Origin of the sequence: Rhodococcus xishaensis (assembly GCF_004011825.1) — a bacterium.
GTDB lineage: Bacteria > Actinomycetota > Actinomycetes > Mycobacteriales > Mycobacteriaceae > Prescottella > Prescottella xishaensis.
In genome coordinates, this window is the sequence record NZ_RKLO01000006.1 from 1 (window position 1) to 57,671 (window position 57,671).

Below are 57,671 nucleotides of genomic sequence, written 5' to 3' on the forward strand. Positions count from 1 at the left end.
GAACCCGGAAGCTAAGCCCTCCAGCGCCGATGGTACTGCACTCGACAGGGTGTGGGAGAGTAGGACACCGCCGAACACCCGTTCCCGAAGGCCCCCACCAAAGATGGTGGGGGCCTTCGGCATACCCACGACCCCAACACCCGCCAGCATCGGGACCCCGACTGCGCCGCCGTCACCCCAACGGCGTATAAATACATCTTGTGTCTAAGTTGCATTCAGCGGCAGAGCTGGCCTACCGCCAGGTCAAGGAGCTCATCCTGACCGGGGAGCTTCCGGGTGGAGAGCTCATCAGCGAGGGCGAAATCGCTACACGCATGGGATCCAGCCGGACGCCCGTGCGGGAGGCGTTCCTCCGGCTCGAGGCGGAGGGCTGGATGCGGCTCTATCCGAAGCGGGGAGCGTTGGTCGTGCCGGTCGCCGAGGGGGAGGCCGAGCACGTCGTCGATGCGCGCCTGCTCCTGGAGGTGCACGCCGTCGAGGCCGTGGTGGAAGATCGCCGCATTCGGGAGGAGCTGGTCGCGACGCTCCGGACCAACCTGGAGCAGCAGCGCCAACTGGTCACGTCCACGGGCGATGCCGCGCGGTTCAGTGTGCTCGACGCCGACTTCCATCGGGCGCTGGTGCGTGCCGGGGGCAATCCATTGCTCGAGACCTTCTATGACGGGCTCCGGGAACGTCAGCGCAGGATGATGGCTCATTCTCTCGCCCGCGATCCAGAACAGATCACCAAGATCATCGAGGATCACACCCGCCTGGCCGACTTGATCGAGGCCGGGGACGCGGGAGGATTCGCGTCCGCCGTTCGGCGGCACATGCGAGAGGTTCACGCTCTCGGGATGGGTGGGCGGCGATGACCGCGGTCGAAGACCGAGTCGCCGTCACGACCACCGAGGCGCCCACACGTCTGCGACCGTGGATGCTCGTTGCCGCGGGCATGTTCGCGGTGGCGTGGGGCGGCAACGAGTTCACGCCGTTGCTGGTGATGTACAGGCTCGAACACGGATTTTCGCAGGTTATGGTCGATACCTTCCTGTTCGCGTACGTGCTCGGCATCGTCCCCGCGCTGCTGCTCGGCGGTCCGCTGTCGGACCGCCTGGGCCGACGCCCCCTGATGCTGCCTGCGCCGTTCATCGCGGTGGCAGGTTCCGTGGTATTGGCGGCCGGCTCGGAGTCTGCGGCCTCGTTGATCGTCGGGCGGATCCTCTCTGGCGTAGCGCTGGGGCTGGGCATGGCGGTCGGCGGAAGCTGGCTCAAGGAGCTGTCGACGCCCGACCGAGATCCGTCGGCCCGGCCGGGATCCGGCGCCCGACGCGCCGCCATGAGTCTGACCGCCGGCTTCGGCATCGGCGCGGGCGTTGCCGGCGTCCTCGCACAGTGGGCGCCGTGGCCGAACGTGCTTCCATATGCCGTGCACTCGACGCTCGCCCTGGTCGCCGGTGTTGCGTTGCGGCAGGTGCCGGAGACCCGCGCAGCTACACAGGCCGACACGATCGGGTCCTTCACACAGGGCCTGAGGATCCCCTCCGCCGGGCACCGCCGGTTCCTGTACGTCGTGGCCCCGGTGGCGCCGTGGGTCTTCGGTGCGGCCGCGTCGGCGTACGCGGTGATGCCGGCACTCATGACGAGCCGCAGTGGCGGTGTACCCGTGGCGTTCTCGGCATTGCTGTGCATGATTGCTCTCGGCTCAGGATTCGCGATCCAGGCACTCGGGCGCAGGATCGACACCCCACGCAACGGCCGCGCGATCGCGGTCGCCTTCGGGGTGCTCGTGCTAGGCATGTCTGTTGCGGCGGTCGCTTCGGGCGTTCTCACGGTGCCGATGTCGATGGTGGCGGCCGCGGTTCTCGGGTGTGGCTACGGTCTCGCCCTGGTATCGGGGCTGCTGGAGGTCCAACGGATCGCCGGCCCGGACGATCTGGCCGGTCTCACCGCAGTCTTCTACTCCCTCAGCTACCTCGGCTTCGCGTTGCCGGCCGTGATGGCTGTGATCACGGAGGCGAACCCTGCGCTGACCTACCCACTGATGTTTGCCGTCGGAGCGATCGCCGCCTTGGCGAGCCTGGCTCTCGTCCTCGTCAAGTGGCGTCGGTATCTGCCCGAGCCCGCGGGGGATATGGCGTCAGAGCGCGGGTAGCGCCGTGTCGGTGAGCCACGCAACCCACAGGGAGTGCAGCGGCTTGTCGCTGAAATGCGCTGCCAGAGAGGTGAACTGTTCGGTGGATACCGTAGAGTGCCGGTACTTGACGGTCCACTTCCGAAGTAGGTCGAAGAAGGCGTCGTCGCCGATCGTCTGCCGCAACGTGTGCAGGGTGAGGGCTCCACGCTTGTAGATGCGGTCGTCGAACATCAGCTGCGGGCCGGGATCGCCGAGGACGATGTCCTGTGGCTTGCAGCGGAGTTCGCGATGCGCCTCGAGCGCGTGGGTGTCGGCATCGGGTCCACCGGAGTTCTCGGACCACAGCCATTCCGCGTAGCATGCGAATCCTTCGTGCAGCCAGATGTCCTTCCACATCCCGACGGTGAGGCTGTTTCCGAACCACTGGTGCGCAAGCTCGTGTGCGACAAGGCGTTCCGAGCCGCGACGTCCGTCACAGTGGTTGGCTCCGAAAATCGACATGCGCTGCGCCTCGATCGGGATCTCGAGATCGTCGCCGGTGATGACGACCGAGTAGTCAGCGAAGGGGTAAGGGCCGAAGAGTTCTTCGAAGACCGCCATCATCCGGGGCTGACGTCCGAAGTCGTGGTCGAATCGAGTGCGTAGGTCAGTGGGGTGCAGCGCGTACATCGGGACCCGGCCGCCGTCCACACGTCGGCGCACGTACGGGCCGATCTGGACGGTGGCCAGATAGCTCGCCATCGGTTCGGTCTGCTCGTAGACCCAGGTGGTCTGACTCGCCTTGGTCTGTCTGCTGACCAGCTTGCCGTTCGCGACCGCGTGGTACGGCGAGTCGGTGGTGATCGAGATCCGGTAACTGGCTTTGCAACTGGGGTGGTCATTGCAAGGGAACCACGAGGCCGCACCGTTGGGTTGGCTCGCGACGAGTGATCCTTCGGTCAGTTCCTCCCAGCCGACGTCGCCCCACATGCTCGCGATCGGCTGGGGGTTACCGGCGTACTGGACCGTGACCGCGAGGATGCCGCCCGCGGGGATCTTCTGGGCGGGAGTGATCGTCAGCTGGCCGCCACGGTGAGTGAACTTCGCACTGCGCCGGCCGTTCACCGACACCTTCGACACCTGCATCGCCTGGGCGAGGTCAAGAGTGAACCGGCTCCGGACATCGGTGGTGGTGGCGGTGATCGACGCCGTGCCGGCGAGTCGGTTGCTGTGGACCTTGTAGACCAGCGCGAGGTCATACCGGGACACCCGGTACCCGCGGTTGCCGTGCCGCGGCAGGTACGGGTCGATCGGCTCGTCCGGAGCCTTGCCAGGCTTCACCGTGCTTCTCCGTCCGAGTCGTTCCATGGGGCAATCGGATTGCCCTGCCACCGTGTCGACGGTGGGAGGACGTCGCCGCGCATGACAAGGGATGCGGGCCCGACGGTGGCGCCGGCGCCGAGCCCGGCGGCGGGCAGTGCGACGCAGTGCGGACCCAGGGTGGCGCCGGCGCCCAACGTGACGGTGTTCATGGTCATGATCCGATCATGGAACAGGTGCGTTTGCACGACACACCCTCGTTCGACGGTCGCGCCGTCGTCGAGGGTCACCAGGTCGGCCTCAGGCAGCCAGTAGGTTTCGCACCACACGCCACGGCCGATTGTCGCGCCGAGCCCACGCAGCCATACGTTCATCACGGCGGTGCCGGTTGCGGCGCGGGCGAACCACGGCGCGGCGACGGTCTCGACGAACGCGTCCGACACCTCGTTGCGCCACACGAACGAACTCCACAGCGGGTGTTCGACGGCGCGGATACGCCCGACGACGAGCCACTTCGCCGCCACCGACACCGCGCCCGCGACAGCGCCGGCAACTAGCAGCACCACCCCGCCGCCGAGTGCCGCGAGTCCGAACCCGCCGACCGAGACCAGCCATGCGAGCGCGAACAGCACGCCCAGACCGATGCCGAACGTGACCATCACGGGGATCAGTCGGCACGTCTCGACCACAGCGCGGGCGATCTTCAGCTGCAGCGGTGGATCGAACGTGCGGGTGGCATCGGATTGGGTTGCAGCCCGGCGCAGCCGCGTCGGCGGGCTGCCCAGCCACGACGATCCCGACTTCGCCTTGCTCGGCGCCACCGACAACACCGCGACCAGTCCGTTCTTGGGGACACGTCGGCCCGGACCGGCCATGCCGGAGTTTCCGAGGAACGCTCGCTTGCCGACCTTGGCGGGTTCGATGCGCATCCAGCCGCCGCCGAGTTCGTAGCTCGCGACCATGGTGTCGTCGGCGAGGAAGGCGCCGTTGGCGACAGTCGTGAATTTCGGAAGGACGAGGACGGTGGAAATCTCGGTGTCGCGTCCCACCTTGGCGCCCAGCAGTCGCAGCCACAGCGGCGTCAGAAGGCTCGCGTACAGAGGGAACAGGAAGGTTCGAGCCGAGTCCATGAGACGCTCGGTGGCCCACGCCTGCCAGCCGACGCGGCTACGGACCGGGTGGTAGCCCTCGGTGAGCCCGATCGACAGCAGGCGCACCGCGATCACCGTGAGTGCGGCGAATACGAAAAGGCTCAGCACGGTTGCGACAGGCAGGACCGTAAGCGCTCGCAGGAAGGCGTCGCCGAGGTCAGCGGCATCGCGCGCCCGCCACCCGAGCAGGATCAGTCCGGCGGCGAGACCGAGAATCGGCAGGCCCGCCAAGGCGACGGACGTCGCGCCGAACACCGGAACCCAGTGTGCGGCGCGGCGCGGGGGATGGTCCGGCCAAGGGCGCGTCGCCTTGCCGACCTTGACAGCCGGTGATCCGGCCCAGCGCTGACCAGCCTTGACCTTCCCGAATACCGCAGAGCCAGGTGCGACTTCGGCGCCACGGCCGATGCGGGCGCCCGGCAGCAGCGTGGACCGTGCGCCGACCGCGGCGCCGTCACCGATGCGGATCCTGCCGATGTGCACGACGTCCCCGTCGATCCAATGCCCGGACAGGTCGACCTCGGGTTCGACGGCGCAGCCGTCGCCGAGCTCGAGCATCCCGGTCACCGGTGGCAGGGTGTGCAGGTCGACGCGTCGGCCCACCCGAGCGCCGAGCGCACGAGCGAAGTAGAGCATCCACGGAGCACCAGAGAGGTTGTCGGCACCACTGGCCTCGACGAGTCGCAGCGCGATCCACAGCCGCAGGTGCTCGGGTCCGCCGCGTGGATATGTTCCGGCCTTCAAACCCCGCAACAACAGTCGGGCCCCTGCGACGGCGATCGCCATGCGGCCGAGGGGTGTGACGAAGAGGACGAAGGCGAGCGCCACCCACCACCACGAGAGCGTCGGGGCCCAGGAGACGTCGAACCAGGACAGCACGTTGCCGGTGATCGCCAGCCACGTCACCCACTGCAGGCCGGTCAGCGTCGTCAGCGGCACGGTCGCCGCGAACTGCGCGATCTGCGTCCGCCGCGGTGTGGGTTCGACGCGGCGGGGCGCGACCGTCTCGGCGGGAGACAGCTCGTCGAGATAGCCGGCTAGTGATCCCAGGCGGGGGTGGTCGTACAGCTGCGCGACGGTCACCTCGGGGAAGCGTTCGCGTAGCGCCGTCACGAGTTGGGCCGCAGACAGCGAGCCGCCCCCCATCTCGAAGAAGTCGTCGTCGGGTCCAGTGATTCCGACACCGAGGATCGGCGTCCACAACTCGGCGACCCAGGCGGCGGTGCCGTCGAGATCGGGGCCGGGGGCCGCGCCTCCCGAGATCGCGGTGTTCAGCGGCCAGGGCAGCGCGTTCCGATCGACCTTGCCCGAGGTGCGGGTGGGCAGCTCGTCAAGGAGCGCCAGGCGAGGAACGAGGGCGTCGGGCAGGTGCTCGGACAGCCGCGTCCTCGCCGCATCGAGGTCGAAGTTCGGGTCGGTGCCGGCGAGGTAGCCGACGAGGATCGGAGTCCCGGCGGGTGTCTTGCGGATCGCGGCGGCGGCAGCGCTCACGCCGGGCAGGTTCTGGAGCGCGTTGTCGACCTCGCCCAGCTCGATGCGCCGCCCGCCGACCTTGACCTGGTCGTCGGCGCGGCCCTGGAAGAGCAGGCCAGCGGGGTCGAGGCGCACCAGGTCCCCGCTGCGGTAGGCGCGATCCCAGCCGAGCGTCGGCATGGGCGCGTACCTCTCGGCGTCCTTCGACGGGTCGAGATACCGCGCCAGACCCACGCCGCCGATGACGAGTTCTCCGATCTCGCCTTCGGCGACGGGTTCACCGCAGGTGTCTACCACCGCGAGATCCCAGCCGTCGAGCGGCAGTCCGATCCGTACCGGTCCGGTACCGTCCATCAGCGCGCCGCAGGCGACGACGGTGGCCTCTGTCGGGCCGTAGGTGTTCCACACCTCCCGGCCTGGGACCGCGAGTCGTTCGGCCAGCTCCGGTGGGCACGCCTCGCCACCGAAGATCAACAGCCGAACCGCCTCGAGCGCCTCCACCGGCCACAGCGCCGCGAGCGTCGGAACAGTGGAGACGATCGTGACGGAGCGAGACACCAGCCAGGGTCCGAGGTCCACGCCGCTACGCACCAGTGATCGTGGGGCGGGGACGAGCGTCGCGCCGTGCCGCCACGCGAGCCACATCTCCTCGCACGATGCGTCGAACGCGACCGACAGTCCCGCCAGTACGCGGTCCCCTGGTCCGATCGGTTTCTCCTGCAGAAACATCCGGGCTTCAGCGTCGACGAACGCGGCTGCGTTGCGGTGCGTGACCGCGACACCTTTGGGGGTGCCGGTCGAACCGGAGGTGAAGATGATCCAGGCATCGTCATCGGGTGTCGGCGGGTAGACGTCGAGAGCCGTGGCGCGGCTTACGGAGCCGGGCAGGATGCCGTCGGCGGTGAGGATCGCCGCCACCCGCGCCTCCCCGAACACCAGTTCGGCTCGCTCGTCGGGATCGTCGGCGTCGACGGGCACATACGCCGCACCGGCCGCCAGAACAGACAGGACCGCGACGTACAGCTCGCGCGAGCCGGACGGCATGCGTACCCCGACGCGGTCACCACTGACGACCCCCGCGTGGGACAGTCGGCGGGCCCCGGCCGCGATTTCGTCGAGCAGTTCTCGGTAGGTGACGGGCGCGGTGCCGTCGTCGATCGCCGCTGCGTCGGGATAGGCCGAGGCGGTGGCTTCGAGGATGTCGATGAGTGTGCGTGGGGCGGGTGCCAGGGAAGACCGCAGGAGGACGGCCGGAATCGCGGTCGCTCGGTGACCTGTGTCCGGGTGCGGGGGGAGGGGCAATTCCGAAGTCCTGTCCTCGTCTGTGCTGTCGAGCAGTTTTTCGTTCCTGGGTTGCGCGTTGGTGAACCCGCCGCGGAGGCGACATGCCCTGAGTCTCGAGTATCGACGTAGGCGCAGCTGCGGAGTACAGCGACATGCGGATGGGGTGTTGTTACCGAAGGATCGTCCGTCGATGGGCTGTCGTCTCGTCCACTTCGGCGGTCGGGTCCGTCCGCCCGGGCGTCGGCAGCGTGGACGCGAGGTCTACCGGTATTCAGCTTCTTCTTGGTCGCTTTCTGAACACGGCTTTCTTGACATCGCTCAGGTCCCGCTGGTGGATGCGATCGACAAAAAGTTCGGCGATAGTTTCTTTGGCCGCGCCCCAGCCAAGGACCTGACAAGATCAGAAATCTTGTACCGAATACGGCCGGAGCGAAACAAGGCGGAGCGGTGCGATCAGGACGGGAAAGATCGTCGGATCCGACACCATGCGAGCACCCCTTCGCCGCATGCCATGCGAACGATCGTTCACTCTGCGTACATTCGCACACCGTGTTCGGGTGCAGAAGATGTTGCTACCCCCTACCGTCACCAGGAATGTGACGAAATCAACCCAATCCGGACAATTTTTGGTTGTAGCCGGGTGATACGGTCTCTCAGCCCCTAGCGTCGGCGATGGTCTCAGGCCTGACTTGCCGGTCGCGTAAGGCCGATCACATGAGGATTCTGGTGAAACCGACTAAAAGTGAAAACAATGTGCGCCCGACGGGCTCGAGTACTACCGATCTAGTCCCTGACGGGCCACCTCCGCCACCGAATAAGCCCGAAGGCAAATCCGGGCCACCGGTTTCGGTAAACTGGCCGGTCTTCGTCGGTGCCAGCGTCGGCATCGTCGGCATCATTCTGTGGGCGTGGATCAATCAGGACAACGCGGAATCCGTAATCGGCACAGGGGTTTCTTGGGTCGCTAGCAACCTGGGCTGGTTCTACATCCTGTTGGTCACCGTGGTGCTGGGATTCGTCGTCTGGGCGGCTGTGTCCAGCGTGGGCAAAACCAAACTCGGACCGGATCACTCCAAGCCAGTATTCGGCCTGTTCTCCTGGACGGCAATGCTTTTCGCCGCCGGAATCGGCATCGATCTGATGTTCTTCTCGGTGGCGGAACCGGTCACGCAGTTCCTCCAGCCACCCACCGGAGCCGGTGAGACCAACGAGGCGGCCCGGCAGGCACTGGTGTGGACGCTGTTCCACTACGGCATCATCGGGTGGGGTCTGTACGCCCTGATGGGCCTGGCTCTGGGCTACTTCGCCTACCGTCACAACCTCCCGCTGAGCATCCGTTCGGCCCTCTATCCGATCTTCGGTAAGCGGATCAACGGCCCGCTGGGCAACTTCGTGGACATCGCCGCACTGCTCGGTGCCATCTTCGGGCTCGCCACCAGCCTCGGGATCGGCGTTGCTCAGCTCAACTACGGGCTGAGCGATTTGTTCGGGCTGCCCGAGGGGACACCCGCGCAGGCGGGACTGGTCGCTGTCGCCGTGATCATCGCAACTCTGTCGGCAGTGTCCGGCGTGAACCGTGGTGTGCGACGGCTCTCGGAGATCAGTGTGGTGGCGGCCATCGGCCTGCTGGTGTACATCCTCGTGACAGGATCCACATCGTTCCTGTTCAACGGCATGGTTCAGAACATGGGCGACTTCGCCAGCCGCTTCCCCGGCATGACGCTCGACACGTTCGCCTACGACTCGCAAGAGGAGTGGATGTCGGCGTGGACGCTGTTCTTCTGGGCGTGGTGGATTGCATGGGCGCCGTTCGTCGGTCTGTTCCTCGCCCGCATCTCCCGTGGCCGGACCATCCGTCAGTTCGTGGTCGGCACGCTGACCATCCCGTTCCTGTTCATCCTGGTCTACATCTCGATCTTCGGAAATAGTGCCATCGGCATTGTTCGCGGTGGCGACAGCGAGTTCGGCGAGACCGCCATGGCCTCTCCCGAGCGGGCGTTCTACTCGCTGCTCGAGCAGTACCCGGGAGCCCCGATCCTCGCGGGGATCGCTACGTTCACCGGTCTGCTGTTCTATGTCACCAGCGCCGACTCCGGCGCACTGGTGATGGCTCGGTTCAGCTCACGAATCCAGGACAACGAATCCGACGGCCCCGCCTGGGTGCGAATCTTCTGGGCCGTCGCCACCGGCGTGCTGACCCTGGTAGCACTCATGATCGGCGGCGTGACCACGTTGACGAACGCCACGATCATCATGGGTCTGCCGTTCGCGGTCGTCATCATGTTCATCATGCTCGGCCTGTTCAAGGCACTTCAGGTGGAAAAGAACTGGGCCGAGTCCCTGCGGAAGTCGCTGCCGAACGCGCTGTCCAGCCGCAGTGCCGGCGGCACCAGTCTGCACTGGCGCCAGCGCGTCGAGCGGTCGATGCGCTTCCCCGGCGCTGAGGCCACCGAGCGCTACGCGACGACGGTCGTCGGACCGGCCCTTGCCGAGGTCGCGGCCGAACTCCGAAGCCAGGGGGCTGACGCGGCAGTCGGCGAACAAGTGGTCGAATCCTGCGGAATCCACTCCTACCACCTCAACGTCCTGTTCGAGGGTGAGCGTTCGTTCCACTACCAGGTCTATCCCACCGAACACCAGACACCCAGCTACGGCCAGGGCGCACAGAAACTGGACAGGTACTTCCGCCTCGAGGTGTTCTCGGCTGACGGCAGCAACGGGTTCGACGTGTTCGGGTTCACCAAGGAACAGCTCATCAGCAACGTTCTCGACCACTACGAGCGGCAACTCGAGTTCCTGCACCGCAGCCATGGCATCGACTCAACGGCTGTCGACGGCGATCCGGTCATCGACTGGTCGCACGATTTCGAGGCCCTCGATATCGGTGACCTGTCCAAGGCGGGCCGGGGCGCCGACGACGTGCGGCTCGAGATGGAGCCCAAGTGAGCGCTCGCACCCTGTTCATCGGCGGGACGTGGCAGGCCGCCACTGACGGAGGCGCAAGGGACATCGAGTGCCCCGCCACCGGTGAGCTTGTCGGGACGGTCAGCGAGGCCACCCGCGTCGATACCGAAAAGGCGATCGCTGCGGCGCGCGCCGCTTTCGACGATGGCCGCTGGTCCAGTGTCCCGGCAAGCGACCGCGGCGCCTTCCTGCTTCGGGTGGCGCAGCGGTTGCGCGAACGCAAGGCCGAGTTCGCGCGCGCCGAATCCCTGGACACTGGGAAACGGCTCGTCGAGTCCGAGATCGACATGGACGACATCACGGCGTGCTTCGAGTACTTCGGCCGCGTGGCCGCACAGGATGCGGGGCGACTGGTCGACGCAGGCAGCGCCAGCGTCGTCAGCCGCATCCAGTACGAACCGGTCGGCGTGTGCGGGATGATCACCCCCTGGAACTATCCGCTTCTCCAGGCCGCATGGAAGATCGGGCCCGCTCTGGCCGCGGGCTGCACTTTCGTGCTCAAACCGGCCGAGCTCACCCCGCACACCTCCATCCTCATGATGGAGGTGCTCGACGAACTCGGTCTGCCGGCGGGCGTCGCCAACCTCGTCACCGGCAACGGCCCCGATGCCGGCGCTCCCCTGAGCGAGCACCCGGACGTCGACCTGGTCTCGTTCACCGGCGGGCTGGTGACCGGCCGGGTCGTGGCCGCGGCGGCCGCCGCGACAGTGAAGAAGGTGGCTCTGGAGCTCGGCGGCAAGAACCCGAATGTGATCTTTGCCGACGCCGACTTCGATGCCGCCGTCGACAATGCCCTCAACGGCGCGTTCGTTCACTCGGGGCAGGTGTGCTCCGCGGGTGCCCGGATCGTCGTGCAGGAGTCGATCGCAGAGAAGTTCACCGATGCGCTCGTCGCCCGTGCACAGCTAATCCGGCTCGGTGGTCCGTTCGATGAGCGGGCCGAGACCGGCCCGCTCATCTCGGCGGCGCACCGCGACAAGGTGGACGCGTACGTGAAGGCAGGTGTCGCCGAGGGTGCCCGCGTACGCTGCGGCGGCGCATTTGCCACCGGCACGTCCGGAGACACCGATCTCGACGCCGGCTACTACTACCTGCCGACCGTGCTCGACCAGGTACGCAGCGGGATGTCCGTCGTGGTCGACGAGGCCTTCGGCCCCGTCGTCACGATCGAGACGTTCACCGACGAGGACGATGCCGTGCGGATCGGCAACGACACGCATTACGGCCTCGCCGGCGCGGTGTGGACTCAGGACGCCGGAAAGGCGCAGCGGGTAGCGAACCGGTTGCGCCACGGCACCATCTGGATCAACGACTTCCACCCATACCTGCCTCAGGCGGAGTGGGGTGGATTCGGGCAGTCCGGGGTGGGTCGTGAACTCGGCCCCACGGGCCTCGACGAATACCGCGAGGCCAAGCACGTCTATCAGAACGTCGCACCGGCTGTCACCGGCTGGTTCGATGATGCATCACAGCAGGAGAACCGATGAACGAATCGGCTGCCGAAAGCACCTTCGACTACGTCGTGATTGGCGGGGGCTCGGCAGGTTCGGCCGTCGCGGCGCGACTGTCGGAGGACCCCACCGTCACGGTCGCGCTGGTCGAAGCCGGTCCTGATGACCGCAACATCCCCGAGGTGCTGCAGCTCGACCGGTGGATGGAATTGCTCGAATCCGGTTACGACTGGGACTATCCCGTGGAACCGCAGGAGAACGGCAACTCATTCCTGCGTCACGCCCGCGCCAAGGTGATGGGCGGATGCTCCTCGCACAATTCGTGCATCGCGTTCTGGCCGCCGGCCGAAGACGTCGACAGCTGGGAGGCGGAGCACGGTGCCACTGGCTGGAACAAGGACACGCTCTGGCCGGTGCTCAAGCGTCTCGAGACCAACGAAGACGCCGGCCCGGACGCACCACATCACGGTGACAGCGGCCCCGTGCACGTGATGAACGTTCCGCCCGCCGATCCCTGCGGGGTGGCGCTGCTCGAGGCGTGCGAGCAGGATGGCATCCCCACATCGCGGTTCAACACCGGCACCACTGTGGTCAACGGGGCCAACTTCCTGCAGATCAACCGGCGCGCGGACGGCACCCGTTCTTCGTCTTCTGTGTCGTACATCCATCCGATCGCCGATCGGGAGAACTTCACGCTACTGACGGGTCTACGCGCGAAGCGACTGGTGTTCGACGGCACCCGGTGCGTCGGGGTCGAGGTGGTGGACAACCAGTTCGGGCGCCCGCGAGTCATCCGGGCAACCGGCGAAGTGGTTCTGTCCGCCGGAGCCATCGACTCGCCGAAGCTATTGATGCTCTCCGGCATAGGTCCCACCGACCATCTGCACGAGCACGGCATCGACGTCCTCGTGGATTCTCCCGGCGTGGGGTCCAATCTGCAGGATCATCCAGAGGGCGTCATCTCGTGGGAGGCGTTGCAGCCCATGGTCGAATCCTCCACTCAGTGGTGGGAGATCGGTGTCTTCACGACGGTGGACGAGGGCCTGGACCGGCCGGACCTGATGATGCACTACGGGTCGGTGCCGTTCGATATGCATACTCTGCGGCAGGGCTACCCCACGGCTGAGAACGTCTTCTGCCTCACCCCCAACATCACGCACGCGCGTTCGCGCGGCACGGTGCGCCTGCGATCCCGGGACTTCAGGGACAAGCCGCGCGTCGATCCGCGGTACTTCACCGACCCCGAGGGCTACGACATGCGGATCATGATCGCCGGAATCCGGCGCGCTCGTGAGATCGTCGCTCAGCCGGCGATGAGTGCGTGGACCGGCGACGAGTTGTTCCCCGGAAAGGACGTGCAGTCCGACGAGGAACTGGCCGACTACATCCGTCGCACGCACAACACCGTCTACCACCCTGTCGGCACCGTTCGGATGGGAGATGCCGGTGACGACATGTCACCGCTCGACCCGCAACTGCGTGTCAAAGGTGTACACGGACTGCGCGTCGCCGATGCCTCGGTGTTCCCGGAACACACCACCGTGAACCCGAACATCACCGTGATGATGGTCGGCGAGCGGTGCGCGGATCTGATCAAGGCCGACCGGGGCTGACGCCTCTTCCGGTCGGACCCGAAACGGTCGCAGGCGGCCGATGCCCCTAGTTGACGGGGCATCGGCCGCCTGTCTTTTGTTGGGGTCTCATCACACCGACAGATGACACCCCTCGGGTGCGGGGAATCAGCGGAGTTGACATCACCGGAATCGCTCTGCCATCCTCGTCCCCAGGTCACGAGTACCAGCGTCAAGCCCCGGCTAGCTGGTCAGCAACCCTCCGACCGCGGTGGGGTGCTCCGGGTGACGACCGGGCCATCGTCCACAAGGACATGGCAAGCGCGGACTCCGATGGCGCCAACTGTCACTGCCGACGAGTCCCTGGACTCGAAGGAAGTTGTGATGACCGCTGTACTGACTGCCACCGACTGTGCCACCGCCCCGCTCGCTCGGGTGTCCGGCTGTGACCTGCAGGTTCCTCTCGTCGGAGGTGGGACCTGTGCCTACGCGAACTTCGACTACGCTGCCAGCGCGCCCGCCTTGGCGCAGGTCACCGAGCGCGTTCACGGATTGCTGCCGTTCTATGCCAGCGTCCACCGCGGCGCCGGCTACGCCTCCCGGGTGAGCACCGACGCCTACGAGAACGCCCGTGGCAGCGTCGAGCGCTTCGTCGGCGCCGACGACGACCAGGTCGTGGTGTTCACCCGCAACACCACCGACTCGCTCAACCTCCTGGCGGGCTGCGTGCCCGGGGACGTGGTCGTCCTGGACATCGAACACCATGCAAATCTGTTGCCGTGGAAGAACTCCCGCGTCGTGGAGGCCGCCGATACCGTCGCCGAGACCATCCGGCGCCTGGTTGCCGAACTGTGCGCCAAGCCCGCTGCGCTGCTCGCGGTCACCGGCGCCTCCAACGTCACCGGTGAGGTCCTGCCGATCGGCGAGTTGGCCGAGGCCGCACATCGCTGCGGGGCGCGCATCCTCGTCGACGGTGCGCAACTCACTCCGCATCGCCGCGTCAACCTGGCCGAGACCGGCGTCGATTACTTGGCTTTCTCCGGCCACAAGCTGTACGCGCCGTTCGGCGCCGGTGTGCTCGTCGGCCGCCGCGACTGGCTCGACGAGGCCGAGCCTTACCTGGCCGGAGGCGGCGCCGTGCGCGAGGTGACGATCGACGAGACCTGCTGGGCTCCGGCCCCGGCCCGTCACGAGGCAGGTAGCCCAAACGTCCTCGGTGTCGCCGCGCTGGCCTCGGCGTGTGATGCGTTGTCTGCGTTGGATTTCGCCGCGATCGTCGAGCACGAGCGCGTCCTGTCGACTCGGCTGACGGAGGGGCTCGCCGAGATCGACGGCGTTCACCTGCTGCGCCTGTGGTCGGACGCTCCCGACAGCGTCGGCATCGTGACCTTCACGATTGACGGCTTCGAGCCCGGCCAGATCGCGGCATACCTTTCGGCCGAGCACGGCATCGGCGTGCGTGACGGTCGCTTCTGCGCCCACCCTCTACTGAACCGTATCGGCCGAGCCGAGGGCGCTGTGCGTGCGAGTCTCGGCCTAGGGACCGGATCCGAAGACGTCGATCGGCTCGTGACCGCCGTTCGGAAACTGGTCGCAGGCGAGGCGACCTGGAACTACGGCAAGACCGACGGTCTGTGGAACCCGGTTCCTGAGACCCGCGGTTTCACCGAGCGCATCGCCGGTGCCTCCGAGTGCGTGTGACCCCCTCACGGGATATTCATCACGGCGTCGCATGGCCGGACGGCCAGGGAGCGGGACGAATACCGCGAATGTGAATGAATGTTCGACGCAAAGGGATTCACAGGAAGTCCGGAGGCGCAGCACAGTCAACGTGCAGATCGCGATCGTAGTGTCGAGGCCGTTCGACCCCACTACGAGAGGAAACCGCATGCGTATCTCACGAACACGACTGAAGCTGGGCATTGCCGCCGCCGGTGCTGTCGCCGCCGCCGTCCTCGTTCCAGGCGTTGCCTCGGCCGAGCCGGGGGCCCTCGCTGGCACCACCTGCAGTGCCGACCAGATCGACGCGGCGCTCCGCGCCGAGGCCCCGAAGCTCGCCGCATGGCTGGACGAGCATCCTGAAGCCAAGGAGAAGCGCGAGGCGTTCTGGGCGATGTCGCCCGAGGAACGGCAGGACGTGATCGACAATCGCGACGAGAAGCGCGAGGCGTTCAAGGCGATGTCGCCCGAGGAACGGGAGGCCATCAGTGCGGACCGCGACCGTCCCGGGAAGCCCTCGACAAGCCAGCGGGTCGTGCTGAGTGAGAAGGCGCAGGTCATCGCGGACACCTGCGGCAACTACTGACGGACCGCTGCCCGTGGGGTGGGCTGATCGTCCACCCCACGGAGGGTCGGCGACGCGCGACACGGATGCGCGGCAGTCAACCCATTCGGCAGTCCGCCGGAATCTTCGCTGTTCACCGGACATTCGCCCGCCTTCGCGATGTCGAGGTTCAGGACCGTGTTTGCGGTGGCACGTCCGGCCTCGCTCCGGCAGTAGCGGGCGAATGTCCCGTGAACAGCGATAGCGAGGTCCAGGAATGCTCGCGCTACGGGCCGAGTGGCGTCGGCCGGTGGTAGCGGCCCTCGTGGTACAGCAGCGGGGCGGAGGAGGCCTCGTCGTCGTTCTCGTTGTGCATGCGTGTGATCAGACCGATGACAAGTGTGTGGTCGCCGGCCGGGATCAGGCGATGGATGGTTGCGCGCATCCAGATCGGAGTCCCGTGAAGGACGGGCTCACCCGTCTCGAGGCGACCCCACAGGGACTCGTCGCTGAAACGCTGATCGGAACTGCGCGAGAACCGCTGCGCCAGGTGCTGTTGATGCTCGCCGAGCAGGTGCACGACGATCGAGTCGGCCGCATGGAGCGCCTTGATGCTCGACGAGCTGAGCGCGATATTGAACGAGATCAGCGGCGGGTTCATCGACAGAGATGCGAACGATGTCGCGGTGAAGCCGACCGGCCCGTCCTTCGAATCGAGGGTCACGATCGTGACACCGGCAGGATGACGTCGCATCGCAGCCTTGTACTCGTCGTTGCCGATGCCTCCCTCAGTGAAGGCCATGGCAAGTTCGGGTGCATTCTCGATGGACTGCGACAAGGGATTCTCCGATTCGAACCTGGACGGCTGTCCGCCACTATAGGCCAGCCGCACCGGCCGGTCAGGATTCGCGTTCATCTAACGAGCGCGGGCATTCCGGGGGCGAAAGGCCGGCTCAGTCCATGTCGATTGCCAGGCCGGCCGTCACCCGCAGCAGTTCGGGGAACGTGGTGCGGAATACGGTATCGGGGTGACCCGCCGCCGCCCACAGCTCCGGGAACTCGCCGAGAGCGCTGTCGAGGTAGGTGGGCAGGTTGGTGGGATGACCCAGCGGGGCCACCCCGCCGATCGGCTGACCCGTCACCTCGCGGACGACGTCGAGCGGTGCCCGCGTGAGCGTGCCCTGGAGGCGGGCGCCAGTCGCCAGCAGGTTCACTTCGTGCGCTCCGGAGACCAGCAGCAGCACCGGTTCGTCGTCGAGGAGGAACACCAGTGACTTGACTATGGAACCGAGATCGGCGCCGAGTGCGGTCGCGGCCTCGGTCGAGCTGCGCGTCGGTGCGGGCTGGCTGACGATCACCCCGTGGTGACCGCGAGCGATCAACGTGTCGGCGACGTGCGCCGCATTGGGGTGCAGCAGCCTGGGCATGAACACAGAGTAAAGCTAGTTCGCGGTGGGGGCAGGAATATTCGCGTGCGATCTGCGGGCGCGACCGACCGGCCACGCGGTGAAGCCGATCAGCAGACCGGAGCTATGGCGGCATACAGCGTGAGAGCGACTGACGGCTGGCCCGAGCGCGACGCCTGTACTCAGGAACGACAGCGGGAACCAATGTCCGGCAAAGGTTCCCAGTACTGCGCTGGATCTCGCTCCTGGAGCAGCGCCAGACTTCGGCGGTCGCGGTTGCGCGATCGGTCCGGCCACGGGCACCCTCGATGTCGAAGTTGGAGCGAAACGACCCGAACGGGTTGTCATGACCATGGGTGATGAATACCGTGGGTATCGTGTCTGAAGTCCGCCAAGACGGGGAATCCCCGACCGTGCGTCCGGGGCGAGACGTCGTGCGGGCGCGCGTTCTGGCCGCGGCAGCCGAGGAGTTCGCCGACAGGGGATTCCAGGGCGCGCGCCTTGCGGAGATCGCGCGCCGGGCCGGCTTCACCAAAGGCGCGGTGTACTCGAACTTCGAGTCGAAGCAGGACCTCTTCGTCGAACTGTTCGAACAACGTTGGCTCGATCTCATGGGTCGCGTGGCCGGTGAGATCGCCGGCCTCGATCTCTCCGACGCACTGGGCAAGGGTGGAGCCGCCATCGCATCCGCCCTCGTCGCTGACCCCGAGTGGTCGCTTCTCGTCCTCGAGTTCGGAGTCCAGGCCGTACGAGATCCCCAGATCAGACAGGCGTACCAACGTGAACGGCGCCTTCTGCGTGGCAAGCTCATCGAACTGATCGCCGACCGCGCCCGCGAGTGGGACGTGGACATCGATGTGCATACCACCGCCCTGTCGCTGACCGCGTTGATCTCGGGTCTGGTGCTCGAGCACGCCGTCGATCCCGAGGAAGTGGACGAGCAGGCGATAGGGGCGGCCGTCACCGCACTGTTCGCCGGTGCTGTCGCCCGCGCCGGGTAGAAGGCGACCGACTCTCGGTAACTGCAAGGTTGGATCGAAAGGTTACTCTCCAGTAATGACGGAACAGCAGATTTGGAATGCGTTCACAGTCGAACGCAAGGACCACGTCGCCCAGGTCACCCTGATCGGCCCCGGTAGGGGCAATGCGATGGGGCCGGATTTCTGGGACGAACTCCCGGGCGTCTTCGCCGAACTCGACGCCGACCCCGATGTTCGCGCCGTGGTGCTCGCCGGGTCTGGCAAGCATTTCTCCTTCGGGCTCGACCTACCGGCGATGAGCGGAAGGTTGGGTGAAGTGCTCGCGGAGAACGCGCAGGCCGGCCCGCGCACGAACTTCCACGAAATGATCAAGCGCATGCAGTCCGGCATCAATGCCGTCGCCGACTGTCGTAAGCCCGTCGTCGCGGCGATCCAGGGTTGGTGCATCGGCGGTGGCGTCGACCTGATCTCGGCCGCCGACATCCGCTACGCGAGCGCCGACGCCAAGTTCAGTATCCGCGAGGTCAAGGTTGCCATCGTCGCCGACATGGGCAGTTTCGCCCGTCTGCCCGCAATCATCGGCGATGGGCATCTGCGTGAACTCGCCCTGACCGGCAAGGACATTGACGTGACACGCGCCGAGAGGATCGGACTTGTCAATGATGTGTTCGACGACGCGGACGCGGTGCTCGCAGCGGCACACGCGACGGCTGCCGAGATTGCGGCGAACCCGCCGCTCGTGGTGCATGGCATCAAGGACGTGCTCGACCACAGCCGTTCCGCAGCAGTGGACGACAGCCTGCGTTACGTGGCCGCGTGGAATGCGGCCTTCCTGCCGTCGGAGGACCTGACCGAGGCCATCACGGCGGTCTTCCAGAAGCGTCCGCCCGAGTTCAAGGGGCGCTGACCGGCATGTGATGGCGACGGTGAGGAGCCGACATGGCACAGGATTACCAGGACACCGAGTCCGCCGTCGCGCCTGAGCAGCAGGTCACGTTCACGCATCGCCAGATAATGGCGATCCTGACCGGCCTGCTGCTCGGCATGTTCCTCGCCGCGCTCGACCAGACCATCGTGGCGACGGCTATGCGCACGATCGCCGACGATCTCAACGGCTACTCCCTGCAGGTGTGGGTGACGACTGCGTACCTGATCACCGCTACGCTCGTCACCCCGCTCTACGGCAAGCTCTCCGACATCTACGGCCGCAAGTCGTTCTTCATGGCGGCGATCGCGCTGTTCGTGTTCGGTTCGGTCCTGTGCACTTTCGCGCAGTCGATGCCCATGCTCGCGGTTTTCCGCGCGATCCAGGGTCTCGGTGCCGGTGGCCTGTTCTCACTGGCGCTCGCGATCATCGGAGACATCGTCCCGCCCCGCGAGCGCGCCCGCTATCAGGGCTACTTCATGGCGGTGTTCGGCACGTCGAGTGTGTTCGGTCCCGTGATAGGTGGCCTGTTGGCCGGGCAGGAATCGATCCTCGGAATCGCTGGTTGGCGGTGGGTGTTCCTGGTGAACGCGCCGATCGGACTGCTCGCGCTTGCCGTCGTGTGGCGGGTGCTGCACCTGCCGCCGGTGCACCGGCTCGTGCGGATCGACTGGTGGGGTGCGCTGACATTGGCCATCGGTCTGGTTCCGGTGCTGGTGGTCGCCGAGCAGGGGCAGTCCTGGGGATGGGGTAGCCCCCGATCGCTGATCTGCTACGCGATTGGTGTCGTGGGAATCCTCGCCTTCGTCGTGGTCGAGTACTTCATGGGGGACTCTGCACTGTTCCCGCTGCGCTTCTTTCGCAACCAGACGTTCGCTCTGGGCGTGGTGATCAGCTTCCTGGTCGGCGCGGTCATGTTCGGTGCGATCATCATCGTCCCGCAGTACCTGCAAGTGGTGCACGGGTCGAGTCCGACGATGTCCGGATTCCAGATGCTGCCCGCGGTGCTCGGTATCGCGATCGGGTCGGTGCTGTCGGGACAACTGATCTCCAAGACGGGCCGCTACCGGATCTTCACCGTGCTCGGCTCCGTGTTCATCGCGGTCGCGGCACTGCTGCTGCACTCGGTGACTGCAGACACCAGCCTGCCGGTCTTCATGACGTTCATCTTCGTGCTCGGCCTGGGCCTCGGCAATCTGCTGCAGCCACTGACCCTAGCGATCCAGAACGCGCTGCCACCTAAGAACATGGGTGTCTCGACCGCCGCGGCGACCTTCTTCCGGCAGATCGGCGGCACGATGGGTGTGGCGATGTTCCTGTCGATTCTCTTCGCGAAGCTGACGCCCGCGATCACCACCCAACTGGAGGACGCGGCGCAATCACCGGAGTTCCGGCAGGCAGTTGCGGCCGGGCTGCAGAGCCCAGACCCGGCGGAGGCGGAAATTGCCCGCGCGCTGGCGACGGGAGACCCCAGTGCAACCCATGCCGCGATGCAGGACACGTCGTTCATCCAGCACCTCGACGCGACGCTCGCGGCACCGTTCAAGAACGGGTTTGCGATTGCGTTCGAGGCCATCTACCCACCGATCGTGGTACTGGCCGTCGTCGCGCTCCTGCTGATCCTGGTCTGGCGAGAAGTGCCGTTGCGGAAGAAGTCGGGCCTTGACGACGCGGGTGCCGACACGGAGTGAACGAAGGCGCTGTGTGAACGGAGACGCCGTGTGAACGACGATCAAGCGAGCCCGGTCAGATTCGCCGCATCACCGAGACGACCCGGCCGAGGATCACGGCTTCGTCGCCGTCGATGACCGGGTAGGAGTCGTTGCGCGGCTCCAGGTAGATATGCCCGCCACGACGCCGGAACACCTTGACGGTGGCTTCGCCGTCGATCATCGCGGCGACGATCTGTCCAGAGTGCGCTTCCTGCTGTTGCCGCACTACGACGAGGTCGCCGTCGCAGATCGCCGCGTCGACCATCGAGTCGCCTCGTACCCGCAGCGCGAATACGGTGCCCGAGCCGACGATCTCACGCGGCAGCGCCAGCACCTCTTCGGTGTGCTCCTCGGCAAGAATCGGCGTGCCGGCTGCGATGTCACCGACCACGGGTACGGTCACCGCGTTCTCCGGGGAATGCTCCGGTGCCGACCCGGTGAGGAATGGACGCACGTCGAGTTGCCGGGTCATCGATCCGCCACGACGGAGAAACCCTTTGTACTCCAGGCTCTTCAGGTGCTTCGACACCGACGAGGTCGACCGCAGACCCACCGCATGTGCGATCTCGCGGGTACTCGGCGGGCACCCGTGCGCCGACACCCAGTCGTGGATCGCTACCAGGATCCGCTGCTGGGTTGGCGGCAGGGTGGATGGGTCGAGTCCACCGAACATGTCGAGATCGTCGTAACCGGTCACCCGGCGAATCGTAACGGGGCCGGTGACCGGACCCGGAAACGGCGAAGGTGTGGGAGCAGCGCACGCGCTCCCACACCTTCACCGGTAGCTACTTCAGTGTCCGCCGTTCGCCTTCAGGCGCTCGATGGCCTCCGAGATGACCTTCTCGGCCTCCACACGGCCGACCCAGTCGGCTCCGGTCACGTACTTGTTCGGCTCGAGGTCCTTGTAGTGCACGAAGAAGTGCTTGATCGCGTCGAGCTCGAACTGCGGGACGTCCGCGATGTCCTGGATGTGATCCCAGCGCGGGTCGCCCGCGGGTACGCACAGCACCTTGTCGTCGCCGCCGGCCTCGTCGACCATGTTGAACATGCCGACCGGGCGAGCCTCGACGATGACGCCGGGAAACACCGGTTCGGGCAGCAGCACCATCGCGTCCAACGGGTCGCCGTCCTCGCCGAGGGTGTTGTCGATGTAGCCGTAGTCGGCCGGGTACCCGAAGGAGGTGTAGAGGTAGCGGTCCAGCTTCACGCGGCCGGTCTCGTGGTCGACCTCATACTTATTGCGCTGGCCCTTGGGGATTTCGATGGTGACGTCGAACTCCACGTCATGTCCTCACTGTCTGCGTCTGACTGTCTGCATCTGCGACTGCCGCCCGAGTAGACGGTTCGGGAAAAGAGTAGCGGGTCGGCGATACTGTGTGATGCAGGTGGTGCAGGTGCTGGACAGCCTCCGGCCCTCGTTCGGAACGATCTGAGCGGTCCGCGGAATCAACGGTGGGAGTGCTGTGCGCTCCGGTGGGAAACTTGGGCGATTCGGAGGGAAGTTGGGGAGCGACGGAAAGAAGAAGGTCGGCATCCTGGCCGAGCGCCGACGTCGAAATGTTCGGATCCTGTTGTCGCTCGTCGCGGTCTTTGCCCTAGTCGTCGGCGGCGCCGCCGTGGTGCTGGCGCAACGCGGGAGCGCGACCGCGGCCCAGGGCGTAGCCGCAACCTCGCCGCAGCTGATCACCGCCACCCCGCGCGTCGCGCCGCTGCCCGACGATGCCCCGATGCCAACCCCCCAGGCTCTCGAGGCGGCCCTCGCCCCGGTCGTGTCGAACCCCGACCTGGGCGTCTTCACCGGGGTGGTGGCCGACGCGCGCACCGGCGCTGTGTTGTGGGCCCAGGACCCCGACACCCCGATGACTCCGGCGTCGGCGACCAAGATCCTCACCGCGGCCGCGGCAATGCTGACCCTGCCCCCGGACCACCGCGTCGAAACCCGGGTGGTGCAGGGCTCGCGCGCGGGTGAAGTGGTGCTCGTCGGTGAGGGCGACCCGACGCTCACCGCGCAGCCGCCCGGGCAATCGGGCTACTACCCGGGCGCGCCGCACGTCGCGGACCTCGTCGAACAGATCCGTCAGGCAGGGGTCCAGGTGGACCGGATCGTCGTCGACACCAGTGCATACACCGGCCCCACGATGGCGCTGGGGTGGGTGCCCGCCGATATCGCCGCCGGCTTCATCGCGCCCATCGAGCCGGTCATGATCGACGGCGCGCGAATCGGACCGCTCGTCGACGAGTCGCCACGCAGCGCCACGCCCGCGCTCGACGCCGGTCGTACCCTCGCGCGGGAACTCGGCATCGACCCTGCGCGGGTTGCCCTCGGCAAGGCCGAACCGGGCGCCGCCACCGTCGCGAGCGTGCTGTCGGCCCCGCTGCGGGACCGGTTGGGTCAGATGATGCGCACCTCCGACAACGTGCTCGCCGAGGCGGTCGCGCGCGAGGTCGCCGGCGCGAAGAATGTCGATCGATCGTTCGCAGGATCCACGGCGGCCGTCGCGCAGGTCCTGTACGACGCCGGGTTCAAGATGGATGGGTTGATCCTGCACGACGGCAGCGGCCTGTCTGTCGACAACCGCGCTACGGCCCGTCTGCTCGACGGCGTCCTGAACGCGGCGGCCGGCGACTCGAAGCCGCAACTGCGGCCAATGCTCGACGACCTGCCCGTCGCCGGTGCCACCGGCACCCTGTCAGACCGGTACGCGTCCGGCGACCGGACGGGCGCCGGGTGGGTTCGGGCCAAGACGGGAACGCTCTCGATCGCTAGCGTGTTGACCGGATATGTAGTGGATGCGGACGGGCGCGTGCTGACGTTCACGTTGATGTCCAACGATCGTCCACCGACGGTGAGTCGGCCCGCGCTCGACGCGGTCGCTGGAGCGCTACGACAGTGCGGGTGCAGCTGAATTGCGGCGAGATGAGGTAGTGACGGTGGCTACGGCGGAGTCGGACAGCCGATTCGGTGGCGCGGTCGATTGGGGCCTCGCTGCTCGGACGGGCGTGCGTCTGGCGCCCTCCGGGCCCGTGACATCGCGGTACACAGCAGAGGCCGTCGTCGCCGAGCTCGAGAGTGCTTCGGTCCGCGCCGAGGGTCCGGTCCGCGACGTTACCGGGCTGGCCGACGGGCTGCCGATCCCTTCTGCACAGGTCGTCGACCGTGCGGGCTGGGTCCGCGCGGCGGCGAAGTCGATGGCACATCTCACCGGATCGGACGTCGACCCGCAGCGTTCATCGTTGGCCGGAAAGCCGAGTGGCGTGCAGGCAGGTGCGATGCTCGCGTACCTTTCGTCCGCGATTCTCGGCCAGTACGACCCGTTCACAGGCGAGCACGGCACGCTGCTACTCGTTGCGCCCAACGTGTTGCAGGTGGAGCGGACGCTGGCGGTACCGCCCGCGGACTTCCGGTTGTGGGTGTGCCTGCACGAGGTCACCCACCGAGTCCAGTTCTCGTCGGCGCCCTGGATGGGTGACTACATGCGCAGCTCCGTCGCAACGCTCGGCGAGGCGTCGAAGGAACCGATGGCCGAGTTCGTTTCGCGACTCTCCTCGGCCCTGCGGGATCGTCGCCGCGGTGAGGACCTCCCTGTCGACCAGCGGGGCATCATCGGACTGGTGCGTGCCACCCAGGCCGAACCTCAGCGTGCCGCGCTCGACCGCCTGCTTGTGCTCGGTACCGTGCTCGAGGGCCACGCCGACCACGTGATGGATGCTGTCGGACCCGACGTCGTGCCGTCGGTGGTACGCATCCGCAAGGCATTCGATGCGCGCCGCCGCCGCAAGACCACCCCCATTCAGCGAATCCTGCGGGCACTGCTCGGTGTGGACGCCAAGATGGCGCAATACGTGCGAGGCAAGCGATTCGTCGACGCCGTCGTCGACCGTGTCGGGATGGCAAGTTTCAACACGGTGTGGACCGGACCCGAAGCGATGCCGACCCTCGAAGAAATCGAGCACCCCGATGCCTGGATCCCGAGGGTGCTGGGGTGAGCCTCCTCCCGGAAACACCCGCGATCCTCGAAGTGCGGCATGCGGTTCGGGCTTGGCTGGCGCGACACGAGCCGGCCGGGACGGTTGTCGTGGCGCTGTCCGGTGGCGCCGACTCCCTCGCCCTCACGGCGGCCGCGGTCGCAGAGGCGCCCTCGGTGCGTGCGCTCGTCGTCGACCATCAACTCCAGGAGGGCTCGGACCGCGTCGCTGCCACCGCGGCCGCGCGGGCACTGGACCTCGGATGTGCCCGAGCGGACGTCGTGCCGGTAGACGTCACCGCGTCCGGTGGACTCGAGGCTGCCGCGCGCAGCGCCCGGTACGCGGCCCTCGACGCGGGCCGCGGCGGGCACCCCGTCCTGCTCGGACATACCCTCGACGACCAGGCCGAGACCGTGCTGCTGGGTCTGGCCCGTGGATCGGGTGGGCGGTCGATCCGCGGCATGGCCGAATACGACGCGCCGTGGGGCCGGCCCCTGCTCTGGGTCCGACGTGCTACTACCCGCCGCGCCTGCGCCGACCTCGCGCTCGAGCCGTACGAGGATCCCCACAACTCCGATCCGGGGTTCACTCGGGTTCGGCTGCGTACCGAGGTGCTGCCGCTGCTCGAGGACGCCCTGGGCGGCGGGGTCTCCGCGGCGCTGGCCCGGACCGCGGGACAGCTCCGTGAGGACGGTGAGGTGCTCGACACCCTCGCCCGCCAGGCGCTAGCGTCGGCGCGGGACGGAGACGATCTCCTCGTCGAGCGTCTGCACGAGATTCCTGTCGCAGTGCGACGTCGGGTCTTGCGGGCATGGCTCCTCGACGCTGGCGCGAAAGCACTGACCGACAAGCAGTTACGGGCCGTCGACGATCTGATCAGCCACTGGCGCGGGCAAGGCGGCGTCGCCGTCGGTGGCGGCGGTCCGGGCGTCAGGTTGGTCGCGTCCCGAAGCCGTGGCAGGCTGTCGGCGGACTTCGTGAACGATTGAAGGGAATGCTCCGTGTACGAGGGCGACATCGCATCGGTACTGATCTCCGAGGAGCAGATCAAGAAGCGAACGGCGGAACTCGCCGCGAAAGTCGCCGAGCGCTATCCGACCGGCGCCCCCGAGGGCGACTTGCTGCTGGTCGGTGTCCTCAAGGGCGCGATCTTCTTCATGACGGACTTCGCGCGGGCGTTGCCCATCCCCACACAAATGGAGTTCATGGCTGTCAGTTCGTACGGATCGTCGACGTCGTCGTCGGGCGTCGTGCGGATCCTCAAGGACCTCGACAAGGACATTGCCGGTCGGCACGTGCTGATCGTCGAGGACATCATCGATTCGGGTCTGACGCTGTCGTGGCTGATGCGCAACCTGAGGACGCGCAACCCTGCGTCGCTCGAGGTCGTCACGCTGCTACGTAAGCCGGAGGCGGTCAAGGTGGACGTCGAGGTCGCGTACGTCGGCTTCGACATCCCCAACGAGTTTGTCGTCGGCTATGGCCTCGATTACGCCGAGCGCTATCGCGATCTGCCCTATATAGGCACTCTCGACCCCAAGGTGTACGGCGGCTAGCAGCTCTACGACACGACGCGCTCGAGCGCCCGCAGGTCCTCCTCGAGCAGGCGGAACAGCCAGTACACGAACACGAACGCGATCACGCCGCCGACGCACAACACTCGCACCGCGACTATGACGGCTGAGATCTCGTCAGGGGGTAGGAACGTCGCCCCGGCGACCCCGACCAATGGCACCGACGCAGCCACCGCGAGGTACTTGGTGCTGCGGCGCTCCAGTCCTCGTAGTCGGCGCTCGTCGCTGCTGCTGGTGATGCCGTGCGGCAACAGCGATGGATACAGGCACCGCACCGCGTAGAACGTGACCAGGAAGAACGGGTATGCGACCGCGATCGCCCCGCACACGATCTGCGAACCCAGGAAGTGCACATAGACGCCCTGTGGAAGGGCCCCGGCGGCGATTTGCAGCATGACCGGAAAGGCGATTCCCGCGATGAGCCACAGCGCGAACACCACCGCGACGATCCGGTCACCCATCAGCAGGGTGTCGGCGCGGGCACGAGAGAGGGTGGCAGCGTCGTAGCTTCTGCCCCTCCGGAGACCCAAGGGCACGTAGATGACGTAGCGGCAGAGGTACACGATCAGCACGAACCCGAGCGGGAACACGATGCTGTTGATCACCTGCGAGATCTCGACGAATCGCTGCTGTGCCTCGGCGGACAGTTCATTGATGATCAGGGTCTGGTTGTGGTTGTAGTTGTAGATCGCCGCGAGGGTGTTCGGAACACCCACACCGAGTGCGACGATCGGAATCATCCACGGCAGCAGGCGGTGTCGCCAGCTGTGCGGTGGCGGGTCGACGAGGTCACGGGCCCGAGCATCGAGGCACAGGTCCAACTGTTGCGCCAGTTCCGCACCCGTCGACCAACGATCCTCGGGATTCGGTGCCAGGCAGGTCAGTAGAACGCGGCGCAGCGCAGCCGGGCAGTCGTCGGGCAACTCCTCCTGGAACCGCGTATCGATCTCGTGTCGTCGCAGCGCCAGCATGCGTTCGAGCGATGTCGCCGACTCGCCGGCGTCGCGTTCGTCCGCGAACGGACGCCGCCCGGTCAGCAGTTCCCACAACATCACCCCGAGCGCGTAGATGTCGCTCCGCGCGTCGAGGTCGGTGGCCGAGCCGGGCAAATCCGGGTGGCAGGCCTCGAGTTGCTCGGGCGACATGTAAGCGAGGGATCCACCGAAGTACGCGACCGGACTGGTCCCGGCGACACGGTCGCTGAAGCTGATGTTGAAGTCTGCCAGCTTGGGAACGCCCTCCGAAGTCAGCAGGACGTTCGCGGGTTTGATGTCGCGATGCAGGACGCCGTGCTGGTCGGCGTAGTCGAGGGCGTCTGCGAGACGGCGGCCCAGCCACGCGACCGTTTCGGGCCAGCTGAGCTCCGCGATCTCGGCGCGCACGCTCGAGTCACTCGGCCGGATCTCACCCTTTCGTTCGAGGACGGCATCGATCGAGTCGAGCAAGAACCGGCCGGTTCGGGGGTGCTCGGCCGGATGTTCGCGGACCCGGCGCAGGACGTCGAGCAGGGTGCCACCCGGCACGTACTGCATGTACAGCAGCTTCAGTTCGCGATCGGGGAGTAGCCGCTGGTCGAACACCCGGACGATGTAGTCATGGTCGAGTTGGGCCAGTGTCTGTGGTTCGGTGCCGTGGTCGTGTGAGACCTTCACCGCGACGATCCGCTGCATCGACCGCTGCCGGGCCAGGAACACCCGCGCGAACGATCCGCGACCCAGCTCGGTGAGCAGGTCGAAGTCGTCGACGCGGTCGCCGACGTTGACCTGCTCGAGGGCCCGCTGCGCGCCCGGTTGCGCGACCAGGGTGCTGCGGTAGTCGTCGGGCTCGAGCAGGGTCGCCACCTGCTCCGCATTCTCGGGGAACTCGCGCACGTACGCGGCGGCGTCGACGGCGTGACCGCTGCGGCGACGCAGGTGGAAGTCCTCGTAGATGAGGTCTACCGGAAGCGGCTTCGACCGCAGCTCGGGGAACTCGTCGCGGTACTCGGAGAGCGGTTTCGGCCGGTTCGCATGCACCAGTCGGTACTCGAGATCCACCTTGATCAGCTCGACGATTGCGGCACGGCGCAGCGCATCACCGACGGGCAGCCCGCCGGGCAGGAACGATTCGATCTCCGGGGGGTCGTCGGCCGCCGCCCACCGGTCGGCGAACCGGGCGACGACGTCGGCGAGGAAGGAGACCGTTCGCGAGCCGAGATCCGGAGGCGGCCCGCCGTCGATAGTCGTGGAGGCCGTGGGGGTCGATGCGGTTGTGCCATCCATCACACGTCACTGTCCAAAGATGGGAGTGCGGCAGGGTGGGGCCAACTCACCCCTAGGGGTACTCGAAATGATATCGCCCTTGGCGTCATACTCGGCAGGTGCGAGATCCGGGTGCCGAGGGGCCAACAGCTGAGAAGTTCACAGTCGACGAGTTCACTGCCGTTTCCATCGCCAGTCGAGTGCGTTCTGGAGCGCTGTCTCCAGTCGCTGCCGTCGACGATGCCCTCGGCCGTATCGAGCAGCGTGATCCCAGGATCCAGGCATTCGTGCGCGTGCTGGGGGAGCGGGCCCGTGCTGAAGCCGAGGCGCTTGCCGGCCGTACCGACCTCGCAAGCCTGCCGCTTGCCGGGGTTCCTGTCGCGATCAAGGACAACGTTCAGGTCCAGGGCGAACCTATGCGTGACGGTTCGGCTGCGACCGATCCACAGCCGTCCGCGAGCGACCATCCGACCGTCGCCAGGCTGCGGGCGGCCGGCGCCATCCCGGTCGGTCTGACCGCAGTCCCGGAACTGTGCGTGTGGGGTGCCGTCGACTCGCCGGGTGTGATCACCCGCAACCCGTGGAACCCGGACCGGGTGCCCGGAGGATCGTCCGGTGGTTCCGCCGCCGCCGTCGCCGCGGGCATGGTGCCGATCGCGTTGGCCGCGGACGGCATGGGTTCGATACGGATCCCGTCGGCTGCATGCGGTGTGTTCGGCATCAAGCCCGGCCGCGGTGTCGTGCCGTCCGAGCTGGGCGAGCACTCGTGGTTCGGGATGTCGGAGAACGGGCCGATCGCGTCGACCGTCGAGGATGCGGCTCTGATGCTCTCGGTGCTGGCCGACGAACCCGACCTCGGGCAGATCCCGCAGTCGCGGCCACTGCGAATCGGCGTGGCTGTCAACGCGCCGTCGCCTATCTTGCGGGTCGACCGCCAGTGGGCGAGTGGCGTCGAGAAAACTGCGGCGCTGCTCGCCGAGGCCGGGCACAGTACGTCACAGACACGGGTCCCGTATCCGCCCAACATGACGGCGGCGTTCGCGCGCTGGATGGCCGGGACTGCCGACGACGTTGCTGATCTGGATCCGGCCTTGCTGCAGCCACGCACCCGCAGGCACGCAGCGGTCGGTCGGATGATCAAACGGGCAGGGCTGGTGCGGCAGTCGCAAGTGGACCGCATCGAGGCCAGGATGCGTTCGTTTTTCTCGGCCTACGACGTCGTGGTGACGCCGTCACTCGCGCAGCCCCCGGTCGCGGCACTCCCGTGGAGCGAGAAGTCCTGGATATCCAACGTTGTCGCAAACGTGAGATATGCGCCGTTCAGTGCGATGTGGAACGTTCTCGGTTGGCCGGCTGCAAGCGTCCCGGTTGGTATGCACTCCGGGTCCCGGACACCATTGGCGGTGCAGATCGTCGCCCCACCCGGTGGGGAACGGACTGTGCTCGCGGTCGCAGCCGAGATCGAACATCGGCAGGGCTGGTTGCGTCACTCGCCTGTGTGAGGTGCGCACCTTGGTCCCCGGCCTGGTGATCTGCGTCCCCGAGCGGGAACCGACACGGGGGTAGAGCGCGTTGAAACTGATGACGATACTTCCCGGGGACGCGGCCGGGGCAGCTGGCTGCTACCAGGCATCGAGCATCTTCGTTCGCGGTAATCTGAGGTGTCTGGACAGTGGGACATCCACTCGTCTGGCCAGCCGGAACGGTGATTACGTACCTGAACGACCGCCCGCACTATCGAAAGGACCGGCCGCGGTGGCCGAACCTGTATGAACCGCAAGACTGTGTACCGCTACCTGGCGATAATCGCCGGTGTCCTGTTGGTGATCTACGCCTTCAGCTTCTTCGGCAACGACTCGCGGGAGTTCAAGTCGGTCGACACCTCGGTGGCGATCGCGCAACTCGACGCCAACAATGTCGACAAAGCGCAGATCGACGACCGTGAACAGCAGGTGCGACTGTGGCTCAAGAGCGGCAACGACGCCACTGACGGCAGCACCGAGATCATCGCCAAGTATCCGGAAGCGGCGTCCGAGCAGATCTTCGACAAGGTCTCGGGTTCAGGACTGCAGGAGTTCAACACGAACGTCACGCAGGAAAGCTGGCTGACGTCGACCCTGCTGTTCGTGCTGCCGATGATCATCCTGCTGGGCATCTTCCTGTTCGTGATGAACCGCATGCAAGGCGGTGGCCGCGGCGGAATGATGGGCTTCGGCAAGTCCAAGGCCAAGCAACTGTCGAAGGATCTACCCAGCACCACCTTCGCGGACGTCGCGGGTGCCGACGAGGCGGTCGAGGAACTCTACGAGATCAAGGACTTCCTGCAGCATCCCTCGCGCTACCAGGCGCTGGGCGCCAAGATCCCCAAGGGTGTGTTGCTCTATGGCCCGCCCGGCACGGGCAAGACGCTGCTTGCGCGGGCCGTCGCCGGTGAGGCCGGTGTACCGTTCTTCACGATCTCCGGCTCGGACTTCGTCGAAATGTTCGTCGGTGTCGGCGCCTCGCGTGTGCGTGACCTGTTCGAGCAGGCCAAGCAGAACAGCCCGTGCATCATCTTCGTCGACGAGATCGACGCCGTCGGTCGGCAGCGCGGCGCCGGCCTCGGTGGCGGACACGACGAGCGTGAGCAGACCCTCAACCAGCTGCTCGTCGAGATGGACGGCTTCGGTGACCGCACCGGCATCATCCTGATCGCCGCGACGAACCGCCCCGACATCCTCGACCCGGCACTACTGCGCCCTGGCCGCTTCGACCGCCAGATCCCGGTCAGCGCCCCCGACCTGGCAGGGCGACGGGCGATCCTCTCGGTGCACTCGCAGGGCAAGCCGCTCGACCCCAATGCCGATCTCGAGGGCCTCGCCAAGCGCACCGTCGGGATGTCGGGTGCCGACCTGGCGAACGTGATCAACGAGGCCGCGCTGCTAACGGCTCGCGAGAACGGGACCGTGATCACGGAGACCTCGCTCGAGGAGTCCGTCGACCGGGTGATCGGCGGTCCGCGCCGCAAGAGCCGGATCATCTCCGAGCACGAGAAGAAGATCACCGCGTACCACGAAGGTGGTCACACGCTCGCGGCGTGGGCGATGCCTGACATCGAGCCGATCTACAAGGTCACGATCCTTGCGCGAGGACGCACCGGTGGTCACGCGATGACCGTTCCCGAGGACGACAAGGGCCTGATGACGCGGTCGGAGATGATCGCACGCCTGGTCATGGCGATGGGTGGTCGTGCCGCTGAGGAACTCGTCTTCCACGAGCCGACGACCGGTGCCTCGTCAGACATCGACCAAGCCACCAAGATCGCCCGGGCGATGGTGACCGAGTACGGCATGAGCGCGAAGCTCGGCGCGGTCCGCTACGGGCAGGAACAGGGCGATCCGTTCCTCGGCCGCACGATGGGCATGAACTCCGACTACTCGCACGAGATCGCGCGGGAGATCGATGAGGAAGTGCGCAAGCTCATCGAGGCCGCGCACACGGAGGCGTGGTCGATCCTGAACGAGTACCGCGACGTCCTGGACGAGCTGGCCGGTCAGCTGCTCGAGCATGAGACCTTGACCCGCAAGGATCTCGAGAAGATCTTCACGAGCGTGGAGAAGCGCCCGCGGATCACCGAGTTCGACGTCTTCGGTGAGCGCACCCCGTCCGACAAGCCGCCGATCAAGACGCCGCGAGAGCTCGCGATCGAGCGGGGCGAGACGTGGCCGCCGGCGCCCGAGCCGATGCGGGAGGCGCAGCCGACGTTCGCGCAGCGTCAGACGGCGCCGCCTCCGGTCAACGGGAACGCCGCTTCAGAGCCGTCCTACGGTCGGCCCGCGCCGCACCCGGGTCCTGCGCAACACGGTCCTGCGCAGCAGGGTCCTCCGCAACAGGGTCCTGTCCACCCGGGTCATGCGCAGCCACCCGCGCCGCCGGTTCAGGGCACCCGTCCCGACTACGGCGCTCCCGCGGGCTGGTCCGCTCCGGGCTGGCCGCCCCGTGAGCCGGCCGACGGTGGTCACGGTCGGCGGGCTGACAGTGGTCATGGTCAGCGGGCTGACAGTGGTCATGGTCAGCGGGCTGACGCTGGTCACGGCCAGCAGGGTGGACGGCAGCAGCACCCGCAATGGGATCCGTCGAACCAGCGCCCCGCCGGGCCCGAGGACGGTTCGGGCCGCCCACCTGGCGAAAGGGGCAGCGGACGGTCCGACAACGATGCTCCGACGCAGGCCTGGGAGGGGCCGACCGGCCCGCAGTAATCGACCCACAACTAGGCTTAGACCCGGCACACCCGTATGGTCCGGGGCATTGAGCCCCAATACTGGAGGTACGTCGGTTGTCGGTGAATCAGCTGGGGAGTGAGCCGGTTGCGCTCATGACGGGGAGGCCGTTCGATCAGGCGCGCGCCGAAGCAGCAGTGCGTGAGCTGCTGATTGCGGTCGGCGAGGATCCCGACCGTCCGGGACTCCTCGACACTCCGGCCCGGGTAGCCCGCGCCTACCGCGAAGTGTTCGCCGGCCTGTACACCGATCCCGACGACGTCCTCAACACGACGTTCGACGAGGGCCATCAAGAACTCGTGCTGATCCGGGACATTCCGTTGTACTCGACGTGCGAGCATCACCTCGTCTCCTTCCACGGAGTCGCGCACATCGGCTACATTCCCGGGCCGACGGGACGGGTCACGGGACTGTCGAAGGTGGCCCGGCTGGTGGATCTGTACGCCAAGCGGCCGCAGGTGCAGGAACGGCTCACGAGCCAGATCGCGGACGCCCTCACGAGCAGACTCGACCCGCGCGGTGTGATCGTCGTGATCGAGGCCGAGCATCTGTGCATGGCGATGCGCGGAATTCGCAAGCCGGGCGCGAGCACCACGACGTCTGCGGTGCGTGGGCTGTTCCAGACGAACTCCGCCTCCCGCGCCGAGGCGCTCGATCTGATCCTCCGCAGGTGATCGCCCTACCGCACCCCGGACGGCCCGTCGTTATGGGCGTCCTCAACGTGACTGCCGATTCGTTCTCCGATGGCGGCAAATTCCTTGACCGAGACTCCGCTGTCGAGCACGGCCTGCACCTGCAGCGACTCGGGGTCGACGTCGTCGACGTCGGTGGTGAGTCGACTCGTCCGGGCGCCACCCGTGTCGATCCCGAAGTCGAGGCGGCACGGGTTGTATCGGTAATCGCTGCACTCGCTGCCGAGGGTGTGACCGTCAGCGTCGACACGATGCGAGCGTCGGTGGCTCGAGCGGCGATCGAAGCCGGTGCGTCGATAGTCAACGACGTCTCCGGCGGCCGCGCAGATGTCGACATGGCACGGGTCGTCGCAGAGGCCCACGTGCCCTGGATACTGATGCACTGGCGTCCCGCGGGCGAGTTCGTTCACGCCGGTGGATCGGCCCACTACGACGACGTGGTCCGTGAGGTGCGCGACGAGCTGATGGTGCAAGTGGACGCCGCGGTAGCGGCCGGCGTGGACCCGAGAGCGCTCGTGCTCGATCCGGGCCTCGGTTTCGTCAAGGCCGCCGACCACAACTGGCAGCTTCTGCACCGGCTTCCCGAACTGGCCGAACTGGGTTTCCCGGTCCTGATCGGGGCGTCCCGCAAGCGGTTCCTCGGGTCGTTGCTGGCGGGTGCAGACGGAACCGACCGCCCGCCGTCCGGCCGTGAAATCGCGACGGCGGTGATCTCGGCCCTGGCGGTCATGAACGGCGCCTGGGGAGTGCGGGTCCACGACGCACAGGCGTCGCTCGACGCGATCGCCGTCGCGGGTGCCTGGGGGCGGGGTGGTCAAGGCTCGGACGGGGAGGTGACGGATGAATGACGTTGGTGGCGATCGAATCGAGTTGCGTGGACTGAAGGTTCGCGGCAACCACGGCGTATTCGATTATGAGAAGCGTGGCGGGCAGGAGTTCTTCGTCGACGTGACCCTGTGGATGGATCTCGCGCCGGCCGCAGCGTCCGACGACCTGGCGGACACCTTCGACTACGGTGATCTGGCCCGGCGCGCGGCCGCGATCGTCGCGGGACCGTCGCGGGACCTCATCGAGACCGTCGCGGGGGAGATCGCCGATGATGTCATGGGCGATGCGCGCGTCGAGCGTGTCGAGGTGGCGCTGCACAAGCCGTCCGCACCGATCCCGTTGACATTCTCGGACGTCGCTGTGGTTGCTACACGGTCGCGAACCACTGCCGAGGCCACCTGTTGAGCCGGGCGGTGCTGTCCATCGGTTCCAACATCGGGGACAGCCTCGCTCATCTGCAGGCGGTGGTGGATGGCATGCGCGAGTGGATCGTTGCGGTCTCGCCGGTCTATGCGACGTCGCCGTGGGGCGGCGTCGAACAGCAGGACTTCCTCAACGCCGTCCTGATCGTGGACGATCCCGACGCCGACTGTCGGGACTGGCTGCGGCGCGGGCAGCAACTCGAGGCCGCCGCAGATCGGGTACGTGAGCAGCGGTGGGGTCCACGCACATTGGATGTGGACGTCGTGACGTGCAACGGGATCTGCAGCGATGATCCCGAGCTGACGTTGCCGCATCCACGTGCGCACGAACGGGCGTTCGTGCTGGCGCCGTGGCTCGACGTCGAACCGAATGCGACCATCGACGTCGACGAGACCGAAGTACGGGTCGACGACTTGCTCAGACGCCTCGACGCGGCCGAGAAGGCCGGAGTTCGACGGACGACGCTGCAACTGGAACTACGGTAGCTGTGATGAAACCGACCCGGATCTGGGACGTGTTGTCCCTGGCACTGCTCGCCGCAGTGGCGACCTGGTTGCTGGTCCGTGTCTGGTACGGGTCCATTCCCCCGATCCCCGTCTACGCGGGGGCGTCGCTGTACCCGGTTGCCGTCATCGAGACGGTGCTCGCGTTCGTGATCCGGGCGAGGATCCGCGACCACGCGATCGGTCCCGGCCCCCGACAATTGCATCCGATCACGGCCGCGCGCACCGCAGCACTGGCCAAGGCATCCGCGCTGGTCGGTGCGGCCAGTGCGGGCGTATGGGCGGGATTGCTCGTCTTTCTGTGGCCGCAGCGCTCGGAGCTGCGGGCCGCGGTCTCGGACAGTCCGGGTGCGATCGTCGGTCTGGTCGCCGCAGTCCTACTGGTTGTGGCGGCGTTGTGGCTCGAACACTGTTGCCGGACGCCGGACGTGCCGCCCGAGGAGCCAGCCCCCTGACACCTCGGGGCGGCCGAGCAGGATTGTACCCACCGTTGTATCCGGATTGGGTTTCGGGCGTGTGCGGCTACCCTGATTTGCATGACGGTTCCGAGTCGCGCCAAGTCGGTCCGCCGCAATCGACGCACTACGAGCCAGATGATCAGTGCCGGGCTTGTGTTGCTCGCCGTTGCGGCATCACTGTTCATGATCTTCAGCGACAGCGTCAAATTGCTTCGGGTAGGCCTGGTCGTCGCATTGTGGGCCGCAACACTGGGCGCCATCGCGATGACGAAGTACCGGCGCGAGTCCTCCAGGGAAAAGGCCAAGGTTCGTGACCTGCAGAGGGTGTACGAGCTGCAGCTGGAGCGCGAGATCAGTGCACGTCGTGAGTACGAGCTGGGCGTCGAGGTCCGGGTTCGGAACGAGATGAGTGCCGAGGCCGCGACCATGAATGCGCTGCGCGACGAGCTCGCTGCGCTTCGCCGGAACCTCGAGATGCTGTTCGACGGTCGACTTCCGGAGGACCGTGTGGCGCTACGCGCGGAGTCGACACGAGTGCAGGAGTTGGCGGGCAGCTACCACCCCGCCGCGTCGGGCCTGTTCGTTCCGGGAGCACAGGCGCCCAGCCACAATGCTCAGGCGCCCAGCCACAATGCTCAGGTTCCCGGCCCCAATGCTCAGGTTCCCGGCCCCAGTGCTCAGGTTCCCAGCCCCAATCCGGCACGGCACCCGGCGCCCCAGGCCCCCGGCTTCGCAACCCCGTACGACGACCCGGTCACGGCGGAGACGACGGTGATTCCGCCGATAGACGTCGAGACGTTCGACGGCCCCGGCGCCAACTACGACTTCGGCAGCCCCTTCACCAGCGACGTCGCCTCTGCCGACGAGGTTGTCGGTGGCCCGGAGCCTCCACTCGAAGAGCCCCTCTTCGCTAGATCGGTCCCTGAATACGAGCCCGCGCCGCCGGCGGATACCTTTCCGCCGAGGAGCGAGGAGCCCATGGCACCCGTCCCGTCAACCACGCCAGAACCGGTCGAACACCGACAGTTCAGGGGTGCGCACTCCGAGACGCCGCGGCCGGCCTCCCGTCGCGCACGTCGGTTGGCTGAGGACTCCGGTGGTGCGCACACGAACGGCCTTTCGGTTGCCGAGATCATGGCGAACCTCAAATCCGATGACGCGGGGGACGCCGCGCCGCGCAACCGCCATCGCGCAGAGTAGCGCCAACGAGATCGAAACCGCTCTCGCCGTCAAGTGAGCTGTAGATCACGTCGGACGGCCGGTGGTCCGCTTCTTCGCACGCGCTATTCTCTCCGCAGGACGTCTGGTACCCGCCACGCGGGACTGGAACGAACGAGAGGACGAAAGTGGTCTCCTTTGGGATCGCCAACGGTCCCGCGCCCGCACGGTTGACGATCGGTATCGTCTCGGCGGGACGGGTCGGGACAGCAATCGGTGCCGCGCTGGAGCGAGTCGGACACGTCGTTGTCGCCTGCTCAGCCGTCTCCGACGCCTCCGTTCATCGCGCGGAGACCCGACTACCCGACACCGAGATCCTGCCCGTTCCGGAGGTCGCAGCCCGGGCCGAACTGCTGATCCTCGCGGTTCCCGACGACGAACTCGCCGGCCTCGTGGGAGGTCTGGCGGCCACCGAGTTGGTGCGCAGGGGAACGATCGTCGTCCACACTTCCGGCGCCAACGGCGTCGGTATTCTCGCACCGCTCTCCGAGCAGGGCATCGTGCCGCTGGCGATCCATCCCGCGATGACCTTCACCGGCCACACCGAGGACAGTGCCCGACTGTCCGACGCCTGTTTCGGGATCACCGCGGCCGACGACATCGGCTATGCGATCGGGCAATCCCTCGTCCTCGAGATCGGTGGAGAGCCGGTCCGGGTCCGCGAGGAAGTCCGCCCGCTCTACCACGCAGCCCTCGCACATGGCAGCAACCACCTGGTCACGCTCGTCGTCGACGCGGTCGCCGCGCTGCGGGTGGCGCTCGAAGGGCAGGAACTGCTAGGCCAGGAACTGGTCGGCGACGACCCGAACGGACTGCCCGAACGGGTGCTCGGTCCGCTGCTGTCGGCAGCGCTCGACAACGCCCTGCGGCGCGGGCAGTCTGCGCTGACCGGACCCGTGGCACGCGGTGACGCGGCCGCCGTTGCGAAGCACCTCGAGGTGCTCGAGGACGTCGACCCGAGGCTGGGCGCGGGATACCGGGCGTTGGCGTTGCGGACTGCGCAGCGCGCGGGGGCGAAGCCGGAACTGATGGAAGTGCTCGAGGATGGAGGATGAGCCGAGGATGAGCACTGCGAACGAAGCTCCTGTTCTGCAGGGCGGATTCAAGCGCGGCGAACTGACCGTGCACCACGACCCCGAGGTCCTGACGCGGGTGTCGAAGGCGTTGCGCGGTGTCGGGCGCCAGGTGGCGCTGGTGCCCACGATGGGTGCACTGCATGCCGGTCACCTCGAGCTGGTGCGACAGGCGAAGGTGACTGGCGCCGTCGTGATCGTGTCGATCTTCGTCAATCCGCTGCAGTTCGGTGCGAACGAGGATCTCGACGCCTACCCGCGCACCCTCGATGCAGACCTGGAACTGCTGCGTGAGGTCGGGGTCGAGCTGGTCTTCGCCCCGACGCCGTCCACGATGTACCCCGACGGCCCGCGCACGACCGTCCTCCCAGGACCGCTCGGAGCCGACCTCGAGGGCAAGAGCCGGCCGACGCACTTCGCGGGCATGCTCACGGTTGTCGCCAAGCTGCTCCAGATCGCCGCACCCAACGTCGCGTTCTTCGGTGAGAAGGATTACCAGCAGCTCGTGCTGATCAGGCAGATGGTGCGTGATCTCAACTTCGACGTGCGAATCGTTGGCGTTCCGACGGTCCGTGAACAGGATGGTCTGGCCCTGTCCTCGAGGAATCGCTACCTCGAACCTGAGCAGAGGCAGCTGGCCACCACGCTGTCGGCTGCGCTGGTCGCGGGTGCGCACGCCGCGTCCGGCGGGGAGGAGGCGATTCTCGCCACCGCGCGCGAGGTGCTCGCCTCCGCGCCCGAGATCGAGGTGGACTACCTCGAGGTCCGCGGCGTGGATCTCGGCCCAGCCCCCGAACGCGGAGACGGTCGGCTCCTCATCGCGGCGCGAATCGGCAGCACGCGACTGATCGACAACGTCGGTGTTGCGGTCGGTACCGGGTTCCTCGAACGAACTAGCACAGACCCCACCACATCCTCCGCTCCCGTTGACGACCTCCTCTCCCACTGAAGACCGAAGGGCCGAACATGCTGCGCACCATGATGAAGTCGAAGATCCACCGTGCCACTGTCACGCACGCCGACCTGCACTACGTCGGCTCGGTGACCGTCGACCAGGATCTGATGGAGGCCGCCGACCTGCTCGAGGGTGAGCAGGTCACGATCGTCGACATCGACAACGGCGCCCGTCTCGAGACCTATGTGATCACCGGTGAGAGAGGCTCGGGTGTCATCGGGATCAACGGTGCCGCAGCGCATCTGGTCAACCCGGGTGATCTGGTGATCCTCATCGCCTACGGTGTGATGAACGAACAAGAGATCCGCGAGTACTCGCCGCACGTCGTGTTCGTCGACGGCGACAACAAACCGGTCGAACTCGGGTCGGACCCGGCGCATGCGCCCGAGGGCTCAGGTCTGGTCACGCCGCGGATGCTCTCCAGTCTGGTGTAGTACGGTGCTGCTCACGGTCGATGTCCGAAACACCAACATCGTTCTCGGACTCTTCACCGGCACCGGCTCTCACTCGAAGTTGGTGCGGGACTGGCGGATGCGCACCGATGCGCGGATGACCGCCGACGAGTTGGCGCTCAAGTTTCGCGGATTGGTCGGACCGCACGCCGATCAGATCACCGGTGTCTCCGCGCTCTCGACGGTGCCGTCGGTGCTGCGCGAGATACGCATAATGCTCGGCAGGTACTGGGATCATGTCCCGCACGTGGTCGTGGAGCCCGGCGTGCGCACCGGGGTGCCACTGCTGGTCGACAATCCCAAAGAAGTGGGCGCCGACCGCATCATCAATAGCCTTGCAGCGCACCACTTGTACGAGAGTGCTTGCATCGTAGTAGATTTCGGTACGTCGACATGTGTCGACGTCGTCTCCGACAAGGGCGAATTCCTTGGCGGCGCCATCGCGCCCGGCCTCGAGATCTCCACGGACGCACTGGCGTCGCAGTCGGCGGCGTTGCGGAAGGTCGAACTGGTCCGGCCCCGCTCGGTGGTCGGCAAGAACACCGTCGAGTGCATGCAGTCCGGTGCCGTGTTCGGATTTGCAGGTCTGGTAGACGGTTTGGTGTGCCGAGTTCGCCGTGAGCTCGCCGCCTTCAATGGGCCGGACGTCGCGGTGATCGCAACGGGGGACAGTGCACCGCTGATCATGCCCGAGTGCGAGACCATCGAGCACCACGAGCCTGACCTCGCGCTCGAGGGCCTGCGCATGGTTTACGAGCGCAACCTCGCACGGCGGAAGTCGCGCCGGAGCGAGGTCTGACCACCGGGTAGCCCGCGTCACTCGCACGAGGGGTTCCCTCGACGTCGATGTTGTGTAAGACTGCTCGACGTGTTCCGTTGCATGAGTGCCCAGGAGTGTTGTCGAGGCTGAACGCTGCCTCGATCGTCTTCACTCTCCTGGAGCTTTACTCGTGCATTCTGCATATCCTTTAGGCGTCCGCGCGTCTGCACACGTTGCGACCTCGCTGCCTACGCCATTGTTTCCCGCCGATTCGCTGCGGATGACTGATCAGGGCGCCTCCGGCGCCAAGGCGTACTCGACGCCCCTCATCGTGATGCCCTACTACGAGGTCGCCGGGCGCGGGGCGCTGCGCCGCAGTCGCCTCGAGCTGACCGTTCTGCTCGAAGGAAGCCTGAAGTGACCATCGACCAAATGCTCGACGACGCCCGCACTCACATTGATCGCATGTACGTCTTCGAGATCGCCGAGGCCGTCCGACGCGGCGCGATCTTCGTGGACATCCGACCCCAGGCCCAGCGGGCGCTCGAGGGCACGCTGCCGGGCGCGCTCGCGATCGAGCGAAACGTGCTCGAGTGGCGCCTGGACCCAACCAGCAGCGCCCACCTTGCGCTCGCCGTCGACCACGACGTCGAATGGGTGATCGTGTGCTCCGAGGGGTACACCTCGAGCCTCGCGGCCGCTGCCCTTCGGCAGCTCGGGCTGCACAAGGCCACCGACCTCGTAGGCGGCTACAAGGCCATCAAGGCCGCCGGCCTGCAGGGTGTCCTGATCGGACAGCGGCATTGCGTCCGAGAGTTGGCCACTGTTTCGGCGCACTGACCGGATCCCCGTTCGACGTCCCCGGGGGACGCCGTACTACCGGCGCACACGCTCGGCGAATGCGGCCCTATAGTCTTGTACCCCGTGAGTGAAGCACCAGCCCAGCCAGTCGACGACACCCCCGAGCAGCTCCGGATCCGCCGCGAGAAGCGGGAGCGTCTGCTCGCCCACGGCCAGGAACCGTACCCGGTGTCGGTTCCGCGCACTCATTCGCTCTCGGAGATCCGCGCCAAGTACCCCGATCTGGAAGTGGACTCGAGCACGGGAGAGGTGGTCGGCGTGGTCGGCCGCGTCATCTTCCTCCGCAACACCGGCAAGCTGTGCTTCGCGACCCTGCAAGAAGGCGACGGGACTCAGCTGCAGGCGATGCTCAGCCTCGCCAATATCGGCGAGGACGTCCTAGCAGCCTGGAAGGCCGATGTAGATCTCGGCGACTTCGTGTTCATTCACGGCGAGGTAATCAGCTCGCGGCGCGGCGAGCTCAGCGTAATGGCCGACTCGTGGCAGATCGCGGCCAAGGCCCTGCGTCCGCTGCCGGTCGCACACAAGGAGATGAACGAGGAATCCCGGGTGCGGCAGCGCTACGCGGACCTCATCGTCCGTCCGCAGGCCCGCGAGATGGCGCGCAAGCGGGTCGCCGTCGTTCGGGAATTGCGCAACGCGCTCGAGCGCCGCGGCTTCCTCGAGGTCGAGACGCCGATGCTGCAGACACTGCATGGCGGTGCGGCGGCGCGTCCATTCACGACTCACTCGAACGCGCTGGACATCGACCTGTACTTGCGAATCGCGCCGGAATTGTTCCTCAAGCGATGCGTCGTCGGCGGTATCGAGAAGGTTTTCGAGATCAACCGCAATTTCCGCAATGAGGGTGTGGACTCGACGCACTCGCCGGAGTTCGCGATGCTCGAGACGTACGAGGCTTACGGTACCTACGACGATTCCGCGAAGATGACCCGTGAACTCGTGCAGGAGGTCGCGCAGGGCGCTTTCGGCTCCCAGGTCGTCACGCTCGCTGACGGTTCCGAGTACGACCTCAGCGGCGAGTGGAAGACGATGGAGATGTATCCCTCGCTGTCCGAGGCGATCGGCGTTCAGGTCACCCCGGACACCTCGGTCGAGGACCTGTTGGCGCTGGCTGCGAAGGTCGGCCTCGACGTCCCGAAGGACAAGGGGTACGGCCACGGCAAGATCGTCGAGGAACTGTGGGAGCACCAGTGCGGTGACCAGTTGTACGAGCCCACATTCGTGCGGAATTTCCCGGTCGAGACGTCGCCACTCACCCGTCAGCACCGGAACCTGCCGGGTGTGACTGAGAAGTGGGATCTCTACATCCGCGGATTCGAACTGGCGACGGGGTATTCGGAGTTGGTCGACCCGATCATTCAGCGTGAGCGTTTCATGGATCAGGCGCGCCTTGCCTCGGCCGGCGACGACGAGGCGATGATTCTCGACGAGGAGTTCCTCGCTGCGATGGAGCAGGGTATGCCGCCGACCACCGGGACAGGTATGGGAATCGATCGCCTTCTGATGGCACTTACTGGATTGGGAATCAGGGAAACCATCTTGTTCCCAATTGTCCGACCGTCCACGCGCTGACCGGCAGTTCAAAACCCTCGATATTGATGAGCCATCATTTTCGAGGATTCAGGGTACTATTGCTTTCGAGTTGCCCCGGCTGGGACGCTTCGCGTCCGAGCGACGACGCGTCATTCGGAAGGAATCGACCCCATGGCAAAGAAGGTAACTGTAACGCTCATCGATGACGTCGATCAGGATGCCACCGCCGACGAAACAGTCGAGTTCGGCCTTGACGGGGTTGCGTACGAGATCGATCTGTCTTCCGAGAATGCAGCAAAGCTGCGTGAGCAACTCGACGTGTGGGTTTCGCATGCTCGGAAGGTGACGGCTCGTCGCCGTGGCAAGGGGGCGGCCGGTGCGGCTTCCCGTGGTGGGGCAGACCGAGAGCAGAGTGCCAAGATCCGTGAATGGGCACGAGGCCACGGCTACACGGTGTCCTCGCGCGGTCGGATCTCCGCCGAAATTACCGAGGCGTACAACAAGGAACACTGATCACGGTCGCAACACGGCCGGTGATCTGTTGCCGATGTAGAACGGTCTGCTACCATCTCGCTCCGTGCAGCTGAGACGATTCATTGCGGGCGTACTTCTTTCTGCGGTGTCACTGCTTGGTGTGGCAGTGCCGGCAACGGCCCAGGAGGCCTACCCGGTGCCCTACAACTTCCTTGCAGGAATTTCGCTGGAATTGAGTAATCCGGGCGGGTCCGCGCCGGGCTCGAACGACTGGTCGTGCAAACCGTCGGATGAGCGCCCGAATCCCGTCGTGTTGGTGCACGGAACCTTTGGCAACCGCCAAGACAATTGGGGTTCGTTTGCTCCGCTTCTCGCGAACGAGGGATATTGCGTCTTCGCGCTCACTTACGGCGCGCTCGAGGATCAGCCGTGGCCGATTTCAGCGATCGGCGGATTGAAGCCCATCGAAGAGAGCGCCGAGCAACTCCGTGAGTTCGTCGACCGCGTCCTGCAGGAGACCGGCGCGGAGAAGGTTGATCTGATCGGCCATTCACAGGGCACCCTGATGCCGACGTACTACGTCCAGCAACTCGGCGGTGCCGACAAGATCGACAAGTACGTGTCGCTGGCGCCGCTGTGGGACGGCACCGATGGGTCCGGCGGAGACAGTTCGATGGACACTCTGATGGATGCCATGAGCGCCCTCATCGATGACGGAAGCGGCGAGCTCTGCCTGGCGTGCCCGCAGATGGCGACAGGCTCGGAGTTCTTGCAGGCGCTGCAGGCGAACGGAATCTACGCGCCCGAGGTGACCTACACCAACATCCTGACTCGCTACGACCAAGTGATCGTCCCCTACACCAGCGGGTACCTCGAGGGGCCCAACGCGACCAACATCGTCTTGCAGGACGAGTGCAGCACAAACTTCGGTGAGCATCTTGCCGTTGCTGCGGACTCCGTCGCGGCCGTGCACGTTCTGAACGCTCTGGATCCAGACAACCAACGTTCGGTACCGTGCCAGTTCGTGGTGCCGATCCTGGGCGGCTGAGCTTCAACAGCTTTCTCCCTCGGACGTCCGCGTACTGATCTGCGCGGATAGGGTTCCGCCTCGGCGCCGCGTTCGTAGGAAGGAGTGTGTGCGTGCGAGCGGTTCCGGACGTCGACGCGAAAGAGGTCGTCGAATCCGACGTCCGTTCGCCTGGGAGTCGGCAGTCGTCACCGACGAGGAGTCGACAGTGGTCACCGACCTCCCGGAAGGTGTTCGTCGCGGCACTGGCACTCATTGCTGTGCAGATCGTGGTTCGATCTGTCGTAGCGTTCTCGGGCGACTTCTACTGGGACGACCTCATCCTGATCAGCCGCTCCGGCGAGTTGCCTGCTCTGTCGACTGAATTCCTCTTCTACGACCACGACGGTCATCTCATGCCGGCTGCCTTCCTGGTCGCGTGGTTGTCGACCGCAGCGGCACCGCTGAGCTGGACGGTTCCTGCGGTGACGCTTGTCGTGGGGCAGGCGCTCGCGTCGCTTGCGGTGCTGCGGATCCTCCGCCTGCTCGTAGGCACCCGGCCGGTGCTGCTGCTGCCGTTGGTGTTCTACCTGTTCTCCCCGCTCACACTGCCGTCGTTCGCGTGGTGGGCGGCAGGCCTCAACTCGTTGCCGATGCAGATCGCGCTGGCCTGGGTGGCGGGTGACGCGATCCGGCTGTGCCGGACCGGACGTGCCCGGTTCGCGGTGTCGGGCGCAGTGGTAACGGCACTGTCGTTGGCGTTCTTCGAGAAATCGATTCTGGTACCGGTGGTCGCGTTCGCGGTGGTCGCGCTCGCGTACCGAGTCGACGGTATCGAGCGTCCAATCCGCACGGCACTGGACCGGGGGAAGGCGCTGTGGATCCCCCTCGCCGTAGTCGTCGCGCTGTGGGCGGCGACGTACCTTCACTTCACTCACTCCCGGTTGGTATTCCCGTCCGCCACCCAGACCGCGGGGCTCGCGCACCACGGGACCTCCCTGGGCCTGGTGCCAACGTTGCTCGGCGGGCCGTGGAGTTGGGATCGTTGGCCCCCGAGCCCGCCGTGGGCGACGCCGCCCACCGTTCTCGTCGTCCTCGGCTGGGCGGCCGTGGCGGCCGCGCTCGTGTGGTCGCTGCGGTATCGGCAGCGCACAGTCGGCGTCTGGGTGTCGATGGCGGTGTACGTCGCAGTGTCCGAGGCGGCGATGATCCTGACCCGTTCCGGCCCGGATACCGCGTACGAGTTGGCCCAGACGCTGCGCTACGTCGCCGACAGCGCGGTCGTGATCGCGATCGGCTGGGCGCTGATCGTGCGGGCGCCCCGCAGGCCAGCGGTGCGTCCGCTTCCACGGCCACGGCCAGTTTTCATCGTCGGCTTGGTGGCACTGTTCGTCGCGAGCAGCCTGTGGTCGACAGCGACCTTCGTGCAGCGATGGCGCGACAACCCGACCGTGGACTACCTCGCGAACGGTCGCGCCGCCCTCGCTGCGAACCAGGAGACCCCGATGCTGGATCAGCCCGCGTCGATCTATGTCTTACTTCCCGTCGCGTTCCCGCACAACATGGCGAGCCGCATCTTCGGTCCGCTGCACGACCGCCCCGAGTTCGGGCGGTCGACGAACTATCTACAGGTCTTCGACGACTCCGGGCACTTGATCCCGGGCGCCGTCGTGCGGATCCGCAGCATCGGGCAGGGGCCCGTCCCCGAGTGTGGCTATCGCATCGAGAACGATCCGGTCGACCTGCCGCTCGACGGTCCGCTCATCGACTGGGAGTGGACGGCCCAGCTCAACTACTTCGCGAGCACCGACGGCACCATCGAAGTCAGCTTGAATCGCAGTGGGGACACGGTGACGGTCCCGGTACAGGCCGGGCTGAACCAGGCATTCGTGAGGCTGCTCGGGGCAGGTGACGGGATCCGGGTCCGCCCGGTGACTCCTGGACTGGAGTTGTGCATCGGTGCCGGCCCCGTCGGGGCCGTCGGGCCGGCGCCGGAGGCGGGATCGTGACGGCCACTACCGGCACTGCGACGCCGGGATACGTGAAGTCGCTGACGGGCCTGCGCGCGATCGCGGCGCTGATGGTGATCTTCGCGCACGCTGGGTTCTGGACCGGTCGGTACACGCCCGATCCCACAGGTGCCGCGTTTTCCCGGCTCGAGGTCGGCGTCACGATGTTCATGGTGCTGTCGGGCTTCCTGCTGGCACGCCCTTGGCTCAAGGCCGCCGCAGGGCAGGGGGAGTTGCCGTCGACGCGGGTCTACGCGTGGCGCCGGGTGCGACGAATCCTGCCTGCGTACTGGATCACCATTATCGCGACGTATGCGATCTACCTGTTCCGGGAGGATTCCGGGGAAACGGGGAAGGGCTGGTCCGGGTTCCTGCGGAACATGACCTTCACCCAGATCTACGGGGCCGGGCACCTGCACACCGGACTCACCCAGATGTGGAGCCTCGCGGTCGAGGTGGCCTTCTATCTCCTGCTTCCGGTGATCGGGTGGTTCTTGGTGGTGGTCGTCTGCCGCCGGCGATGGCATCCCGTCCGCCTCGCGGTCGCCCTGCTCGTCCTCGTTGCGATCACGCCGCTGTGGACGCTGATCACCCACAACACCGACATCGACTTCACGGCCCGGCTTTGGCTGCCTGGGTTCATCGCCTGGTTCGCCGGCGGCATGCTGCTTGCGCTGGCCTCCGTAACCATCAAGCGCTGCAACCCGTACGGGATGGGCCTGCTGGCGATCTACTTCCTGCTGCTCGTGTGCACACCGCTTGCGGGGGAAGCGACCATCGTGCCCATGGACGCCACTGAGGCGGTCACCAAGTCGATGCTGTATCTGCTGTTCGCGACGGCATTGATAGCGCCGCTCGTCATCGGTGATAGGCCGGGACCGCTCGGACGCCTGTCATCGTCGGCCCCGATGGTGTGGCTCGGCGAGATCTCCTACGAGATCTTCCTCGTGCACCTCGTGGTGCTGGAGTTCGTCGTCGACATGCTGGGCTACCAGACGTTCCAGGGCTCGACGGTCGGTGTCTTCGTCGTCACCGTCGCGTTCTCCGTCCCGATTGCGTGGGCGTTGCACCGAACCCTGTTGCGGTTCATCGAGAGTGGGCCCAAACAAGAGCGCCGGCCGATGGAGGTATCTCGGCGCGAGACCCGCGCCGTCGACCAGCCGGTCGCGCCTACTCCCACCCGAGTCGAGTGACGACTGTCGTCATCGGAGACAACTACCACCAGTGCTGGCTCCCGCGCGGTCGACGTAGCAACTAGGGGAGAACTCGTTCCATGGGCGAGTTCTCCCGTGGCCCCTGCCGCTGTGTCGACTAACCGGACACGATGCCGACGATCGCGACAAGCGCGAAAATAGGCGAACCAGGTCCACCATGCACAGAGGCCTCCATCTCTCGGAGGCGCCCGGGGGGCAGGCCGTGGAGCCACTCCGACGCCGTGTTCGCTTCAGGCGTACAGGGCGCGGGAAACGATTCCGCGACCTGCGACGTTGAGGAGTTCATGCAGGTTCGCTCCACTCGCCCGACGGGCGGAGGAGCGGCAGGCCGAAGAGTCGCCCACTAGAGTGTGAAGTGGGGTCGTGGAACCTTCGGTTCCGGAGGCCGTCAGCCTGTTGTGCCGGAGCGAGACTCGGCGGAAAGGTGCGAGACACCGAGAAAGGCGGGGCCTCGTACCTGGACCACCGGAAAATGTGAGGGAGAGCGATGTTCGAGAGGTTCACCGATCGCGCGCGGCGCGTCGTCGTCCTGGCTCAAGAAGAAGCGAGGATGCTCAACCACAACTACATCGGCACGGAGCACATCCTGCTGGGTCTCATCCATGAGGGTGAGGGCGTAGCGGCCAAGTCGTTGGAGTCGTTGGGTATTTCCCTCGAAGGTGTCCGCAGCCAGGTCGAGGAGATCATCGGGCAGGGCCAGCAGGCGCCGTCCGGCCACATCCCCTTCACTCCCCGCGCCAAGAAGGTCCTCGAGCTCAGCCTGCGAGAGGCGCTGCAGCTCGGCCACAACTACATCGGGACCGAGCACATCCTGCTCGGTCTGATCCGCGAGGGCGAGGGTGTCGCCGCCCAGGTCCTCGTCAAGCTGGGTGCCGACCTCAACCGCGTGCGCCAGCAGGTCATCCAGCTGCTGTCGGGTTACCAGGGCAAGGAGCCGGCCGAGGCCGGCGGCAGCCGCGGCGAGGCGGGCACCCCGTCGACGTCGCTGGTCCTCGACCAGTTCGGCCGGAACCTCACCCAGGCCGCCCTCGAAGGCAAGCTCGACCCGGTCATCGGTCGTTCGAAGGAGATCGAGCGCGTGATGCAGGTTCTGAGCCGCCGCACCAAGAACAACCCGGTTCTCATCGGCGAGCCCGGCGTCGGCAAGACCGCGGTCGTCGAGGGCCTCGCACAGGCCATCGTCAACGGCGAGGTGCCGGAGACCCTCAAGGACAAGCAGCTCTACACGCTGGACCTCGGTTCCCTGGTGGCCGGCAGCCGGTACCGCGGTGACTTCGAGGAACGCCTCAAGAAGGTCCTGAAGGAGATCAACACTCGCGGCGACATCATTCTGTTCATCGACGAGCTGCACACCCTGGTTGGTGCGGGCGCGGCCGAGGGCGCCATCGACGCCGCTTCGATCTTGAAGCCGAAGTTGGCTCGCGGCGAGCTGCAGACCATCGGTGCGACCACCCTCGACGAGTACCGCAAGTACATCGAGAAGGACGCCGCCCTCGAGCGCCGCTTCCAGCCGGTGCAGGTCGGTGAGCCGACGGTCGAGCACACCATCGAGATCCTCAAGGGTCTGCGGGACCGTTACGAAGCGCACCACCGTGTCTCCATCACCGACAGTGCGCTGGTTGCGGCGGCCACCCTGGCCGACCGCTACATCAACGATCGTTTCCTGCCGGACAAGGCCATCGACCTCATTGACGAGGCGGGTGCCCGGATGCGCATCCGCCGGATGACCGCGCCGCCGGATCTGCGTGAGTTCGACGACAAGATCGCCGATGCCCGCCGCGAGAAGGAGTCTGCGATCGACGCGCAGGACTTCGAGAAGGCCGCGAACCTGCGCGACAAGGAAAAGCAGCTCGTCGGGCAGCGCGCCGAGCGGGAGAAGCAGTGGCGGTCCGGTGACCTGGACGTCATCGCCGAGGTCGACGACGAGCAGATCGCCGAGGTCCTGGGCAACTGGACCGGCATCCCGGTCTTCAAGCTCACCGAGGAGGAGACCACGCGTCTGCTCCGCATGGAGGAGGAGCTGCACAAGCGGATCATCGGCCAGGAGGACGCCGTCAAGGCCGTCTCGAAGGCGATCCGCCGTACCCGCGCCGGCTTGAAGGACCCGAAGCGTCCGTCCGGCTCGTTCATCTTCGCCGGACCGTCCGGTGTCGGTAAGACCGAGCTGTCCAAGGCGCTCGCGAACTTCCTGTTCGGCGAGGACGATGCGCTCATCCAGATCGACATGGGCGAGTTCCACGACCGGTTCACCGCGTCGCGTCTGTTCGGTGCCCCTCCCGGCTACGTCGGCTACGAAGAGGGCGGCCAGCTCACCGAGAAGGTGCGCCGCAAGCCGTTCTCGGTGGTCCTGTTCGACGAGATCGAGAAGGCGCACCAGGAGATCTACAACACTCTCCTCCAGGTCCTTGAGGATGGCCGTCTCACCGATGGTCAGGGTCGTACGGTCGACTTCAAGAACACCGTGCTGATCTTCACCTCGAACCTGGGTACCGCGGACATCTCGAAGGCCGTTGGTCTGGGCTTCAGCCAGGGCACGGGCAGCGAGTCGAACTACGAGCGCATGAAGCTCAAGGTTCACGACGAGCTCAAGAAGCACTTCCGGCCCGAGTTCCTCAACCGCATCGACGACATCATCGTCTTCCACCAGCTGACGCAGGCCGAGATCATCGAGATGGTGGACCTGATGATCAGCCGCGTCGAGGCGCAGCTGAAGAACAAGGACATGGACATCGAGCTGACCGAGCAGGCCAAGGCGCTGCTCGCAAAGCGCGGCTTCGATCCGGTGCTCGGCGCACGTCCCTTGCGTCGCACTATCCAGCGCGAGATCGAGGACCAGTTGTCGGAGAAGATCCTCTTCAACGAACTGGAGCCGGGCCAGATCGTGCTCGTCGATGTCGAGGGCTGGGACGGCGAGGGAGCCGGCGAGAACGCGAAGTTCACGTTCCGTGGCACCCCCAAGCCGGTCACGGTCCCGGATTCACCCGCCGAAGCGCTCGCGAGCGCCGGTGAGCCCGAGAGCGGCCCCCAGGAGTAGCGCTTCCAGCACAGAGAAGCCGCTTGCATCGCAACGATGCCCCGGACGCAATTGCGTCCGGGGCATCGTCGGTTCAAGAACCGTTTTCCATCAGGCGCTGACCCGGCCGGACCAGTTGGCCAACTGCTCGGTGGGTCCGGCCTGCGCAGAGGGAGTGACGACGGGGCCGTACGGCATCTGCCCGCCGCGCGGTTCCGCGGGGATCGCGTGCTGTGCGACGGCGAGTACCGCCTCGGCCAGTTCGGGACGGCTCTCGGCGGGCTGGCCCGTGGCGGTCGCAAGGTCCCAGCCATGCACAAGGGTTTCGATGATGTAGACCCAGATCGCGACCCGGCCGGGGACGGTGCCCCACGGTGCAGTCACTTCGGCGTCCAGTCGGTCGTCGGTCCAAGCAGGCAACATGCGGTCGGTGGCGGACCGATACGCGGCCACAAAGTCGTCGTCGGAGATACCGGTGACGATGGTTGGGGCGGCGGACGGGTCGCCGCCTTCCCCGATGATCCGGGCAATCTCCACGCCGGCCACGTGGTGACCGAGGAGGGCGCGGACGTCGAATTCGGTGCAGGGGGTCGATGCTGTCAGCTGGTCCCGGCGAACACCGGCAATGAGTTCGGTTGCCCAGGCCAGCGCTTCGCGGTAGAGGGGACGTGGATCTGTTGTCGCTTGGGTCATGAGCAAACTATCGGTGCAATACATGACATCTTGTGTCGTGTATTTCTGGCAAACTTTCCTCGTGCGCGCCGACCGTCTGCTCTCGCTCGTTCTGTTGCTTCGCAACCGCGGGCGCATGTCGGCTTCGGCTCTGGCCCGCGAACTCGAGGTATCACCTCGCACTGTGTTGCGTGACATCGATGCGCTGTCGACCGCAGGCATACCCGTCTACGCCGAACGGGGCCGCGATGGCGGATTCGAGCTGTTGCCAGGGTTCACGACCGACCTGACCGGCCTGACCGCCGACGAGGCCAAAGCGCTCATGACGGCGAGTTCGGCCGCGACCTCGGAATCGCTGGGAATGGGGCCGGCCTTCGCATCGGCGATCCGCAAGGTGGTGGCGGCGATACCGCAACCGCATCGCGTGGCTGCGCAGAAGGTTGCAGAGCGGGTACTGGTCACGCAGGGGACCTGGCTGACGGATCCGAAGCCGACCGACCCGTTCCTCGGACTGATCCAGCAAGCGGTGTTCGTGGGCCGACGGCTGAGCATCCTCTACGCGTCGGAGAGTAGCGGCCCCACGTGGCGGATCGTCGACCCTGTCGGACTCATCCATGCATCTGGTCGGTGGTACCTCGTGGCGACGGATGCCGGCAGGGAACGAGCCTATCGAGTGGAGAAGATCGAGGACGTGCGCCAAGTCGATGAAGCGGCGGTGCGCCAGCCCGACGTCGACCTAGGCGCAGTCTGGGAGCGGCTCCGTACTGCGTTCCGGTCGCCGAGAGAACCGCTGGTGGTCGCCGTTCTCGTGCGCGCGGAGCATCGAGAGGAACTTGCCGAGCGAACGCTGGGGGTGTTGTCCGAGTCGCCGTTCGACAGCGAATGGGTGCGCCTCGAGGTGGCGTTCGGCGGCGACTCCCACGCCGGCGAAGTGTTGTGGGCTATGGGGGAGAACGCCAAAGTGTTGGCACCGGAACGCCTGCGGGTCGCGATGGAGTCTCGGGCGCGGCGAATGGCCGATCTCTACGAGTAGGTTCGAGACGTAACCCGAACAACCAGGAGAGGATGTGGCATGCCGACACGTACTGCGCGCACCGCTTGGAATGGAACCCTCGAGAAGGGTTCCGGGCAGGTCGAACTGACCAGCTCAGGAGTCGGAACGTACGAGGTGTCGTTTCCCAAGCGGGCCGCCGAGGACGCCGGCGGAACGACCAGCCCCGAGGAGTTGATCGCGGCCGCCCATTCGTCCTGCTACGCGATGCAGCTGTCGGCGCTGATCGGGGAGGCCGGGGGAACGCCGCAGAGCCTCGACGTCCGTGCCGACGTCTCCCTGGGACCGGACAAGCCGGGCTTCAAGCTCACGGGTATCGCCCTCACCGTTCGGGCGGAGGTCGATGGACTCGATGCCGACGGGTTCGCCCGCGCTGCTCAGGCGGCCAAGGAATCCTGCCCGGTGAGCAAGGCCCTCACCGGTGTCGCCATCACGCTCGACGCCGCGCTCGAGTAGCTTGCGTGGCCGGCCCGATCGGCCTGTGGCTGAGACTCTTTGCTCTGACGTAGCTGACTCCGCGCCGGGTGCGGAACAACGCCGGACCGGCATGTGTTCGAATGTCTCGTGACGATCGAGAGAAACACCGAAGCTCTGCCTGCCGAACTCCCGCCGGGGACGGTCCCGATCGAAGTGTGGTCGGATGTTGCCTGCCCTTGGTGCTACATCGGCAAGCACCGGTTCGCCGCGGCACTCGACGAGTTCCCGCAGCGGGATCGTGTCGCGGTGGTGTGGCGGTCGTACCAGATCGCGCCGGACACACCCGTGGGAGCGCGTCACACCGAACTCGAGGCTCTCGTCGAGCACAAGGGCATGTCGGGCGATCAGGTCCGTCAGATGTTCCGCCACGTCGCCGGCATCGCCGCTGCGGACGGGTTGGTCATGGACTTCGAGAACGCATTCGCGGCGAACACGTTCGACGCGCACCGCCTCCTGCATGTGGCAGGGGAGCGGCAGGAAGCGCTGCTCGAGGCGCTGTTCCGGGCTCACTTCACGGACGGGAAGGTGCTCGACGATCGCGCGGTGCTGGTCGAGATCGCGGTGAGCGTCGGCATGGATGCCGAGGAGGCGGCCGCGGCGCTCGATGGCAATGCCGGCGCGGATTTGGTGCGCGCCGATCTCGAAGCGGCCCGGCAGCTGCGGATCTCGGGCGTGCCGTTCTTCGTCGCGAATCGGAGCCTCGCGGTCTCGGGCGCGCAGCCGAAGGAGGTCTTCACGGAGTTGCTCCGTCAGGCGGTCGAGCAGACCCAGGGCGAAACCGGGGAAAGCAGTGCAGGTCTCGGCGGGAACGCCGAGACCTGCAACTGACCACCCTTACGGTGGCGCGCGATCCGGCCTACCGGATCGCGCGCCGCTGGGCACGTTCGGTGAGGAAGGCGAAGGCCAACCCCAGTCCGAGCCACAGCGCTGTCTGAGTCGCGAACGACGAGATGCGGAACTCCCACAGCAGCGTGGCGGGGAAGTCCTCACCGACCTCGTTGACGCCGGGTAGCGCAACGTAGCCGATCGCGACGACGAGGAGGAACGCTGCGATCGTTCCGATGACCCGGACGGACACCATCTGTTGGTCGGCGAGCCGTCGGACGACGTACACCGCAGCCGCGACCGCAGCCAGGCCGACGATTACCGAAGCTAGCCAAAGCAGGGTCCGCTCGTTCACCGTGTCCGGGTCGCCGACCGCCGGAGGGTTGGCCGGGTACTTGAAGAACGGCACGGCTTGGATTGCGAGCCAACCGCATCCGGCCACCACCGCGGCGAGCAGCGGCATGGGCAACGTGGTCCACCGGCGTGCGTAGTGCACGACGACCGCAAAGATCGCGCCGAGCGCCACCCCGGCGAGGCCGGTGGCGAGGAACAGGCCGGCGCGTTGTCCGGTGCGGCTGACGGTTGCGTCGCCGCCATGTGAATGGCCCCCGGATGCTTCCGTCTCGTCCGTGGCAGCCGCGGTGTGGTCGTGCGCCGCAGTCGAGCTCTCGGCGGCGTGATGATCCGGTGCTGCCCCCATTGACTCCTCGATTTCGATGGCCGCCTCTACGTGCGGCTCACCGAGCGTGAATGCGACGACGCCGCCCAGAAGGCCGGCGATCAGGCCTGCGAGCAGGCCGCGGAGGAGTAGCGTCTTCAGGCTTTCGGTGACTGTTGCTAGTGGCACGGCAGGCCCAGCAGATGGCGACCGTCATGCATGAGCTCGTGCATGAACATGCCACTACGGGAGATTGCGCCCTGGTCGAATCCGACCAAGTAAAGGGCGACCATTGCGAGCAGTACCACTGCCGCGGCGATGAGTGCGACAGCGGCCGACTCGGTCGACTTGTCGGGCGAATAGACGAATGCCATTGGTGCCTCCTGGGATTTCGCGTCCCGCTAGGTCCATGCGATGGCCGGGGTGTCTGGCTCTCGGGGGCAGCCCCCGAACACAGTGGCGCGACCGCTCCGGAATGGCACCGGATTACCGTCGATCCATCGCTCTGTCGAGCGAACTTTGGCACCCTTCAGGTCGTGGTGTCAATTGAGCGGTCAACATCGCCGCGAAATATCCGACGCTTCCGTTCCCTGTCGGGTCGGTGGAAATCAGGCTTCGCCCGTCGCGGTCACGTCGAGCACCACCTCGAACTCGAGCAGCGACGCGCCGGAGGCGACGGGCTTGGCCCGTTCACCGGCGTGGGCCTCGCGGGCCGGCCCGCTCACCCACGCCTGGAACGCCTCCTCGGATTCCCACTGCGTCACAACGAAGTAGCGGTCATCGCCCTTCACCGGACGCAGGAGCTGGAACCCGAGGAATCCGGGGGAGTTCTCGACCGCGTGTGCGCGATTGGCGAACCGCTTCTCGAGTTCGGGGCCCGCGCCCTCGGGAACCTCGATTGCGTTGATCTTCACGACTGCCATGGATGTGAGAGTACTCCTGGGATGCGTGTTCTCCGGGGTGCGCGTGTTCGGCTACCGTCGATTCCGTGTTGCACGACGAGGGTGGGACCGGACGACCGATACTGCTGCTGCACGGGTTGATGGGGAGCGCACGGACGTGGTCGCGGCACGTGTCGTGGCTGCGTGAACACGGCCGCGTCTACACGTTCGACGCGGCTGGACACGGGCGGCCGATCGACAGTCTTCCGACGACCGAGCTGTTCGTCGAAGACCTCGCTGAGGCGCTCGACGGGCTCGACGAGCCGCTCGCCGTGATCGGGCACTCAATGGGTGCCCTGCACGCGTGGTGTTTCGCGGCCGCCTATCCGGACCGGGTCCGGGCACTCGTGCTCGAGGACATGGCACCCGACTTCCGCGGTCGCACCGCAGAGGACTGGGCAGCAATGATTTCCGCTTGGCCGCAGCCGTTTCCCACCGAGGAGTCGGTACTCGAGTACTTCGGTGAGGTTGCCGGTCGCTACTTCCTCGACTCGTTCGAACAGCGCGCCGACGGCTGGTACCTGCACGGCGACGTCGAGACGTTCCGCGACATCTCGGAGGAGTGGGGAACCCGCGACTTCTGGGCACAGTGGGACGCCGTCCGCGCGCCTGCGCTGCTCATCGAAGGCGAGTTCACGATCACCCCGGAGGGGCAGATGCGCCGCATGCTCGAAGGCCACGACGCCCGCTACGTGTGGGTGGCCCAGGCCGGGCATCTCGTCCACGACGACCAGCCCGAGCGGTACCGCGACGCTGTCGAGGAGTTCCTCGAATCCCTCGAATGACGGGCGCCTCTCTCGAATGACTGGCGTCAGCTGCCTTCTCCGGCGAGTGCGAACAGGCCGTCCTCGGTCTGCTCGATCAACCCGTCGACCAGCAGTGAGTCCAGTGCCCGGTCCCGCTGGCCGGGGTCGCTGAGCCACACGAGGTCGAGCCGTTCGCGCTCGACGGGGTGTTTGCTGCCTCGCAGCACATCCAGGAGCTTCCCGCGGACTTGACGATCGGTTCCGGCGAACTTCTGCACCTTGCGCGGCTCACCCACGAACGCGGGTCGGCCCGCCTCCACCCAGGCGCAGCGAGTCAGCGGGCAACCGTCGCAGTCCGGGGTCCGGGCGGTGCAGACAGTCGCCCCGAGTTCCATCAACGCCGCCGAGAATCGGGCCGCCCGCTCCCGGGTGCGAGGAAGCAGCGCGTCGACGTCGGCCATGTCGCGCTTGGCCGAAGGGTTGCCCTGATCGGCACGGCCGTGGACGGCGCGGGCGACGACACGTCGAACATTGGTATCCACCACGGGGACTCGCTGCCCATACGCGAAGCATGCGACCGCGCGGGCGGTGTAGTCGCCGATGCCGGGCAGGCGGAGCAGCACGTCGATGTCGGTCGGGACCTCGTCACCGTGCTCGGCGGCCAGCACCGCCGCGCACTCGTGTAGGCGCAGGGCGCGTCGCGGGTACCCCAGTTTGCCCCAAGCCCGTAGGACGTCGGCCTGGCTCGACGCTGCCATCAGTGACGGCACCGGCCAGCGGCGCACCCAATCTCCCCAGACCGGGGCGACGCGGGCGACGGGGGTCTGTTGCAGCATGACTTCGCTCATCAGGATCTGCCAAGCCGTCACACCCTCGCGGCGCCACGGCAGATCCCTGGCCTGCTCCTCGTACCACGGAAGCAGCGCCGAACTGTCCACCGACATCGACACGCTCACCCTTCCCTGCATCCGGCACGGGCATGCGCCGCCCGATTTGCGGTGTCCGACGAGACGGCGAAGGCCTGGGCGTGCACAATTGCCCCATGCCTGATTCCAACCCGATCTCCGCTTGGAAAGCCCTCAAGCAGGGTAACGAGCGTTTCGTCAGTGGTACCCCGCTGCACCCGAGCCAGGGTAGCGCCGACCGCGCGAAGCTGGTCGACGGCCAGCACCCGACTGCCGCGGTCTTCGGCTGCGGCGACTCCCGAACCGCAGCCGAGATCATCTTCGACCAGGGTCTCGGCGACATGTTCGTCGTCCGTACCGCCGGTCACGTGATCGACAGCGCGGTACTCGGTTCCCTCGAGTACGCCGTCGGAGTCCTAGGCGTCCCGCTGGTCGTCGTGTTCGGTCACGAAAGCTGCGGCGCCGTCAAGGCAACGATCGACGCACTCGACAACGGAACCGTCCCACCCGGCTTCATCCGTGACGTCGTCGAGCGCGTCTCGCCGTCGATCCTGGCGGGCCGTCGCGAGGGTCTTACAACCGTCGACGAACTCGAAGGCCGGCACGTCGTAGAGACCGGTTCGCTGCTGATGCAGCGGTCGCGGATCATCTCTGAGGCAGTCGAGGCCGGCAGGTGCGCGATCGTGGGCGTCACCTACAAGTTGGCCGACGGCGATATCAAGCTGCAGAGCACCGTCGGCGACGTCGGCGACGGGGTCGGCTGAGCCCCCGCCGTCTGGGCGCCCGGCCACCCGAGTCGAACCGTGTCGCCCGGCCGCACCGAGTCGAAGCTGACCGTGCGAGCCGGGCGACACGCCGGGACCCCTGAGGCAAGCGCCAGTGGTATGGAACTACCGTTGATTCGTGTTTCAACCGACCGGCCCGCTGCCCCCCGAGGTCTACTGGCGTCGGCGCCTGGTCGCTCTCGGCGTGCTCGTCGTGGTGATCGCGCTGATCGTCTGGATCATCTCAGCAGTCACCGGCGGGGGCTCCTCGGAACCGGCGGCTGCGGCTGACACAGCCGAACCCACCGAGGCCAGTACCCCGACCGAGTCATCGGATGCGACGGAGGCTTCGGAGGCCGCCGCTCCCGAACCAATAGATGCCGCGCCCGTCTACTGCGAGGACCAGTCCTTGGCGATCAAGGCGACACCCGACCTGCCCCAGTACTCGGTAGGCCAGGAGCCAAGCTTCACAATCGCGATCACCAACATCGGCACCGCCAAGTGTGAACGCGACCTCGGTTCG

52 protein-coding genes, 1 rRNA gene and 1 riboswitch (1 of these 54 running past the window's edge) are annotated in these 57,671 nt (G+C 66.5%); of the genes, 41 read left to right on the plus strand and 12 right to left on the minus strand.

Annotation, left to right across the window (positions count from 1 at the left end; translation table 11 throughout):
• From rrf to EGT50_RS14225, 3 genes are all read left to right on the plus strand, one after another.
• Positions 1-76: ribosomal RNA gene (gene rrf, locus EGT50_RS17435) — 5S ribosomal RNA — on the plus strand; the annotation flags it as partial.
• A gap of 124 nt (positions 77-200) precedes the next feature.
• Positions 201-854, plus strand: coding sequence for a GntR family transcriptional regulator (locus EGT50_RS14220; protein WP_127955326.1), 654 nt, complete (start codon positions 201-203; stop codon positions 852-854).
• Positions 851-2,134, plus strand: coding sequence for an MFS transporter (locus EGT50_RS14225; RefSeq protein ID WP_127955327.1), 1,284 nt, complete (start codon positions 851-853; stop codon positions 2,132-2,134). Before EGT50_RS14220 ends, EGT50_RS14225 begins: the two co-directional genes overlap by 4 nt.
• On the opposite strand, the gene EGT50_RS14230 is transcribed toward EGT50_RS14225, so the two are convergent.
• Together EGT50_RS14230 and EGT50_RS14235 are read right to left on the minus strand one after the other, a co-directional pair.
• Entirely contained in the window at positions 2,120-3,463 is a 1,344-nt protein-coding gene (locus EGT50_RS14230) for a M1 family metallopeptidase (RefSeq protein ID WP_127955328.1), read from the minus strand. The two genes, EGT50_RS14225 and EGT50_RS14230, sit on opposite strands and share 15 nt — an antisense overlap.
• Positions 3,433-7,341 (minus strand): Pls/PosA family non-ribosomal peptide synthetase, encoded by a 3,909-nt coding sequence (locus EGT50_RS14235; protein ID WP_127955329.1) that lies wholly within the window; start codon positions 7,339-7,341, stop codon positions 3,433-3,435. Before EGT50_RS14235 ends, EGT50_RS14230 begins: the two co-directional genes overlap by 31 nt.
• Positions 7,342-8,076: 735 nt before the next feature.
• On the opposite strand from EGT50_RS14235, the gene betT reads away from it, so the two are divergent.
• From betT to EGT50_RS14260, 5 genes are all read left to right on the plus strand, one after another.
• Positions 8,077-10,269, plus strand: coding sequence for a choline BCCT transporter BetT (gene betT / locus EGT50_RS14240; RefSeq protein WP_235870765.1), 2,193 nt, complete (start codon positions 8,077-8,079; stop codon positions 10,267-10,269).
• Positions 10,266-11,774, plus strand: coding sequence for an aldehyde dehydrogenase family protein (locus EGT50_RS14245; RefSeq protein WP_127955331.1), 1,509 nt, complete (start codon positions 10,266-10,268; stop codon positions 11,772-11,774). The genes betT and EGT50_RS14245 overlap by 4 nt, the downstream gene beginning before the upstream one ends.
• Positions 11,771-13,351 (plus strand): GMC family oxidoreductase, encoded by a 1,581-nt coding sequence (locus EGT50_RS14250; RefSeq protein WP_127955332.1) that lies wholly within the window; start codon positions 11,771-11,773, stop codon positions 13,349-13,351. The genes EGT50_RS14245 and EGT50_RS14250 overlap by 4 nt, the downstream gene beginning before the upstream one ends.
• Before the next feature lie 173 nt (positions 13,352-13,524).
• Positions 13,525-13,639: riboswitch (SAM riboswitch) on the plus strand.
• Positions 13,640-13,693: 54 nt separating this feature from the next.
• A complete protein-coding gene (locus EGT50_RS14255) occupies positions 13,694-15,010 on the plus strand; it encodes an aminotransferase class V-fold PLP-dependent enzyme (protein WP_127955333.1) in 1,317 nt (438 codons plus the stop codon).
• Positions 15,011-15,197: 187 nt separating this feature from the next.
• Entirely contained in the window at positions 15,198-15,614 is a 417-nt protein-coding gene (locus tag EGT50_RS14260) for a hemophore-related protein (RefSeq protein WP_164873420.1), read from the plus strand.
• A gap of 244 nt (positions 15,615-15,858) precedes the next feature.
• Here the strand turns inward: EGT50_RS14260 and EGT50_RS14265 are convergent, their stop codons facing one another.
• Entirely contained in the window at positions 15,859-16,374 is a 516-nt protein-coding gene (locus EGT50_RS14265; RefSeq protein WP_235870774.1) for a flavin reductase family protein, read from the minus strand.
• Between the two features lie 151 nt (positions 16,375-16,525).
• A complete protein-coding gene (locus tag EGT50_RS14270; protein WP_127955336.1) occupies positions 16,526-16,999 on the minus strand; it encodes a YbaK/EbsC family protein in 474 nt (157 codons plus the stop codon).
• 356 nt (positions 17,000-17,355) lie between these two features.
• Between EGT50_RS14270 and EGT50_RS14275 the strand changes: the two genes are divergently transcribed.
• From EGT50_RS14275 to EGT50_RS14285, 3 genes are read left to right on the plus strand one after another with little or no spacing between them, the layout of a single operon-like run.
• Positions 17,356-17,979 carry a TetR/AcrR family transcriptional regulator gene (locus tag EGT50_RS14275; RefSeq protein WP_235870766.1) on the plus strand — a complete coding sequence of 208 codons (624 nt, stop codon included), beginning with the start codon at positions 17,356-17,358 and terminating at the stop codon, positions 17,977-17,979.
• Between the two features lie 55 nt (positions 17,980-18,034).
• Positions 18,035-18,865: a crotonase/enoyl-CoA hydratase family protein gene (locus EGT50_RS14280; RefSeq protein ID WP_127955338.1), complete on the plus strand. Its 831-nt coding sequence runs from the start codon at positions 18,035-18,037 to the stop codon at positions 18,863-18,865.
• Between the two features lie 32 nt (positions 18,866-18,897).
• A complete protein-coding gene (locus EGT50_RS14285; RefSeq protein ID WP_127955339.1) occupies positions 18,898-20,574 on the plus strand; it encodes an MDR family MFS transporter in 1,677 nt (558 codons plus the stop codon).
• Between the two features lie 55 nt (positions 20,575-20,629).
• Here the strand turns inward: EGT50_RS14285 and lexA are convergent, their stop codons facing one another.
• Together lexA and EGT50_RS14295 are read right to left on the minus strand one after the other, a co-directional pair.
• Positions 20,630-21,292: a transcriptional repressor LexA gene (gene lexA, locus EGT50_RS14290; RefSeq protein WP_127955340.1), complete on the minus strand. Its 663-nt coding sequence runs from the start codon at positions 21,290-21,292 to the stop codon at positions 20,630-20,632.
• Positions 21,293-21,385: 93 nt separating this feature from the next.
• Positions 21,386-21,877: an inorganic diphosphatase gene (locus EGT50_RS14295; RefSeq protein WP_127955341.1), complete on the minus strand. Its 492-nt coding sequence runs from the start codon at positions 21,875-21,877 to the stop codon at positions 21,386-21,388.
• Positions 21,878-22,097: 220 nt separating this feature from the next.
• Between EGT50_RS14295 and dacB the strand changes: the two genes are divergently transcribed.
• From dacB to hpt, 4 genes are read left to right on the plus strand one after another with little or no spacing between them, the layout of a single operon-like run.
• A complete protein-coding gene (gene dacB, locus EGT50_RS14300; protein ID WP_127955342.1) occupies positions 22,098-23,501 on the plus strand; it encodes a D-alanyl-D-alanine carboxypeptidase/D-alanyl-D-alanine endopeptidase in 1,404 nt (467 codons plus the stop codon).
• Between the two features lie 25 nt (positions 23,502-23,526).
• Positions 23,527-24,582 (plus strand): zinc-dependent metalloprotease, encoded by a 1,056-nt coding sequence (locus EGT50_RS14305; protein ID WP_127955343.1) that lies wholly within the window; start codon positions 23,527-23,529, stop codon positions 24,580-24,582.
• On the plus strand, positions 24,579-25,550 hold the full coding sequence (gene tilS / locus EGT50_RS14310; protein WP_127955344.1) for a tRNA lysidine(34) synthetase TilS: 972 nt from the start codon (positions 24,579-24,581) through the stop codon (positions 25,548-25,550). The genes EGT50_RS14305 and tilS overlap by 4 nt, the downstream gene beginning before the upstream one ends.
• Positions 25,551-25,562: 12 nt before the next feature.
• A complete protein-coding gene (hpt, locus tag EGT50_RS14315; RefSeq protein WP_127955345.1) occupies positions 25,563-26,117 on the plus strand; it encodes a hypoxanthine phosphoribosyltransferase in 555 nt (184 codons plus the stop codon).
• Positions 26,118-26,122: 5 nt separating this feature from the next.
• Here the strand turns inward: hpt and EGT50_RS14320 are convergent, their stop codons facing one another.
• Positions 26,123-28,396, minus strand: a complete 2,274-nt coding sequence (locus EGT50_RS14320) for a serine/threonine-protein kinase (protein WP_127955346.1) — start codon at positions 28,394-28,396, stop codon at positions 26,123-26,125.
• Positions 28,397-28,494: 98 nt separating this feature from the next.
• On the opposite strand from EGT50_RS14320, the gene EGT50_RS14325 reads away from it, so the two are divergent.
• The 20 genes from EGT50_RS14325 to EGT50_RS14415 all read left to right on the plus strand — a co-directional run bounded on the left by EGT50_RS14325 (position 28,495) and on the right by EGT50_RS14415 (position 50,130).
• Positions 28,495-29,877 carry an amidase gene (locus EGT50_RS14325; RefSeq protein ID WP_127955347.1) on the plus strand — a complete coding sequence of 461 codons (1,383 nt, stop codon included), beginning with the start codon at positions 28,495-28,497 and terminating at the stop codon, positions 29,875-29,877.
• Between the two features lie 267 nt (positions 29,878-30,144).
• Positions 30,145-32,613, plus strand: a complete 2,469-nt coding sequence (gene ftsH, locus EGT50_RS14330; RefSeq protein ID WP_127955348.1) for an ATP-dependent zinc metalloprotease FtsH — start codon at positions 30,145-30,147, stop codon at positions 32,611-32,613.
• A gap of 116 nt (positions 32,614-32,729) precedes the next feature.
• On the plus strand, positions 32,730-33,308 hold the full coding sequence (gene folE / locus EGT50_RS14335) for a GTP cyclohydrolase I FolE (RefSeq protein ID WP_408014650.1): 579 nt from the start codon (positions 32,730-32,732) through the stop codon (positions 33,306-33,308).
• A 32-nt stretch (positions 33,309-33,340) separates the two neighbouring features.
• Positions 33,341-34,174: a dihydropteroate synthase gene (gene folP, locus EGT50_RS14340; protein ID WP_127955584.1), complete on the plus strand. Its 834-nt coding sequence runs from the start codon at positions 33,341-33,343 to the stop codon at positions 34,172-34,174.
• Entirely contained in the window at positions 34,167-34,559 is a 393-nt protein-coding gene (folB, locus tag EGT50_RS14345) for a dihydroneopterin aldolase (RefSeq protein ID WP_127955350.1), read from the plus strand. The genes folP and folB overlap by 8 nt, the downstream gene beginning before the upstream one ends.
• Entirely contained in the window at positions 34,556-35,062 is a 507-nt protein-coding gene (folK, locus tag EGT50_RS14350; protein ID WP_127955351.1) for a 2-amino-4-hydroxy-6-hydroxymethyldihydropteridine diphosphokinase, read from the plus strand. Before folB ends, folK begins: the two co-directional genes overlap by 4 nt.
• 5 nt (positions 35,063-35,067) lie before the next feature.
• Positions 35,068-35,535: a DUF3180 domain-containing protein gene (locus EGT50_RS14355; protein ID WP_127955352.1), complete on the plus strand. Its 468-nt coding sequence runs from the start codon at positions 35,068-35,070 to the stop codon at positions 35,533-35,535.
• An 81-nt stretch (positions 35,536-35,616) separates the two neighbouring features.
• Entirely contained in the window at positions 35,617-36,738 is a 1,122-nt protein-coding gene (locus EGT50_RS14360; protein ID WP_127955353.1) for a DUF6779 domain-containing protein, read from the plus strand.
• A 146-nt stretch (positions 36,739-36,884) separates the two neighbouring features.
• Positions 36,885-37,811 carry a Rossmann-like and DUF2520 domain-containing protein gene (locus tag EGT50_RS14365; protein ID WP_127955354.1) on the plus strand — a complete coding sequence of 309 codons (927 nt, stop codon included), beginning with the start codon at positions 36,885-36,887 and terminating at the stop codon, positions 37,809-37,811.
• 7 nt (positions 37,812-37,818) lie between these two features.
• Positions 37,819-38,778: a pantoate--beta-alanine ligase gene (panC, locus tag EGT50_RS14370; RefSeq protein WP_127955355.1), complete on the plus strand. Its 960-nt coding sequence runs from the start codon at positions 37,819-37,821 to the stop codon at positions 38,776-38,778.
• Between the two features lie 17 nt (positions 38,779-38,795).
• Positions 38,796-39,218 carry an aspartate 1-decarboxylase gene (panD, locus tag EGT50_RS14375; protein ID WP_127955356.1) on the plus strand — a complete coding sequence of 141 codons (423 nt, stop codon included), beginning with the start codon at positions 38,796-38,798 and terminating at the stop codon, positions 39,216-39,218.
• A gap of 4 nt (positions 39,219-39,222) precedes the next feature.
• Entirely contained in the window at positions 39,223-40,035 is an 813-nt protein-coding gene (locus EGT50_RS14380; RefSeq protein ID WP_127955357.1) for a type III pantothenate kinase, read from the plus strand.
• A 241-nt stretch (positions 40,036-40,276) separates the two neighbouring features.
• The gene (locus EGT50_RS17075; RefSeq protein ID WP_164873422.1) at positions 40,277-40,417 is read left to right on the plus strand and encodes a hypothetical protein; all 141 of its coding nucleotides are present in this window, start codon (positions 40,277-40,279) and stop codon (positions 40,415-40,417) included.
• Positions 40,414-40,836 carry a rhodanese-like domain-containing protein gene (locus tag EGT50_RS14385; RefSeq protein WP_127955358.1) on the plus strand — a complete coding sequence of 141 codons (423 nt, stop codon included), beginning with the start codon at positions 40,414-40,416 and terminating at the stop codon, positions 40,834-40,836. Before EGT50_RS17075 ends, EGT50_RS14385 begins: the two co-directional genes overlap by 4 nt.
• 84 nt (positions 40,837-40,920) lie before the next feature.
• On the plus strand, positions 40,921-42,432 hold the full coding sequence (gene lysS / locus EGT50_RS14390) for a lysine--tRNA ligase (RefSeq protein ID WP_127955359.1): 1,512 nt from the start codon (positions 40,921-40,923) through the stop codon (positions 42,430-42,432).
• Between the two features lie 132 nt (positions 42,433-42,564).
• The gene (locus EGT50_RS14395) at positions 42,565-42,906 is read left to right on the plus strand and encodes a histone-like nucleoid-structuring protein Lsr2 (protein WP_127955360.1); all 342 of its coding nucleotides are present in this window, start codon (positions 42,565-42,567) and stop codon (positions 42,904-42,906) included.
• 70 nt (positions 42,907-42,976) lie between these two features.
• Positions 42,977-43,915 (plus strand): esterase/lipase family protein, encoded by a 939-nt coding sequence (locus EGT50_RS14400; RefSeq protein WP_127955585.1) that lies wholly within the window; start codon positions 42,977-42,979, stop codon positions 43,913-43,915.
• Between the two features lie 209 nt (positions 43,916-44,124).
• Entirely contained in the window at positions 44,125-45,882 is a 1,758-nt protein-coding gene (locus tag EGT50_RS14405; protein WP_127955586.1) for a hypothetical protein, read from the plus strand.
• Positions 45,876-47,075: an acyltransferase family protein gene (locus EGT50_RS14410; RefSeq protein ID WP_408014651.1), complete on the plus strand. Its 1,200-nt coding sequence runs from the start codon at positions 45,876-45,878 to the stop codon at positions 47,073-47,075. The genes EGT50_RS14405 and EGT50_RS14410 overlap by 7 nt, the downstream gene beginning before the upstream one ends.
• 508 nt (positions 47,076-47,583) lie before the next feature.
• Complete coding sequence (locus EGT50_RS14415) at positions 47,584-50,130, plus strand: ATP-dependent Clp protease ATP-binding subunit (protein ID WP_127955361.1); 2,547 nt, start codon at positions 47,584-47,586, stop codon at positions 50,128-50,130.
• A 90-nt stretch (positions 50,131-50,220) separates the two neighbouring features.
• On the opposite strand, the gene EGT50_RS14420 is transcribed toward EGT50_RS14415, so the two are convergent.
• Complete coding sequence (locus tag EGT50_RS14420) at positions 50,221-50,826, minus strand: TIGR03086 family metal-binding protein (RefSeq protein ID WP_408014645.1); 606 nt, start codon at positions 50,824-50,826, stop codon at positions 50,221-50,223.
• On the opposite strand from EGT50_RS14420, the gene EGT50_RS14425 reads away from it, so the two are divergent.
• The 3 genes from EGT50_RS14425 to EGT50_RS14435 all read left to right on the plus strand — a co-directional run bounded on the left by EGT50_RS14425 (position 50,801) and on the right by EGT50_RS14435 (position 53,137).
• Positions 50,801-51,814 carry a helix-turn-helix transcriptional regulator gene (locus EGT50_RS14425; RefSeq protein ID WP_456238951.1) on the plus strand — a complete coding sequence of 338 codons (1,014 nt, stop codon included), beginning with the start codon at positions 50,801-50,803 and terminating at the stop codon, positions 51,812-51,814. The two genes, EGT50_RS14420 and EGT50_RS14425, sit on opposite strands and share 26 nt — an antisense overlap.
• A gap of 39 nt (positions 51,815-51,853) precedes the next feature.
• The gene (locus EGT50_RS14430; RefSeq protein ID WP_127955363.1) at positions 51,854-52,288 is read left to right on the plus strand and encodes an OsmC family protein; all 435 of its coding nucleotides are present in this window, start codon (positions 51,854-51,856) and stop codon (positions 52,286-52,288) included.
• Positions 52,289-52,396: 108 nt separating this feature from the next.
• Positions 52,397-53,137: a DsbA family oxidoreductase gene (locus tag EGT50_RS14435; protein ID WP_235870767.1), complete on the plus strand. Its 741-nt coding sequence runs from the start codon at positions 52,397-52,399 to the stop codon at positions 53,135-53,137.
• Positions 53,138-53,165: 28 nt separating this feature from the next.
• Here the strand turns inward: EGT50_RS14435 and EGT50_RS14440 are convergent, their stop codons facing one another.
• From EGT50_RS14440 to mhuD, 3 genes are all read right to left on the minus strand, one after another.
• Positions 53,166-53,981 carry a CbtA family protein gene (locus tag EGT50_RS14440; RefSeq protein WP_127955365.1) on the minus strand — a complete coding sequence of 272 codons (816 nt, stop codon included), beginning with the start codon at positions 53,979-53,981 and terminating at the stop codon, positions 53,166-53,168.
• Positions 53,972-54,166 carry a CbtB domain-containing protein gene (locus tag EGT50_RS14445; protein ID WP_127955366.1) on the minus strand — a complete coding sequence of 65 codons (195 nt, stop codon included), beginning with the start codon at positions 54,164-54,166 and terminating at the stop codon, positions 53,972-53,974. The genes EGT50_RS14440 and EGT50_RS14445 overlap by 10 nt, the downstream gene beginning before the upstream one ends.
• A 234-nt stretch (positions 54,167-54,400) precedes the next feature.
• Positions 54,401-54,715 carry a mycobilin-forming heme oxygenase MhuD gene (gene mhuD / locus EGT50_RS14450; RefSeq protein WP_127955367.1) on the minus strand — a complete coding sequence of 105 codons (315 nt, stop codon included), beginning with the start codon at positions 54,713-54,715 and terminating at the stop codon, positions 54,401-54,403.
• 65 nt (positions 54,716-54,780) lie between these two features.
• Between mhuD and EGT50_RS14455 the strand changes: the two genes are divergently transcribed.
• Entirely contained in the window at positions 54,781-55,518 is a 738-nt protein-coding gene (locus EGT50_RS14455; protein WP_127955368.1) for an alpha/beta fold hydrolase, read from the plus strand.
• 26 nt (positions 55,519-55,544) lie between these two features.
• On the opposite strand, the gene EGT50_RS14460 is transcribed toward EGT50_RS14455, so the two are convergent.
• Complete coding sequence (locus EGT50_RS14460) at positions 55,545-56,423, minus strand: HhH-GPD family protein (protein ID WP_127955369.1); 879 nt, start codon at positions 56,421-56,423, stop codon at positions 55,545-55,547.
• 98 nt (positions 56,424-56,521) lie between these two features.
• Between EGT50_RS14460 and EGT50_RS14465 the strand changes: the two genes are divergently transcribed.
• Both EGT50_RS14465 and EGT50_RS14470 read left to right on the plus strand, forming a co-directional pair.
• Positions 56,522-57,148 (plus strand): carbonic anhydrase, encoded by a 627-nt coding sequence (locus EGT50_RS14465; RefSeq protein ID WP_127955370.1) that lies wholly within the window; start codon positions 56,522-56,524, stop codon positions 57,146-57,148.
• Between the two features lie 139 nt (positions 57,149-57,287).
• Positions 57,288-57,671 carry the 5' portion of a hypothetical protein gene (locus tag EGT50_RS14470; protein ID WP_127955371.1) on the plus strand. 258 nt of this gene lie beyond the right edge of the window, so the window shows 384 of its 642 coding nt (coding positions 1-384); the start codon lies at positions 57,288-57,290; its stop codon lies off the right edge, out of view.

Coding starts and splice junctions, on each gene's coding strand:
- EGT50_RS14280 (WP_127955338.1), top strand. CDS start 18,035: ATGACGGAACAGCAGATTTGGAATGCGTTCACAGTCGAACGCAAGGAC.
- EGT50_RS14465 (WP_127955370.1), top strand. CDS start 56,522: ATGCCTGATTCCAACCCGATCTCCGCTTGGAAAGCCCTCAAGCAGGGT.
- ftsH (WP_127955348.1), top strand. CDS start 30,145: ATGAACCGCAAGACTGTGTACCGCTACCTGGCGATAATCGCCGGTGTC.
- EGT50_RS14250 (WP_127955332.1), top strand. CDS start 11,771: ATGAACGAATCGGCTGCCGAAAGCACCTTCGACTACGTCGTGATTGGC.
- EGT50_RS14260 (WP_164873420.1), top strand. CDS start 15,198: ATGCGTATCTCACGAACACGACTGAAGCTGGGCATTGCCGCCGCCGGT.
- EGT50_RS14430 (WP_127955363.1), top strand. CDS start 51,854: ATGCCGACACGTACTGCGCGCACCGCTTGGAATGGAACCCTCGAGAAG.
- folP (WP_127955584.1), top strand. CDS start 33,341: ATGGGCGTCCTCAACGTGACTGCCGATTCGTTCTCCGATGGCGGCAAA.
- EGT50_RS14320 (WP_127955346.1), bottom strand. CDS start 28,396: ATGGATGGCACAACCGCATCGACCCCCACGGCCTCCACGACTATCGAC.
- EGT50_RS14420 (WP_408014645.1), bottom strand. CDS start 50,826: ATGTATTGCACCGATAGTTTGCTCATGACCCAAGCGACAACAGATCCA.
- EGT50_RS14270 (WP_127955336.1), bottom strand. CDS start 16,999: ATGCCCAGGCTGCTGCACCCCAATGCGGCGCACGTCGCCGACACGTTG.
- folB (WP_127955350.1), top strand. CDS start 34,167: ATGAATGACGTTGGTGGCGATCGAATCGAGTTGCGTGGACTGAAGGTT.
- EGT50_RS14415 (WP_127955361.1), top strand. CDS start 47,584: ATGTTCGAGAGGTTCACCGATCGCGCGCGGCGCGTCGTCGTCCTGGCT.
- EGT50_RS14425 (WP_456238951.1), top strand. CDS start 50,801: ATGAGCAAACTATCGGTGCAATACATGACATCTTGTGTCGTGTATTTC.
- EGT50_RS14265 (WP_235870774.1), bottom strand. CDS start 16,374: ATGGCCTTCACTGAGGGAGGCATCGGCAACGACGAGTACAAGGCTGCG.
- EGT50_RS14230 (WP_127955328.1), bottom strand. CDS start 3,463: ATGGAACGACTCGGACGGAGAAGCACGGTGAAGCCTGGCAAGGCTCCG.
- EGT50_RS14255 (WP_127955333.1), top strand. CDS start 13,694: ATGACCGCTGTACTGACTGCCACCGACTGTGCCACCGCCCCGCTCGCT.
- mhuD (WP_127955367.1), bottom strand. CDS start 54,715: ATGGCAGTCGTGAAGATCAACGCAATCGAGGTTCCCGAGGGCGCGGGC.
- EGT50_RS14395 (WP_127955360.1), top strand. CDS start 42,565: ATGGCAAAGAAGGTAACTGTAACGCTCATCGATGACGTCGATCAGGAT.
- EGT50_RS14460 (WP_127955369.1), bottom strand. CDS start 56,423: ATGTCGGTGGACAGTTCGGCGCTGCTTCCGTGGTACGAGGAGCAGGCC.
- EGT50_RS17075 (WP_164873422.1), top strand. CDS start 40,277: ATGACTGATCAGGGCGCCTCCGGCGCCAAGGCGTACTCGACGCCCCTC.
- EGT50_RS14360 (WP_127955353.1), top strand. CDS start 35,617: ATGACGGTTCCGAGTCGCGCCAAGTCGGTCCGCCGCAATCGACGCACT.
- EGT50_RS14225 (WP_127955327.1), top strand. CDS start 851: ATGACCGCGGTCGAAGACCGAGTCGCCGTCACGACCACCGAGGCGCCC.
- panD (WP_127955356.1), top strand. CDS start 38,796: ATGCTGCGCACCATGATGAAGTCGAAGATCCACCGTGCCACTGTCACG.
- panC (WP_127955355.1), top strand. CDS start 37,819: ATGAGCACTGCGAACGAAGCTCCTGTTCTGCAGGGCGGATTCAAGCGC.
- EGT50_RS14355 (WP_127955352.1), top strand. CDS start 35,068: ATGAAACCGACCCGGATCTGGGACGTGTTGTCCCTGGCACTGCTCGCC.
- folE (WP_408014650.1), top strand. CDS start 32,730: ATGACGGGGAGGCCGTTCGATCAGGCGCGCGCCGAAGCAGCAGTGCGT.
- EGT50_RS14445 (WP_127955366.1), bottom strand. CDS start 54,166: ATGGCATTCGTCTATTCGCCCGACAAGTCGACCGAGTCGGCCGCTGTC.
- EGT50_RS14285 (WP_127955339.1), top strand. CDS start 18,898: ATGGCACAGGATTACCAGGACACCGAGTCCGCCGTCGCGCCTGAGCAG.